The following is a 57,671-nucleotide window of genomic DNA, read 5'->3' as shown; positions in this document are numbered from 1 at the left end:
TCAAAGTTGTCCTTGCGGATCGCCAGTTGCGCTACGGCGCTGCGCGACCAGACGTAAACGCCGAACAGCGCAAACAGCAGGCCCAATTCCAACGGATTGATCAGCGGCACGTAAGGCAGCGGCTCGGCGGTGCCGTCGCTGACAATGTTCGCCAGCCAGAACCAGCCGAGCATGAGCAACGCCAACGGAGCGGCGGCATAGACCCGATATTCGCGGGCATACGTCGACACCGGCCACGGCCAGGTACGGGGTGCGGCCACGAGCACCAGATACAGGCTCGGCAGAATCGCCCAGCCCAACCAGCGCCAGGCGTTGTACTGCTCGGACAACAGCAGCAAACCGTAACGCAGCTCCAGCGCCAGCACGCCAATCAACAACCAGCAGCCGAGCACGTGCGCGGTACTGAGGGCGCGCGCCGGCAGCATCGGCGCCAGACGTCGCAGGGACAGAAAATGCACAACGAACACCGCAACCCAAACCAACCACCCGAAGTTGGCCGCCGGGTGATAACGCGAGTGCCACGTAGCAAGCGACACCAAACCGGCAGCAGGAATCAACAACGTGCAGAGCAAGCCCAGCGCCGGCCACTTCAAGCGCAATGCCAGAACCGTCCACAGCGCGACACTCACCGCCGCAACGGCCAGCAGCAATGTCGCTTGCAGACTCAACGGCGCAAAGCGCAGCACTTCACTGATCCACGCCAGCGCCCACCAACCCGCGCCCCACACCAGCAACACCTCGGACAAGCGCTGCAAACTCAACGCATCAAAAGCCGTGGCATGGTTGCCGAGCTGCAAACGCCAGGCCCCGACCAACGCGGCCAGACCCAGCACCAGCGGCGTCCAGAATCCACCGTGGGCCAATGGACGCAAACCTTCGCTGGCCAACGGTCCGAGCAAATCCGGCCCCGCCAGCAGGAACGCCGCGCCGCCGATCACCTGCAACAGCAGGCCGAAGACAAAACTCACGCGCTGCTTCAGGTACAGACTGAGCCAGATGATGAACAGACCGCTGGCCGCCCATACCGCGCTCGCCGTTTGCCAAGGCAGGACGAACAGCACCGCCAGATTGATCAACACCAGACCGGCCAGCAACACCACCGACAAACCGCGCAGCAATCGCACGTCGCTTCGCACCATCTCATCGCGGGCCGCCAGCAACATGCCGGCGATCAACGCGAGGCCGATCAACGATGCGCTTAGCAAACCGCTCCAACCCGCACTGAACACGGCGCCAGACTCACCGCTTGAACCTTGCAGCCGGAGCAGGAACAACGCGCCGCCCAGCAGTTGCACGGCAAATGCGCTGAACAGAAAGGTGCGCGATTGCAGACGCAAACCGACGAACAAAGTCGCCAACCCGGCCAGCGCCCAACTGATCGCCGTGCCGTGGGTGAAGAAGAATAACGGCGCCAACAGATAGAGAAAGGTCAGACCGAGGCAGGCCAACACCGGCAGGCCTTTGCGCTCCCACGGCGAAGCTTGCTCGGGCAACGCTTTGCGCAATGGGTAGAAGCTGAACAGCAACGCCGCACCCAGCATCAGCGCACCCAGCGGTGCACCGTCCAGCAGGCTGCTTTCGCCGATCCGCAGCTCACTGACGAAGGCCAGCGCCGAACCCAACTGGAGCAACAAGGCAAAAGCGCGGGCCAGTGGTCGTTGCTGGCGCAGGCCGAGCCAGAATATTCCCGCGCCCTCAACGGCCCAGGCCGCTGCCGTCCAACGAGCATCGAGGCCTAACGGGATCGCCAGGCTGGCGAAGATCACGCCCAGCGCCAGACAGGTTTCCGCCAGCAGCAGAGCCCGTCCGCCCATCAACAGGCGCGCCAGGCCCATGTAAATCATGCCCAATGCCAATGCGCTGAACGCGGCGGCAAATTCCAGATGTTGAACCAGCACGAACTGCAAACCGAAACCCACTAATGGCGGGCCGAACAGCATCGTGCCATCGACGTAATCGCCCTTGCGCGCCGACCAGTGCAGCAGCGCTTCGCGGCTGTCGTCTTCGGGCGCGTCGCTCATTTCCAGCAACTTGCGCCGGGCGAACAGCAGACCGATGGCCAGGTACATCAAGAAGAACAGAATCAGGAACGGCTCGGTGCTCCACAACAGTTCCGGCGCGTAGGAACGCAGGCCCCAGGCGAAACCGATGCCGAAAGTGCCGACGAAGCCGATCAGGTTCAGCAGCCGCCAGGCCTTGAACCAGGCAATGGCGAGGATGCCGGCGTTGAGCAAGGCGAAGTAGCTGAACAGCGCGACATGGTTGCCGGCGCCGGTGGAGGTCAGGATCGGCGCGGCGAAACCGCCCAACGCGGCGGCGGCAGCCAGGCCCAAGGCATCCTGGGTGATGGCGAGAATCGCCGAAAACACCGTCACCGCGACCAAAAGGCCTAACGCCGCCGTGGGGTCGAGCAGCGGATGCAAGCGCATCGCGGCAAACACCGTCAGGTACAACACGGCGATGCCGGTGCCTTGCAGCATCAATGCGTAATGACTGTTGCGAGTTCTGAGCCACCAACCCAACGCCAGCAAGCCCAATGCTGCCGCCGCAACACCCGCGTAACGCAACTCGATCGGCACCACCATGCCTTCGGTGGCATAGCGCAGCAAAAACGCCAGACCGAGAAACAACAACACCACGCCGACCCGCAACACCGTGTTGCCGCCGAACAGCCAGTTGCGTGCGCCGCTGATGGCGCGATCGATGAAGTTCGGGCCGCGCGGGATGGCGGGTTGTTGCGGTTCGCGGGCGACTGGCTCGGGTTTCCAGGCGTCGGCGGGCAGCGGGCCACCGGTTTCGGTGGCCGCAGCGGTAAGCGGTTCGAGCTCGGGAGGGAGGTCCCAGATCAGCTCCGGGGTCTCGGCAGGGATTTCGTCGAGCGTGAATTCAGGTGACGGTGTGGGTTCGAGGGTTTCCGGCGTCTTGACGCCTGACACTTCCAGCAATGACAGCCGTTGCTGCAGCGCATTCAGCGCGATCTGCGCCTGCTCAAGCAACTTACGCTGCTCGCCAGCTTGTGAATCCAAGCGGCCAATGCGAATGGCCTGGCCTATACCCAACCCGAGCAGCGCGCCCAACAGCGCATCGCTGAACGACTCGTCGAGCATCCAACCCAGCGCCAGCCCAATCAGCATCAACATCCATTGCATGGTCGATATCCCTAAGTGGCCCCGTGATGGGCAAATCCGGGTAAAGCAGCATCTGGCTGAGTTTAGTGTGAAACCACACAAACCTGTGGGAGCGAGCCTGCTCGCGATGAGGCCTTAACATTCAGCATTGATGTTGAATGTCAGTCCGCTTTCGCGAGCAGGCTCGCTCCCACAATGGATCGCCCTGCATACCGCCCGGTGTAACCGGCGCTTAGTATATCGATCAGGCCCAACACCCGTCGGGCCTTGCTCGCAATTATTGCTAAAAGTTACTCCAAAGCTTTCCAGATATCCGTGGCGTACTCGCGAATCGTCCGGTCGGACGAGAACCAGCCCATTCGAGACGTGCTCAACACCGCCGAACGCCACCACGCTTGCGAGTCATGCCAATGGGCTTCAACGCGCATCTGCGCATCCCAGTAAGAGTCGAAATCGGCGCAGACCAGGAAGCGGTCATAGTCGATCAGCGAATCGATCAATCCTGTGTAACGGGACGGATCATCCGGTGAGAACACGCCGCCGCGAATCGCTTGCAGCACGTCATTCAAACGGTGGGAAGCCGCAATATCCGGCGTCGCATTGAACTCATGGTTCTGCTTGCGCGCTTCAACCTGCTGAGCGGTGAGGCCGAAGATGAACATGTGTTCGACGCCAATGAACTCGCACATTTCTACGTTGGCCCCATCCAGAGTGCCGATGGTCAGTGCGCCGTTAAGGCCGAATTTCATGTTGCTGGTGCCCGAGGCTTCAAAACCTGCGGTGGATATCTGCTCGGACAAATCCGCTGCCGGGATGATGCTTTCCGCCAGACTGACGTTGTAGTTGGGCAAGAACACCACTTTCAGCAAGCCACGCACGGTCGGGTCGTTGTTCACCACCCGGGCAATGTCGTTGGTCAGTTTGATGATCAGCTTGGCCTGGTGATAACTGGCGGCAGCCTTGCCAGCGAATATCTTCACTCGCGGCACCCAATCGACTTCTGGCTCGGCGCGAATGGCCTGATACAGCGCAACGGTGTGCAATAGGTTGAGCAACTGACGCTTGTATTCGTGGATCCGTTTGACCTGCACGTCGAACATCGCGGCCGGGTTGACCGCAACGCCAAGTCGCTCGTGAATGATGTACGCCAAGGCTTTCTTGCTGTGCAGTCGCTGTTCGGCGAACGCCTTGCGGAACGCGGCTTTCTCGGCAAACGGTTCCAGGTCGCGCAAACGTGCTTCGGGGTTGTCCAGCAGATCCGGGCCGAGGGCGTCGACCATCATCGAGGTCAGCTCCGGGTTGGCCTGGTAGAGCCAGCGGCGGAAGGTAATGCCGTTGGTCTTGTTGTTGATCCGCTCCGGGTAGATTTTATGCAGTTCGGAAAACACGGTTTTGCGCATCAGCTGCGTGTGCAGCGCGGACACGCCGTTGACGCTGTGGGAGCCGAGGAACGCCAGGTTACCCATGCGCACGCGGCGGCCGTTGTCTTCCTCGATCAGCGATACCGCGCGCAGCACGTCGAAGTCATGAATGCCCTTTGCCCGCAGTGAATCGATGTGCTGGGCGTTGATCAGGTAAATAATCTGCATGTGCCGCGGCAGCATCCGCTCCATCAAACCGACTGGCCAGGTTTCCAGCGCTTCCGGCAGCAGCGTGTGATTGGTGTAGGACAGCGTATCGACGGTGACCTGCCACGCCGCATCCCACGCGACGTCGTAAACGTCGACCAATTGCCGCATCAGTTCGGCCACGGCAATCGAGGGGTGGGTGTCGTTGAGCTGGATCGCGGCATGATCGCCCAGGGTCAGGACCGAGGTGTGCATGTTGCGATGGCGGCGCAGCAAGTCCTGCAAGGACGCGGCGACGAAGAAATATTCCTGGCGCAGGCGCAGTTCCTGGCCGGCTTCGGTGCTGTCCGCCGGGTAGAGCACGCGGGAGATACTTTCCGCCCGGGCGACTTCTGCCACGGCGCCCAAGTGGTCGCCAGCGTTGAAGCGTTCCAGGTGCAAATCTTCCATGGCCCGGGCGCGCCACAAGCGCAGCGTGTTGACGCTCGCACCGCGCCAGCCGACGACCGGGGTGTCGTACGCAATCGCGCGAACGGTTTCCACCGGAGTCCAGACTTGCTTGGACTTGCCGGCTTCATCGGTCACGGTTTCGACGCTGCCGCCAAAACCGATCGGGTAAACGACCTCTGGCCGTTCAAATTCCCAAGGGTTACCGAAATCCAGCCAGTGTTCGGTTTGTTCCTGCTGCCAGCCGTCGACGATGGCCTGGCGGAACAAACCGTGTTCGTAACGAATGCCGTAGCCATGGCCGGCGATGCCGAGGGTCGACATGCTTTCCATGAAACACGCCGCCAGACGACCGAGACCGCCGTTACCGAGTGCCGCATCGGGCTCCAGCAGGCGAATGCGTTCAAGGTCGACCCCAAGTTCAGTCAGGGCCTCGCGGGCCACGTCAAGCAGGCCGAGGTTACTCAGGCTGTCGTAGAGCAGACGGCCGATCAGAAATTCGAGGGAGAGGTAGTAAACCCGCTTTTGACCTTTGCGGTAGATCTGCCGGGTGTGATCCATCCAGTGCTCGACCATGTGATCGCGCGCCGCCAGGGCAATGGCTTCGAACCAGTCGTGGTCGAAGGCGTGATCCGGGTCTTTGCCCACCGCATAGGTGAGTTTGGTCAAGACGGCGTCGCGAAATGCGGCCACCTCTGCTTCGCGAACAAGTGGTTCTTGAGTCATCGATAGGACCTCGAGCGAGCGTGGAGTTGTTGAGCCTAGACCGTCTGACAGGTCGTTGGACCTCTGGTTCGGCAGTTTTTCCCGTTAGTGTGAGATAGATCGACATTACCTTGGCGCGCACCGGAAAGAATGCAGGGGCCGTGCCGGATTACAGGTGTTATTGGACGGCATACGAAAAAATCTGGCGAAAGGTTGTTCAAAAATCCACCAGTCCCGGTATGATCGCGCGCCCTGATGCACGCTGGTAACAACCGATGATGAAGTCCAACCTGATCGCCGCCGCGGAGATCGATCGCCTCGATACCTGGGCCAAGTACTCCGCCCCGATGTGTGGTTCGTGCGTTTCCAGCTGCTGCACCCTGCCGGTCGAGGTCAAGATCAAGGATCTGATCCGTATCGGCATCGTCGATGAATTCGAGCGCGGCGAGCCGGCGAAGAACATCGCCAAGCGTCTGCAGAAGGAGGGCATTGTCGAGCGTTACAACCAGAAGTCCGAAATTTTCACCCTTCAGCGCATGAGCAACAACGATTGCCTGTATCTGGATCGTAAGAGCCGTCTGTGCACTATTTATGAAAAGCGCCCGGATACCTGCCGCAATCACCCGAAAATCGGGCCTCGGCCGGGGTATTGCGCTTACAAGCCGAAAGAAGTGGCGCGCGAGACCAGCAGCAGCCGTCGCACCCTCGAGAAATTCTGATCCGGAATCTCGCTGACTGACCGGGCCTCATCGCGGGCTTGCCCGCTCCCACATTGAAATGCATTCCCCTGTGGGAGCGAGCCTGCTCGCGATGGGGCCGGCACAAACACCGCACAAACCCCAGACAAACAAAAACGCCCCCGACCTTGCGGTCGGGGGCGTTTTTTTAAGCGCTAACTAAGTCGAAACTCAGTTACCAGCTTTCTTGGCAGCGCGGGTACGCTCGCTTTCGCCCAGGATCTTCTTGCGAAGACGGATGGACTTAGGAGTGACTTCGCACAATTCGTCTTCTTGAACGAATTCCAGAGCCTGCTCCAGGGTGAAGCGGATAGGCGGAACCAGGGCGATGGTTTCGTCTTTACCCGAGGCACGCATGTTGTCGAGCTTCTTGCCTTTGGTTGGGTTAACGCCCAGGTCGTTGTCGCGGCTGTTGATGCCGACGATTTGACCTTCGTACACGTCTTCACCGTGACCCAGGAACAGTTTGCCGCGAGCTTGCAGGGTTTCCAGCGAGTAAGTCAGCGCCTTACCGGTAGCAACCGAAACCAGCACGCCGTTCTGACGGCCGGACATGTCGCCGGACTTCATCACGTCGTAACGGTCGAAGATCGAGGTCAGGATGCCTGCACCGGAGGTCAGGGTCAGGAACTCGTTACGGAAACCGATCAAGCCACGAGCCGGGATGTTGTACTCAAGGCGCACACGGCCCTTGCCATCCGGAACCATGTTGGTCAGGTCGCCCTTACGGATACCGATCTGTTCCATGATCGAACCTTGCGATTCTTCCGGCAGGTCGATGGTCACGTTTTCGTACGGTTCGTGCTTCACGCCGTCAACCAGACGGATGATCACTTCCGGACGACCAACACCCATTTCGAAGCCTTCGCGACGCATGGTTTCGATCAGTACCGAGAGGTGCAGCTCACCACGGCCGGAGACTTTGAACTTGTCGGCGGTGTCGCCTTCTTCAACGCGCAGAGCAACGTTGTAGAGCAGTTCTTTGTCCAGACGTTCCTTGATGTTACGGCTGGTGACGAACTTGCCTTCACGACCGCAGAACGGCGAGTCGTTAACCTGGAAGGTCATGGAAACGGTTGGTTCGTCAACGGTCAGCGGCTTCATCGCTTCGACGTTCAGTGGGTCGCACAGAGTGTCGGAGATAAACAGCTGGTCGAAGCCGCTGATGCAGACGATGTCGCCGGCAGCTGCTTCGTCAACGTCGATACGGTGCAGACCGTGGTGACCCATCAGCTTCAGGATACGACCGTTACGGCGCTTGCCGTCGGCGTCGATAGCCACAACCTGGGTGTTCGGCTTGACGCGACCACGGGCGATACGGCCAACGCCGATAACACCCAGGAAGCTGTTGTAGTCCAGTGCCGAGATCTGCATCTGGAACGGACCGTCACGGTCAACTTTTGGAGCTGGAACGTGGTCAACGATCGCCTGGTACAGCGGGGTCATGTCTTCCGCCATGGCGGTGTGTTCCAGACCGGCAATGCCGTTCAGGGCCGAAGCGTAAACAACCTGGAAGTCCAGTTGTTCTTCGGTAGCACCGAGGTTGTCGAACAGGTCGAAGATCTGGTCCAGAACCCAGTCCGGACGCGCGCCTGGACGGTCAACCTTGTTGATCACCACGATTGGACGCAGGCCGGCTTCGAAAGCCTTCTTGGTCACGAAACGGGTTTGCGGCATAGGGCCGTCTTGAGCGTCAACCAGCAGCAGAACGGAGTCAACCATCGACATTACGCGTTCAACTTCGCCGCCGAAGTCGGCGTGGCCCGGGGTGTCCACGATGTTGATGTGGTAGCCGTTCCAGTTGATGGCGGTGTTTTTCGCCAGAATGGTAATACCGCGCTCTTTCTCCTGGTCGTTGGAGTCCATCACGCGCTCGTCGTTGAGCTCGTTGCGCTCCAGGGTGCCGGATTGACGCAAGAGTTTGTCTACCAGGGTGGTCTTACCATGGTCAACGTGAGCAATGATGGCGATGTTGCGTAGATTTTCGATCACTTGTGTATCTCGATCAGAGGATTCGGTGTGCTGACAAGTCTTGGCAGCGATTAACAGTAGAGTCAGGCCTTGCCGTTACAGCTTGACGGCGGCGTCGGGGGGCCGGTGACGCAGGCCACAGGCAAACAGCCCCGGGCTCTTAGCTCGGTCGATAAACGCGCACATTGGCATGCCCCTCACTGAGCAAATGGTGGGCATGCAGGCGACTCATCACGCCTTTGTCGCAATACAGCAGGTACTGGCGAGTAGGGTCCAGTTCCTTGAAACGAGCGTTCAATGCATAAAACGGCATCGCTTGTACCTCAATGCCAACGAGGCCCAGCGGGTCGTCTTCAGCGGCATCCGGATGACGGATGTCGATGACGATCTGACCAGCCAGCGCTTCACTGACTTCTTCGATCTGCAAGTCCTGGCCCAATTCGTCGATCACGCGATCGATCGGCACCAGTTTGGCGTTCTCGAGCGCACGCTCAAGTACTGCCATGTCGAACTGTTGTTCTTCGTACTCCACGCGCGGGCGCTTGGCGTGGGTCTTGGGGTTCACCGAGATGACCCCGCAGTATTCCGGCATGTGCTTGGCGAAGTCGGCAGTGCCGATTTCGTTGGCCAGGTCGATGATGTCCTGCTTGTGACTGGCGATCAGCGGACGCAAGACCAGCTTGTCGGTCACGCAGTCGATCACGGACAGGTTCGGCAGCGTCTGGCTCGACACCTGTGAAATCGCTTCGCCGGTGACCAGCGCTTCGATCTCCAGCCGATCGGCAATACGGGAAGCAGCGCGCAACATCATACGCTTCAAAACTACGCCCATATGACTGTTATCGACTTTCCCGAGAATTTCTCCCAGTACTTCCTCGAAAGGCACACTGACAAATAACACGCGTTGGGAGCTGCCGTACTTCTTCCAGATGAAATGCGCGACCTCCATGACGCCCAGTTCATGGGCTCGTCCGCCCAGATTGAAGAAGCAGAAATGGCTCATCAGGCCGCGGCGCATGATCTGGTAAGCAGCAACAGTGGAATCGAAGCCGCCGGACATCAGTACAAGCGTCTGTTCCAGGGCCCCCAGCGGATAACCGCCGATGCTGTTGTGCTGGTTGTGGATCACGAACAACCGTTTGTCGCGAATTTCGAGGCGAACTTCGATTTCCGGCTCTTTCAGCGAGATTCCGGCGGCGCCACACTGACGACGCAGTTGGCTGCCGACGTATTTCTCGACGTCCATCGAGCTGAATTCATGCTTGCCGGCACGCTTGCAGCGCACCGAAAAAATCTTCCCGGCCAACGCATCACCGAAGTGCTGCTTGCACTTGGCGACGATGTCGTCGAAGTCGCCCAGCGGGTATTCGTCGACTTGCAGGAAATGCGCGATGCCCGGCATGCAGCTCAGGCGCTCGGTCATCTCCTTCAGGGCTTTGGGCTCGCTGACGCGGGTTTCCAGCTCGAGATTGTCCCACACACCGTTCACCACCACAGCCGGGTCCAGGTCGCGGAGCACGGTACGGATGTTTTTGGCCAACTGGCGGATGAAACGCATCCGTACCGGGCGGCTCTTGATGGTGATCTCGGGGAAGACTTTTACGATTAGTTTCATGAAAACAGCGCGCGCTGGGCCAGCCGAAAAAGGGGGGCGCGGATTATAGCGGAAATTGCTCAAGGTTTAACCAGTTAATATACGGAAGGTTTTGCACGCACCAAAACGGGTCACTTGTTGAATATAACGCTACATTACGGGGCGCATTTTTCAGCTTTGCGCCGCTTTGGTCCTCTATAAGCGTGAAATTGGGGCAAAAAACCCACGGTGGGGCACTGGCATGCAATTTGCTCTCTTGTGAGGCAGGTTGCCATGGCGGACTATCCGCGCCGGCATCACCCACATTCTAAGGGCTACTCCACTACCCAAGCCCGAAGCCACCCGGAGGACACTATGTCGAAGTCGGTTCAACTCATCAAAGATCATGACGTTAAATGGATTGATCTGCGCTTCACGGACACCAAAGGCACTCAGCACCACGTGACCATGCCGGCTCGCGACGCGCTGGATGACGCCTTCTTCGAAGAAGGCAAAATGTTCGACGGCTCCTCCATTGCTGGCTGGAAAGGCATCGAAGCCTCCGACATGATCCTGATGCCGGACGACTCCACCGCCGTACTCGACCCGTTCACCGAAGAGCCGACCCTGATCCTGGTCTGCGACGTGATCGAGCCTTCGACCATGCAAGGCTATGATCGCGACCCACGTGCGATCGCCAAGCGTGCCGAGGAATACCTGAAGTCGACCGGTATCGGTGACACCGTATTCGTAGGTCCGGAACCAGAGTTCTTCATCTTCGACCAAGTGAAGTTCAAGTCCGACATCTCCGGCTCCATGTTCAAAATCTTCTCCGACCAAGGTTCGTGGATGTCCGACCAGGACGTGGAAGGCGGCAACCATGGCCACCGTCCAGGTATCAAAGGCGGCTACTTCCCGGTTCCACCGTTCGACCACGACCACGAAATCCGTACCTCCATGTGCAACGCCATGGAAGAAATGGGCCTGGTCATCGAAGTTCACCACCACGAAGTGGCGACTGCCGGCCAGAACGAAATCGGTGTGAAGTTCAACACCCTGGTTGCCAAGGCTGACGAAGTCCAGACCCTGAAGTACTGCGTACACAACGTTGCTGTTGCCTACGGCCGTACCGCTACCTTCATGCCTAAGCCTCTGTACGGCGACAACGGTTCGGGTATGCACGTTCACCTGTCCATCGCCAAAGATGGCAAGAACACCTTCGCTGGCGAAGGCTATGCCGGCCTGTCCGACACCGCCCTGTACTTCATCGGCGGCATCATCAAGCACGGTAAGGCCCTGAACGGCTTCACCAACCCGTCGACCAACTCCTACAAGCGTCTGGTCCCAGGTTTCGAAGCTCCAGTGATGCTGGCTTACTCGGCTCGTAACCGTTCCGCTTCGATCCGTATTCCTTACGTGTCCAGCCCTCGCGCTCGCCGTATCGAAGCCCGCTTCCCGGATCCAGCAGCTAACCCGTACCTGGGCTTCGCTGCACTGTTGATGGCTGGCCTGGACGGCATCCAGAACAAGATCCACCCAGGCGATGCTGCTGACAAAAACCTGTACGACCTGCCGCCTGAAGAGGCGAAAGAGATCCCACAAGTGTGCGGCAGCCTGAAAGAAGCCCTGGAAGAGCTGGACAAAGGTCGTGCGTTCCTGACCAAAGGCGGCGTGTTCTCCGATGACTTCATCGACGCTTACATCGCTCTGAAAAGCGAAGAAGAAATCAAGGTTCGCACCTTCGTACACCCACTGGAATACGAGCTGTACTACAGCTGCTGATCCGGTAGCGCTGCGGCACGCGGCGCGACAAAAAAGAGGCCTCCTTCGGGAGGCCTTTTTTGTGGGCGCGATTCGACAGCCAATAAAGAACCCTGTGGGAGCGGGCTTGCCCGCGAATGCGGACTGCCTGACACATGGATGCCGGTGTGCGGACGCCTTCGCGGGCAAACCCGCTCCCACAGGGATTTGCTGCGTTCAGATGATCTCGGAAAACATGCCCAAATGTTTACGGCTAGGACCAACCACCACCCCTGACCTATGCTGCAACCCAACACCTTCGCTTCTGGTCGATTTTATGGGTCGTGGTTTTCTATTCATCTTGTTGCTGTTCGCCCTGCCCGCCGCCGCGCAGATTTATAAGTACACCGACGCCGACGGTAACACCGCCTATAGCAACCAACCGCCCGATGGCGTCAAGGCTCAACCGGTCGAACTGCCTGCGCTCAATAGCGTCGAGCCCCCGTCGCCGAGCGAACCTGCGCCGCCTGCAGACACCAACAATCGTGAGCAGCCCCGCAGCGCCTATGAGGTGCTGGAATTGACCGGCCTGCCCACCACCGAAGCCCTGCGCGCCAACAACGGCACCTTCACCGTCAATGTATTGATCAAGCCGCGCCTGAAAGGTCCGCATCTGTTCAGGCTGCTGCTGGACGACCAGCCTTACGGTCAACCGAGCAACGTGCCGATCCTGCAACTGGTGAATATTGATCGCGGCTTGCATAGCCTCGCGGTGCAGGTAATCGAGGGCGAAAACATCATCCAGCAGAGTCCGAGTGTGACCTTCACCGTACAACGAGTGCATAAGCCGTGAGGTTTTGGCTGTTGATCGCCTGCTTGATCACCCTGCCGGTAGCGGCGGAAGTTTTCACCTACGTCGACGCACAGGGCAATCGAGTCTTCACCGATCAGCCAGGCTCCGGCAAGGCCAAGCGTGTGTCGATAACACCGAGCAATCGCATGTCCGCCAACCCCACCGGTGCAGTACCGTTCGATGCCGGTAAAAAGGCTGAAACCAAACCGCTCTTCCACTACGACATGCTGCGGGTGCTGGTTCCGGACCCCGATGCCACGGTCCGCAGCAGCGCCGGAGAGCTGATTGTCAGTGTCACCAGCGAACCCGGACTGCAACGCGGTCACCGCTTTCGATTGCTACTGGACGGCCAACCTACCGCCGCGCCCGGCCCAAGTCCGGTATTCGCCCTGAACAACATCGATCGTGGCAGCCACCACCTTTCAGTGGAGATCCTCGACGAACAAGGCCGCACCGTCGAACGCACGGCCAATCAACCCTTTCACATGCTGCGTATTTCCCTCGCGCAAAAACGCCAGGTCAACCCTTGCGTCCTCGCTGATTACGGCCTGCGACCGGAATGTCCGATCAAAGACAAACCCCCAGAAGAAAAAAATCCCTTCCTGCGCTTCTTCTAACCTCGTTCGGGTTTGCGCACTATATTGGTGCAATCGGTTGCACCGTACCCATTTCCCAACCCATTTTGGTTCGAAAGTACCCGCGAAAGCTGGCAGAACGCCACGCAAACGAGCGTCAAACGCCTGTTTCAGGCCTTAAACGCTTCTTTTCGGAGCCTTGGTTTGGTTTTTGCATTTTCATCGTATCGGCGCGTTATTCACGCGCATGCCCTGCTCCAAAAGAGGTCCTGATGACCATTAGTGACGCACTGCATCGATTGCTACTCGACAACCTGACCACCGCAACCATCCTGCTCAACGCCGAACTGCGCCTTGAGTACATGAATCCGGCGGCGGAGATGCTCCTGGCCATCAGCGGTCAGCGTAGCCATGGGCAGTTCATCAGTGAGTTGTTCACCGAGTCCACCGAGGCGCTGAACTCCCTGCGCCAGGCGGTCGAGCAGGCGCACCCGTTCACCAAGCGCGAAGCGATGCTCACTGCCCTCACCGGCCAGACGCTGACCGTCGACTATGCGGTAACGCCGATCCTGGCCAACGGCGCCACCCTGCTGCTGCTGGAAGTCCACCCCCGGGACCGTTTGCTGCGGATCACCAAGGAGGAGGCGCAATTGTCCAAGCAGGAAACCAGCAAGATGCTGGTGCGCGGCCTCGCTCATGAGATCAAAAATCCGTTGGGCGGGATTCGCGGCGCGGCGCAATTGCTGGCCCGCGAGCTGCCGGAAGAAAGCCTGCGCGATTACACCAACGTCATCATTGAAGAAGCGGACCGCCTGCGTAACCTGGTGGATCGCATGCTCGGGTCCAACAAGCTGCCATCGCTGGCCATGTGCAACGTCCACGAAGTGCTGGAACGCGTCTGCCATCTGGTCGAGGCCGAAAGCCAGGGCTGCATCACTTTGGTGCGCGACTATGACCCAAGCATTCCCGACGTGCTGATCGACCGCGAACAGATGATTCAGGCCGTGCTGAACATCGTGCGCAATGCGATGCAGGCCATCAGTAGCCAGAACGAGCTGCGTCTTGGCCGCATCAGCCTGCGTACCCGCGCCATGCGCCAGTTCACCATCGGCCACGTGCGCCATCGCCTGGTGACCAAAATCGAAATCATCGACAACGGCCCGGGCATTCCCGCGGAGTTGCAGGAAACCATCTTCTTTCCCATGGTCAGCGGCCGCCCGGACGGCACCGGGCTGGGCCTGGCCATTACCCAGAACATCATCAGCCAGCACCAGGGCCTGATCGAATGTGACAGCCACCCAGGCCACACCACCTTCTCGATCTTTCTGCCCCTGGAACAAGGAGCCACATCGACATGAGCCGTAGTGAAACCGTGTGGATCGTCGATGACGACCGTTCTATCCGTTGGGTCCTGGAAAAAGCCTTGCAGCAAGAAGGCATGACCACGCAAAGCTTCGACAGCGCCGATGGTGTGATGAGCCGCCTGGCGCGCCAGCAGCCGGACGTGATCATCTCCGACATTCGCATGCCGGGTGCCAGCGGTCTGGACCTTCTGGCGCGGATTCGCGAGCAACACCCACGGCTGCCGGTGATCATCATGACCGCGCACTCCGATCTGGACAGCGCTGTCGCGTCCTATCAGGGCGGTGCGTTTGAATACCTGCCCAAGCCGTTCGACGTCGACGAAGCGGTGTCGCTGGTCAAACGCGCGAACCAGCACGCCCAGGAACAGCAAGGCCTGGAAGTCCCGGTCGCCCTGACCCGCACCCCGGAAATCATCGGTGAAGCGCCGGCGATGCAGGAAGTGTTTCGCGCCATCGGGCGCTTGAGCCACTCCAACATCACCGTGCTGATCAACGGCGAATCCGGTACCGGTAAAGAACTGGTGGCCCACGCGCTGCACCGTCACAGTCCGCGCGCGGCTTCGCCGTTCATTGCGCTGAACATGGCCGCAATCCCGAAAGACCTGATGGAATCCGAGCTGTTTGGCCATGAGAAAGGCGCGTTCACCGGCGCGACCAACCTGCGTCGCGGGCGCTTTGAACAGGCTGACGGCGGCACGCTGTTCCTCGATGAAATCGGCGACATGCCGGCAGACACTCAAACTCGCTTGCTGCGTGTGTTGGCCGACGGCGAGTTCTACCGCGTCGGCGGCCATGTACCGGTGAAGGTCGACGTGCGAATCATCGCCGCGACTCACCAGAATCTGGAAACACTGGTGCATGCCGGGAAATTCCGTGAGGACTTGTTCCACCGCCTCAACGTGATCCGCATCCACATTCCACGGTTGTCGGACCGTCGCGAAGACATTCCGACCCTGGCCAAGCACTTCCTCAGCCGCGCCGCGCAAGAACTGGCGGTGGAGCCGAAGCTGCTGAAAAGCGAAACCGAGGAGTACCTGAAGAACCTGCCGTGGGGCGGCAACGTGCGTCAGCTGGAGAACACCTGCCGCTGGATCACGGTGATGGCTTCGGGTCGCGAAGTGCACATCAGCGACCTGCCGCCGGAGCTGCTGAACCTGCCGCAGGATTCGGCGCCGGTGACCAACTGGGAACAGGCGCTGCGCCAGTGGGCGGATCAGGCTTTGGCCCGTGGTCAGTCGAGCCTGCTCGATAGCGCCGTGCCGGCCTTCGAGCGGATCATGATTGAAACCGCCCTTAAACACACCGCCGGCCGCCGCCGTGATGCCGCTGTTTTACTGGGCTGGGGCCGCAATACCCTGACCCGCAAGATCAAGGAACTGGGGATGAAGGTTGATAGTGGGGATGATGATGAGGGGGATGAGGGTTAACCCTTAAGCCGATCGTTCCCACGCGGAAGCGTGGGAACGATCAATATTTAGAGCTCAGTGCACCGCCGCAATGCACCGTGAACCGCAATCGCGCACGGCAACAGCTTCGAAATCCCGCTTGCGTTCGCAATCGAACCCCTATCGAATAAACAAGAAAGCCCCGGAATACGGGGCTTTCGACGTTTCAGCGCGACATTCTGTTTCAACTTGTTAAAACCTGGCACGCCCCCTGCAATAGTCCATTCAGTGATTCGATTCACTACCCAGTTTTGGGGACCTTGGTACAGGCAGGCCGGGGATTCCCCTCTTTTACACCGGGCTCACCCCGCAAATAGCGATGAGCCCTCCCAGTTTTGGGGCTCCTGATACAGGCAGGTCAGGGGTTCCTTCTTTACACCTGGGCTTGCGACGCAATGCGTAAGCCCTGCCGTTTTGGGGACCTTGGTACAGGCAGGCCGGGGATTCCCTCTTTTATTGCTCTCGGAGATGGATCTCCAGCCGCCAGCGGTCATCGACCTCGCTCGCGGCCCATTCGCCCTGCAGCGGCCGTGCCGCCACAACCGTCAGCAATAACCCCCCATCACTCAAACGCACCCGCCAGTTCGCGCTCTTGTCGTTGATCATGAGCTGACCTCTTTGCGCCTTGCCTTCAGACTCGAACAGCAGCGCGAGGCTGCCGTCCACGAACTCGCCGTGGGTTTTGGGTTCGTTGTTGAACCACACCACCAGCCCATCATTCGTCACTTCGACCTGCTGTAATTCGCTGGGGTCCGGCGTGGTCAGGCGACCGATCATCAGCCCCACCATCATCCCGACAATCGCCAACGAGGCCATCACTCGCGGGAATAGTTTCGAACGCGGATCAGCTTGCGGCGTAGAATGCTGCACATCTTTATCTTCGGAGCCGTGCATGTTTCACGTCATCCTTTTCCAACCAGAAATTCCGCCGAATACCGGCAACGTTATCAGGCTGTGCGCCAACAGTGGCTGCCACCTGCATTTGATCGAACCGCTGGGCTTCGAAATGGACGACAAGCGCCTGCGCCGGGCCGGCCTCGACTACCACGAGTATGCCACCCTGCAACGCCACGCAGACCTCGCCAGCTGTCTGGAGAGTCTGGGTCATCCACGGTTGTTCGCCTTCACCACCAAGGGCTCGCGGCCGTTCCATGACGCCAGCTTTGCCGAGGGTGATGCGTTCCTGTTCGGCCCGGAAAGCCGTGGCTTGCCGGCAGAAGTACTCGATGCCCTGCCCGGCGAACAGCGCCTGCGCTTACCAATGCGCGAAGGCTGCCGCAGTCTGAACCTGTCGAACACCGTGGCGGTCGCCGTGTACGAAGGCTGGCGTCAACTCGGCTTCAAATAACCCCCATAACAAACGTGGGAGCGAGCCTGCTCGCGAAGAGGGCGTGTCAGTCGACATCAATACCGACTGAAACACCGCTTTCGCGAGCAGGCTCGCTCCCACATGGGTGTTGCTGCACCGCTTATTGAACGGTTGGAGTCTCGCCAGCCGTCTGCATGCGTTGCAGTTCTTGTGCGTACAGCGCGTCGAAGTTCACCGGAGCCAGCATCAGGGCCGGGAACGAACCGCGGGTCACCAGGCTGTCCAGGGTTTCGCGAGCGTACGGAAACAGGATGTTCGGGCAGAACGCGCCAAGGGTGTGGCTCATCGAAGCGTCGTCGAGGTTCTTGATCAGGAAGATCCCGGCCTGTTGCACTTCAGCAATGAATGCCACTTCGTCGCCGTTCTTCACGGTGACCGACAGGGTCAGTACGACTTCGTGGAAATCGCCTTCCAGTGCCTTTTGACGGGTGTTCAGATCCAGACCGACGCTCGGTTCCCACTGCTGGCGGAAGATCGCCGGGCTTTTCGGGGCTTCGAAGGACAAGTCACGTACGTAGATGCGCTGCAAGGAGAATTGCGGTGCGGTTTCTTCTTCGCTAGCTGCAGTGTTCTGTTGGTCAGTCATCTCAGATCCTTTCTGATCTTGGGGTCTTATAGGGAAGGCATTCAGGTCTTGAGCATTGCGTCGAGCTTACCGGCGCGCTCAAGGGCGAACAAATCATCACAGCCACCAATGTGGCGCTCGCCGATCCAGATCTGCGGCACGGACGTACGTCCGGCTTTCTGAGCCATGGCGGCGCGCACCTGCGGCTTGCCATCGACCTTGATCTCTTCGAAGGCCACGCCTTTGTTCTCGAGCAGGTACTTGGCTCGCGAGCAGTAAGGGCAGTAATCGCTGGAATAGACGACGACGTTGCTCATATCACTTCACCAGCGGCAGGTTGTCGCCTTTCCAGCTGGAAATCCCGCCGGAGAGCTTGGCGGCGGTGTAGCCGGATTTCATCAGTTCGCGGGCATGAGTGCCGGCGGTCTGACCCTGGGCATCGACCAGGATGATGGTCTTGGCCTTGTGCTTTTCCAGTTCGCCGACACGAGCGGTCAGTTTGTCGTGAGGAATGTTCAACGCGCCAACGATGTGACCGTTGGCGAAATCCTTGGTCGAACGGATGTCGATCACCACGCCTGCGTCCTTGTTGACCAGCCCGGTCAGTTCACCGGTGCTCAGGCTACGGCCGCCGCCTTTCATCTCATGGGCGATCAGCAGAGCCAGCAGAACGGCGAAGATGCCGACGAGCAGATAGTGGGTAGTGGCAAATGCAATCAGGTGATCAACCATCGAAGGAGGTTCCAGGGCGTTAAAATGTCGGCCAGTATACACAGCCACTATGGTGGGCCAAACCCCGTCTGGCGGTGACGCGGTCGGAACTTCGCTTTAAACTGCCACTCCCTTTTCCATCGCCCTCTTTTAATTCAGCCACGAGTGGAATCCATGACTACCACGCCTAAACCTTTGGTCCTGATTATTCTCGACGGCTTCGGTCACAGTGAGAGCCCTGAATCCAACGCCATCTATGCGGCCAAGAAGCCCGTGCTGGACCGTCTGTGGGCCACCGTGCCGAACGGCCTGATCTCGGGCAGCGGCATGGACGTCGGCCTGCCGGATGGCCAGATGGGCAACTCCGAGGTCGGCCACATGAACCTCGGCGCCGGCCGCGTGGTGTATCAGGACTTCACGCGCGTGACCAAATCGATCCGCGATGGCGAGTTCTTCGAGAACCCGACCATCTGCGCCGCTGTCGATAAAGCCGTCGCTGCCGGCAAAGCCGTGCACTTCATGGGTCTGCTGTCCGATGGCGGCGTTCACAGCCACCAGGACCACCTGGTTGCCATGGCCGAACTGGCCTACAAGCGCGGCGCTGAAAAAATCTACCTGCACGCCTTTCTCGACGGCCGCGACACGCCGCCGAAAAGCGCCCAGTCGTCCATCGAACTGCTGGATGCGGCCTTCCAGGCCCTCGGCAAAGGCCGGATTGCCAGCATTGTCGGCCGTTACTTCGCCATGGACCGCGACAATCGTTGGGACCGCGTGTCCCAGGCCTACAACCTGATTGTCGATGGCAATGGCGAATTCAACGCCGCCACCGCTCAGGAAGGCCTGCAAGCCGCGTACGAACGTGGCGAGAGCGACGAATTCGTCAAAGCCACTTCCATCGGTGAGCCAGTCAAGGTCGAAGACGGCGACGCCGTAGTGTTCATGAACTTCCGCGCCGACCGCGCCCGTGAACTGACCCGCGTGTTCGTCGAAGACGATTTCAAGGAATTCGAACGTGCCCGCCAGCCAAAACTGGCCGGCTTCGTCATGCTGACCCAATACGCCGCCAGCATTCCCGCGCCGTCCGCTTTCGCGGCGGGCAGCCTGGAAAACGTGCTGGGCGACTACCTGGCGAAAAACGGCAAGACGCAGCTGCGCATCGCAGAAACCGAGAAGTATGCCCACGTGACCTTCTTCTTCTCCGGCGGTCGCGAAGAACCGTTCCCGGGCGAAGAACGCATCCTGATCCCGTCGCCGAAAGTCGCCACCTATGACTTGCAGCCCGAAATGAGCGCCCCGGAAGTCACCGACCGCATCGTCGACGCCATCGAAAATCAGCGTTACGACGTGATCGTGGTCAACTACGCCAACGGTGACATGGTTGGCCACAGCGGCGTGTTCGACGCGGCCGTCAAAGCGGTTGAATGCCTGGACCTGTGCGTCGGCCGCATCGTCGACGCACTGGAAAAAGTCGGCGGCGAAGCGCTGATCACTGCCGATCACGGCAACGTCGAGCAAATGGCCGACGAATCCACTGGCCAGGCGCATACAGCGCACACCACCGAGCCGGTGCCGTTCATCTATGTCGGCAAGCGTGACTTCAAGGTGCGTGACGGCGGCGTGCTGGCGGATGTGGCACCGACCATGCTGATGTTGCTGGGGCTGGAGAAACCGGCTGAGATGACCGGGACTCCGATACTGGTGTAATCAGATCCATCTGACGACGCCAAACCCTGTGGGAGCGAGCCTGCTCGCGATAGCAATCTGACAGCCAACATCACGGTTGAATGTTCAGGCGCCATCGCGAGCAGGCTCGCTCCCACGGTGGTTTGTGGTGTTTTTCAGTCCGGTTATCACACAACCCCAAATGGGCGTTTTTTTTGCAGCGCTTGGCGGGCATACTAGGGCGTCCCTTTCCCTGGTATCACCCGTCTCTATGCTTCGCGTCCTGATAGCCCTTGCTCTGACTTGCCTGCTCCAACCGGCCTTTGCTGACGAGCGCGCGCAAACCCAACAACAGTTGGACGCCACGCGTCAGGACATTGCCGAGCTGAAAAAACTCCTGGGCAAGCTCCAGGAAGAAAAATCCGGTGTGCAGAAAGACCTCAAAGGCACCGAGACCGAGATGGGCAATCTCGAGAAGCAGGTCGATGCTCTGCAAAAAGAGCTGAAGAAAAGCGAATCCGAGCTGCAGCGACTCGATGGTGAGAAAAAAAAACTCCAGAGCGCGCGCATTGAACAGCAACGACTGATCGCCATTCAGGCTCGTGCGGCTTATCAGAACGGCCGTCAGGAGTACCTGAAGCTGCTGCTCAACCAGCAGAACCCGGAAAAATTCGCCCGCACCCTTACCTATTACGACTACCTGAGCCAGGCCCGCCTGGAGCAGCTGAAGAATTTCAACGAAACCCTGCGCCAACTGGCCAATGTCGAAAAAGACATCGGCCTGCAGCAGGCGCAATTGCTGGTACAGAAAAGCAGCCTCGACAGTCAGCGCGACGAACTCGACAAAGTCCGCAAGGAGCGCCAGCAAGTCCTGGCCAAGCTCAGCGACGACGTGAAGGCTCGCGATCAGAAGCTGGCGGCCCGCGAGCAGGATCAGGCAGACCTGTCTAAAGTCCTTAAAACCATTGAAGAAACCCTGGCCCGTCAGGCCCGTGAGGCAGAAGAAGCGCGGCAAAAAGCGCTGATCGCCCAGCAGGAAGCCGAAAAAAAGCGTTTACGTGAGGCTCAGGCTGCAGCAGACGCCACTGACGCCCCACGCAAACCCGTTAAATCGACACCTGGCGCTCTGGTATCAAGCTCAGGCGAAACCTTTGGTGGCCCTTTCGCTTCAACTCGGGGAAAACTTCCTTGGCCGGTTGATGGTCGACTGCTGGCACGCTTTGGCCAAACCCGCGGCGATGACGCCCGCACCAAGTGGGACGGCGTGATGATCAGCGCCTCCGCCGGTAGCCAGGTGCATGCCGTGCATGGTGGTCGCGTGGTGTTCGCCGACTGGTTGCGGGGTGCCGGGCTGCTGGTGATCCTCGACCACGGCAACGGTTTTTTAAGTCTTTACGGTCACAACCAGACGCTGCTCAAGTCTGCGGGTGACGTGGTAAAAGCCGGTGAGTCCATCTCCACTGTCGGTAGCAGTGGCGGGCAGGACACACCAGCGCTGTATTTCGCTATTCGTCAGCAGGGTCACCCCAGTGATCCGGCGCAATGGTGTCGTGCGCAAGGATAAGCACGTTACCTAATTCAGGAGTTCGTTCGACATGCTGCATTTGTCCCGCCTTACCTCGCTGGCCCTGACGATCGCCCTGGTGATCGGCGCGCCTCTGGCGTTCGCCGCTCAACCGGCCCCGGCAGTCGCGCCTGCGGGCACTGCTGCGACCACCAAGGCGCCATTGCCGCTGGAAGAGTTGCGCACCTTTGCCGAGGTCATGGATCGGATCAAGGCCGCCTATGTCGAACCGGTGGACGACAAGACCCTGCTGGAAAACGCCATCAAAGGCATGCTCAGCAACCTCGACCCGCACTCCGCCTATCTGGGCCCGGAAGACTTCGCTGAGTTGCAGGAAAGCACCAGCGGCGAATTCGGCGGCCTGGGCATTGAAGTCGGTGCCGAAGACGGTTTCATCAAAGTGGTATCGCCAATTGACGACACCCCGGCCTCCAAGGCTGGCATTCAGGCCGGTGACTTCATCGTCAAGATCAACGGCCAGCCGACCCGTGGCCAGAGCATGACCGAAGCCGTGGACAAGATGCGCGGCAAGATCGGCCAGAAAATCACCCTGACCCTGGTGCGTGACGGCGGTGCGCCGTTCGACGTGACCCTGACCCGCGCCATCATTCAAGTGAAGAGCGTGAAGAGCCAACTGCTGGAGTCCGGCTACGGCTACATCCGCATTACCCAGTTCCAGGTCAAGACCGGCGACGAAGTCTCCAAGGCCCTGGCCAAGCTGCGCAAGGACAACGGCAAGAAGCTCAAAGGCATCATCCTCGACCTGCGGAACAACCCGGGTGGCGTGCTGCAAGCGGCGGTAGAAGTGGTCGACCACTTCATCACCAAGGGCCTGATCGTTTACACCAAGGGCCGTATCGCCAACTCCGAACTGCGCTTTTCCGCCACCGGCAAGGACGAAAGTGAAGCCGTGCCAATGGTCGCGTTGATCAACGGCGGCAGCGCCTCGGCCTCGGAAATTGTCGCCGGCGCCTTGCAGGATCAGAAACGCGCGGTGGTCATGGGCACCACCAGTTTCGGCAAAGGCTCGGTACAAACCGTGCTGCCGCTGAACAATGACCGTGCACTGAAGATCACCACGGCGTTGTACTACACGCCAAACGGCCGCTCGATCCAGGCCCAGGGCATCGTCCCGGATATCGAAGTACGCAAGGCGAAGATCACCAACGAGCAGGACGGCGAGTACTTCAAGGAAGCCGATCTGCAAGGTCACCTGGGCAATGGCAACGGCGGCGCCGACAAGCCAACCTCCAGCAGCAAAGCCAAGGCAATGCCGCAGGATGACGACTATCAATTGGCCCAGGCCCTGAGCCTGCTCAAAGGGCTGAGCATCACCTCCGGCCGTTAAGATGCGTTTGTGGTTTATCTTCGGTCTGTTGTGCTGTCTGACGGGTGTTGCTAATGCAGCGCCCGTCACGACGGCGCCTCAAAAGGCCTACCTGACTCTGATCATTGATGACCTGGGGCAAAACCTGCCCCGGGATCGCCGCGTGCTGGCCCTGCCCGGCCCGGTGACTGTGGCGATCATGCCCGACACACCCCACGCCACCGAATTCGCCCGTGAAGCTCATCGCTCCGGCAAGATCGTCATCCTCCACATGCCCATGGACCCGGCCACCGGCCCGTTCGCCTGGCACCCCGACTTGTCCATCGACGAGCTTGAGAAACGCCTGAACGCGGCGTTCAAGGTTGTGCCCTACACCGCTGGCATCAACAACCACATGGGCAGCCGCATGACCGCCCAGCCAGTCGCTATGGCGTGGTTGATGGCGGACTTGCAGCGTCGACACAAGCTCTTCGTCGACAGCCGCACCAGTGCGCAGACTGTGGCGGCAGCCGAGGCGCAGAAGATCGGGTTGGCGAGTGTTTCGCGGGATGTGTTTCTGGATGATGAACGCACTGAAGCGGCTATTTTTACGCAGCTACAGACGGCGATCACCCTGGCGCGAAGTCAGGGTTCGGCGGTGATGATCGGGCATCCGTATCCGCAGACGCTGGCGGTGCTGGAGCGTGAGTTGCCCAAGCTCAAGGCTCAGGGTATCGAGTGGATCAATATCAAGCAGATGATCAGTGTGCGCGGCAATCGCGCCATGGTTGCTCATGGCAAAAACGGCATTTATCGGTAACCCTGCCAAAACCTATAAATAATTACCGCCAGACGCCTCGCCCCATTCCGGATAGTGAGACCTGTAACAGGTAGCGGCTCCCCTGAGCTGCTTTCAACTATCAGGATTGACTATGAATACCGATGACACGGTTACACCGGCCGCGACGCAAATGGAGTCGATAAAATTCGACAACCTGCTGATCAACTTTACGACGGAATTCCAACGGATCTGGAACACCAAGGGCTCACGTGCAAACCTTGCGAGCTTTTGGCGACCTACCCCTGCCCCCGATTTGCTGCCAGGTTATTTCCCACTGGGCGACCTCGCTGTTTCCGGAGACGTAAACATCAACGGAAAAAGAGTGATGGCGGTTGTCTGCGAGGGCGACCCGCAGAGCGTAGATACCTCCAAAGGAAAAGCACTCAGCCGGCCTGACGACTTTGAACAAGTCTGGAGATATTCCGGCTCGGGGGCGGACGGTGCGATATGGCGTCCGATTCCGCCTGACGGGTATGTGGCACTGGGACTGGTGTGCTCCAATGACCATGAAAAACCTTCACTTAACGCCGTACGTTGCGTCCGGGCGGATCTGGTGATCGCTTCAAGCGTTGGCGACTTGATCTGGAACGACCGGGGCAGCGGCGCCAGGCAGGACTTCAGCACCTGGAATATTGATCCTCCGGCAGCAGCAGCTGGAGAGATCTACTTTGCTCCAGGCACCTTTGCAGGTTCCAACAGCTTCACCAAACCCTCGACTCACGCCGCAGCTTATTCATTGCGAATGCAGATTCCCCTCCAGATCAATCCCGCACCAGAGGTGCCGGTACTCTCAGGATTCGAAGCGCCGCCACCTCCCGAAACATCCGAGGCTACCCAAATTGCCAAAATTCCTTGGTTCGCGGTCGAAGACAACGCCCTGCTACCCATCGATAAATTAAGCAAATCCCCGTACTACTACTTGAGAAGAACAGACCAATACGTGCTCGTCGGGTACGGCCACAACACAGGCGACAAAAGCAGGCTATTCAAATGGACAGCACCCCGCGTTTTGTTCCACGCGGTATTGCAGGCATTCAACCGCATCACGTCTATCAAGGTCACAAGCGCATGGCCGACCGGGGCTTCGGACGCTGTCCGACCAATAAAGTTCTCGGCAAAATTGAGCAGTCATTTCACTCATACCGAAAAATCGTCCAGCGGATGGATCACCCCGAACGCCGTGGAAGTCGTCGTCATCGTTCCGCAAAACAAGATGTCGGCGGTTTATCAGCTGCAGAGCCACTACGACCTATGGCGCGAAGATGGCACAGAAGCGGCAATCAACTTCGCTTACGCCGATAGCGACAGTTTGTACTGGGCCGAATATCCGCCTAAAGACAGTGAAGTCACCGCCGCCATTCTGCCGATGACAGATTCGCCAACCGCTACAGATACCGCGCCATGATCTCGTCGACCACGCCTTCCTTGCGTAGCTGATCCAGTGCAGCCTGCAGTTTTGCGACGGTTGCGTCAGGCACATCCTTGTTCAGCGCCAGGTACAGCTCGGCGCTGTTGAAGCGCAGCACGGTCTTGAGCCCGGTTACCCCGTCCTGGCGCGCCAGATAGCGCCCGGCCGGGTCTCCCGTAGCCCACAAGTCAATCTGGCCGCTGGTGAGCTTCTTCGCATTATCCTGATCACGCAGCACAACAATCGGCTTCAATCCTTGCTTGGCCAATGTCTCGGCAATCGCATCGCCCTTGTAGGCGCCAATCTTGTACTTGCGCGCCTGATCCAGCGTCTCGAGCGTGATCTTGCTGTCAGCCTTGGCCAACATGATCCAGTCGTCCGGACCGATAGGGCCAACCCACTTGAACAGTTTCTCGCGGTCCGGCAACCGCGCCATGACGAAAACCCCGTAACCCGGTTTCTCCAGGGCGAGTTTGTAGATTCGCTCCCAAGGGAAACGCAGCGTCAGGCTGTAAGTAACTTCGGCACGCTTGAATATCTCGCGGACGATGTCCACGGCAATGCCATTGATGTTCTCGTCCTGAGCGAAGTTCTTGCCGTTCTTCGCCATGTTGTAGGGGGGGAAATTTTCCGTCAGCAACACCAGGTCGGTGTCGGGATTTTCTGCGGCATGTGCCCCATTGACGAGCAACAGAGAAGCGCTGGCGAGGACAAGAAGAAGGCGTTTAAGCATGTCTGGCTACCTGAATCCATGGCGTACCCAAGAGTGCCTTGAGCCCGCCATGATGTCCACTGGCCTGTATCGGGTTGTTTACCGCATCACGATGCCGCGATGAGCCATGTAGGCCTTGGCTTCCTGCACGGTGTATTCGCCGAAGTGGAAAATACTCGCCGCCAATACCGCGCTGGCGTGACCTTCGATAATGCCGTCGGCCAAATGCTGCAGGTTGCCGACACCACCGGACGCAATCACCGGAATGCCCAAGGCATCACTGATCGCGCGGGTGACGCCCAGGTCGAAGCCGTTTTTCATGCCGTCCTGGTCCATGCTGGTCAGCAGGATTTCGCCCGCACCCAGGCTTTCCATCTTCTTCGCCCACTCGACGGCATCGAGACCGGTAGGTTTGCGACCGCCATGGGTGAAGATTTCCCAGCGCGGAATTTCACCCGGACCGGAAACCTTCTTGGCATCAATGGCGACAACAATGCACTGCGAGCCGAAATGCTGCGCCGCTTCGCCAACGAATTCCGGATTGAACACCGCAGCAGTGTTGATCGAGACCTTGTCCGCACCGGCATTCAGCAGGTTGCGAATGTCCTGCACGGTGCGCACGCCACCACCCACGGTCAGCGGGATGAACACCTGGCTGGCCATGCGCTCGACGGTATGCAGCGTGGTATCGCGACCATCGACGCTGGCAGTGATGTCGAGAAAGGTAATCTCGTCGGCACCCTGCTCGTCATAGCGACGGGCGATTTCCACCGGGTCACCGGCGTCGCGGATGTTCTCAAACTTGACGCCCTTGACCACCCGGCCGTTATCCACGTCCAGGCAAGGGATGATGCGTTTGGCCAGCGCCATGATCAGTCCTCAGCCTTTGTACGAATCGCAGAAAGCTTGCGCTTCAGCGACGTCGAGGGTGCCTTCGTAGATCGCCCGGCCAGTGATCGCGCCGATGATGCCGGGCGCCTTGGCGTCGAGCAGCGACTTGATGTCACCGAGGTTGTGGATGCCGCCGGAAGCGATCACCGGAATCTTCGTCGCAGCGGCCAGCGCAGCGGTGAACGGTACGTTGCAGCCCTGCATCATGCCGTCTTTGGCGATGTCGGTATAAACGATCGCAGACACACCGTCGGCTTCGAATCGCTTGGCCAGGTCGATGACCTGAATGGTGCTGATTTCAGCCCAGCCGTCAGTGGCGACGAAACCATCTTTAGCGTCGAGACCAACAATCACTTTGCCCGGGAACGCGCGGCAGGCTTCAGCAACGAAAGCCGGATCTTTCACGGCTTTGGTGCCGATGATCACGTAGCTCACACCCGCTTTCACGTAATGCTCGATGGTTTCCAGGGAACGGATACCGCCGCCGATCTGGATCGGCAGGTTCGGGTAGCGCTTGGCGATGGCGGTGACCACTTCACCGTTGACCGGCTGGCCTTCGAAAGCACCGTTCAGGTCGACCAGATGCAGACGGCGGCAACCGCCCTCCACCCACTTGGCAGCCATGCTCACCGGGTCATCGGAGAACACCGTGGAATCTTCCATGCGGCCCTGGCGCAGACGAACACAGGCACCGTCTTTGAGATCGATAGCGGGAATAATCAGCATCTGGCAAACCTTCAAATTCGATTGTTCAGCTTCGCTCGAAAATCAGTTTTTCTCGAGCGCCCACAGGTCGCTTTCGATGCTTTCGAACCTTTCTTTAAGGTGCGTCTGCACATCGAAAATCGCCCTGTTGTAATAGTGCGGCGCAATTTCACGGGTAAACAGCTCAAGGATCTCAGCCGCTTCGAACGAACCCAGGTCCAGTTCGAAGCGATCTTCCATGAAGCGTTTGATCTTGTGATTGGCCTCGTTCTCCTGCTCGGGAGTGAGGGTCAGGATCGGCGGCTTCTTTTTGGCAGCCATTTACCAGCGACCATCCCACGCGGCGAAGTTCTGCAGTAATTGCAGGCCATGGGTATGGCTCTTCTCCGGGTGGAACTGCACGGCGAAACGCGAGCCATCGGCCAGCGCGGCGGCGAAATCGACACCGTAGTGACCACCACCCACCACCTGCCGCGCATTGCCGGCAGCGATGTAGTAGCTGTGCACGAAGTAGAATCGCGCAAGGTCCGGAATGTTGTGCCACAGCGGGTGACTCACCGTCTGCTTCACTTCGTTCCAGCCCATGTGCGGGACTTTCAGGTGCTCGCCATCTTCATGCAGGTCTTTGCCGAAGAACTTCACCGCGCCCGGGAACAGGCCGATGCAGTCGACGCCGTCGTTCTCTTCACTGCTGTCGAGCAAGGCTTGCATGCCCACGCAGATGCCGAGGAACGGACGATCCTGGCTGACTTCTCGCACCAGCGAGTCGAAGCCCAGGCGGCGGATCTCCGCCATGCAGTCGCGAATCGCGCCGACGCCGGGAAATACCACCCGGTCTGCTTCGCGAATCACATCGGCATCGCTGGTGATCAGGACCTTGCCGGCACCGACGTGCTCGAGGGCCTTGGCCACCGAGTGCAGGTTACCCATGCCGTAATCGATAACCGCGACCGTCTGCATTACAGAACGCCTTTGGTCGATGGCATCTGACCGGCCATGCGGTCATCGAGCTCTACGGCCATGCGCAGTGCGCGGCCGAAAGCCTTGAACACAGTCTCGATCTGGTGGTGGGTGTTGGTGCCACGCAGGTTGTCGATGTGCAGGCTGACGAGGGCGTGGTTGACGAAGCCCTGGAAGAATTCCTGGAACAGGTCAACATCGAAGCCGCCGACGGTGGCGCGGGTGTAGGGAACGTGCATCTGCAGGCCTGGACGGCCGGAGAAGTCGATCACCACGCGCGACAGCGCTTCATCGAGCGGCACGTAGGCGTGGCCGTAGCGACGGATGCCTTTCTTGTCGCCGATGGCTTTGGCAAAGGCCTGACCCAGGGTGATACCGACGTCTTCCACCGTGTGGTGGTCGTCGATATGCAGGTCGCCCTTGCTGACAATATCCAGGTCGATCAGCCCGTGACGGGCGATCTGGTCCAGCATGTGCTCAAGAAAAGGAACACCGATATCAAATCGGGCCTTTCCGGTGCCATCCAGGTTGATCGAGGCTTTGATCTGGGTTTCCAGAGTGTCGCGCTCGACTGACGCCTTACGTTCGGCCATCACCAGCTCCGCAAAATCATTGGGCGAAAAAGGCAACCATTATAGGGGCGCGGGCCGGAAACAGAAACACGGGAGGTGATATGACTGACGGACTGAATTCAGTGCTGTCAGCGCTAGACATGTCCATACAAGCCATTTGCCCACACCACAAAACAAATGTGGGAGTGAGCCTGCTCGCGATGAGGCCATCACATTCAACATCTCTGTCGACTGTCAGACCGCTATCGCGAGCAGGCTCACTCCCACAAGGGTGATGCGCTTACTTAACTTAGTGGAACAGGACTGCGGTTTTTTGCAGGGTAATCCAAACACCCCACGCCAACGGAATCCCCACCACCAGCCACGCTGCAATCGCCAACGGACGCGTGCCAGGCGCCGCTTTCCACTCCAGCGAAGTACTGGCATCAGCACCCTTGTCGTGGCCCAGCGCCTGTTCGGCAGCCAGTTCAGCGTCGGTCATGAAGTACTTGTCAGCCACCGGACGAACCATCAGGTTGCACAGGAAACCCAGCACCAGCAGGCCTGCGAGGATGTACAAAGTGATGTCATACGCCGCGGCGCGTTCAACGCCGATGCTCAGCTGATACTCGCGCAGGTAGTTCACCAACACCGGACCCAACACGCCCGCCGCCGCCCACGCCGTCAACAGACGACCGTGGATCGCGCCGACCATTTGCGTACCGAACAAGTCAGCCAGGTAAGCCGGCACCGTCGCAAAACCACCGCCGTACATCGACAGAATGATGCAAAACGCCGCCACGAACAGCGCAACGCTGCCCAAGTGACCGAGGTTCGGGATCAGCGCGTACAAGGCAAAGCCCAGTGCGAAAAACACGAAATAGGTGTTTTTGCGACCCAGGTAGTCCGAGAACGAAGCCCAGAAGAACCGGCCACCGATGTTGAACAGGCTCAGCAAACCAGTGAAACCGGCAGCAATCGCCGCGATCGAAGCCAGTTGCCCGGCGTCCAGTTGACCAAATGGCAGGTCAACGCCGATCAATTTGCCACCGAATACTTCCTGCAACAGCGGCGAAGCCATGCCGAGGATGCCGATGCCCGCCGAAACGTTCAGGCACAGCACCAGCCACACCAAACGGAATTGCGGGGTTTTCCACGCAACGTTCACGTGAACGTGACGATGAGTGATCATCGCGTTCGACGCTTTCTTCGCCGGAGCGGTCCAGCCTTCAGGCTTCCAGCCGGTTGGCGGAACGCGGTAGGACAGTGCGCCACCGATCATGAACACGAAGTAGATCGCAGCCATCACCAGGAAGCTCTGCCATACGCCGACGCTGGTTGGCGAAGCGAAATGGCCCATAAGTGCCGCAGCCAGTGGAGCACCGACCATCGCGCCACCGCCGAACCCCATGATTGCCATGCCGGTCGCCATACCGCGCTTGTCCGGGAACCACTTGATCAGGGTCGAGACCGGCGAGATGTAACCCAGCCCGAGGCCGATACCGCCAATGACCCCGGAGCCGATCCACATCAGCCAGATCTGGTGGGTATACACCCCCAGCGCTGAAATCAGCAGACCGCCACACCAGCACAGCGCTGACACAACACCGGCCTTGCGCGGCCCTGCGTGTTCCAGCCAGCCACCCCAGATCGCTGCCGAACAGCCGAGGAAGATGAAGAACAGGGTGTAGATCCAGCCGAGCATCGAGATCGGCCAGTCACATTGAGATGAAAAGACTTGAGCGATAAAGCTCATGTCCGGCGCACAGGCCGTTGCCTTGGTCACACCCAAGGCTTTGGACAGTGGCAACCAAAACACCGAGAAGCCGTAGGCCATGCCGATGCAAAGATGGATGGCCAGTGCGGCCGGTGGTACCAGCCAGCGGTTGAAACCGGGCTTGGCGATGATGCGTTCCTTGGACAGGAACGAGGGCTGGTCAGCCGTGAAGCCGTCCGCCGTAATGCTCGTGGTCATTGTGTATCCCCCAATTATTAGTATGGTTCGCCTGCCACTCTTCACCCCCAGCCTTTATGCGCACGCATGACTGTTTTCTCGGGGTGAAGCTCCATTTTGGTGCGACGTCAAGTCGCAGAAGGACGGACGAACCGGCAGAGGTTACCATCTGTACGTGACAGAAAAACCAAAGTGATATCACCTTTTTATATGTTGTCTGTTCTCGTACCACCGAAGGAACCGTCATGCCGATCATAGTTGAGCCGCTGAACGAAGCTACTTATCAGGATCAGCAAGATCTGCAAAAGATCTATCGCGATGCGCCGGACTGGCTGTTTATCCCGTTTGCCGGGGAAGTGCATTTGATCGAAAGCTGCCTGCAGGACGGCTCGCTGATTGCCGGCCGCTTCAACGATCGCCTATTGGGCGCAGCACGCCTGCAACGGCATCAGTATGTGTGGCATCTGTCCCGACTATGCGTCAGAAAAATTACCCGTCGTCGTGGTGTCGCCGAGCGACTGGTGAACGAAGCACAGAAAATGGCGTCGCAATCGGGTGCGACATTGCGTTTGCTGGCGCCGGCCGGGCACCTGGAGGCGCAAGCACTGGCCGCCAAACTGAAAGTGCCGCTGGATGTGTTGCCGACGTGATCACTGCCCGGTCGTCCGCTTTGGAGCGCTATACTCCCCGGCTAAATTTCGAATTCGACTAATTACAAGGACTCGCCCATGAAAGCGTTCGGCAAAATCCTGGGGCTGGTGCTTCTCGGGCTGTTGCTGATCATTGTGGCGCTGGGCTTTGCCCTGACGCACCTCTTCGATCCCAACGACTATAAAGACGAGATTCGCCAGATTGCCCGCGACAAGGCCCACATCGAGCTGACGCTCAATGGCGATATCGGCTGGAGCCTGTTCCCGTGGCTGGGCCTGGAATTGCACGAAGCCAGTGTCGCGACCCTGGCCAAGCCCACCGAACCGTTCGCTGACTTGCAGATGCTCGGTCTGTCGGTACGCGTGATACCGCTGCTGCGCCGTGAAGTGCAGATGAGCGATGTGCGCGTCGAAGGCCTGAACCTGCGCCTGACCCGCGACAAGGACGGCCATGGCAACTGGCAAGACATCGGCAAGGCACCAGCGCCGGCCACGCCGCCAGCGACCTCTGGTGAACCAGCGGCCGAGACCACCGCCCAAGCGGAAAAACCGGCCCAGCCAATCCGCCTGGACATCGACAGCCTGACCATCAACAACGCCCGCGTTGAATACAGCGACGAAAAAACCGGCCAGCAGTTCAGCGCCGAAAGTATCCAGCTGAGTACCGGCCCGGTGCATGACTCCACCAACATCCCAATCAAACTCACCGCGTTCCTGGGCACCAATCAACCGGTCTTGCGAGTGCGCACTGAGCTCAATGGCGAGCTGCGTTTCGAGCGCGCGTTGCAGCGTTACAAGCTCGAAGACATGAAACTGTCGGGTGAAGTCGCCGGCGATCCGCTGCAAGGCAAGACCATGACTTTTGCTGCCCAAGGGCAGTTACTGCTGGATAAAGCTGCGAACGTCGCCGAATGGACCGGCATCAAGATCTCTGCCAACCAATTGCGCGCATTGGGCGAGTTGAAGGTCAACGACCTCGACAAGACCCCGCAAATCAGTGGCGGCCTGTCGATTGCTCAGTTCGACCTGGCCAAATTCGTTGACAGTATCGGCCAGAAACTCCCGGCCATGGCCGAAGGCAGCCTGAGCAAAGTCGAGCTGGCCAGCCGTCTTGCGGGCACGCCCACAAGCCTGTCGCTTGACGATATCAATCTGAAAGTGGACGACAGCACCTTCACCGGCCGCATTGCTGTCGAGGACTTCGCCAAGCAATCGCTGCGGGTGAACCTCAAGGCCGACACTTTCAACGTCGACCGTTACCTGCCGCCGAAATCTGCCGAAGCCAGCAGCGCGACGCAGGTCCGTCAGGCCGAAGTCGCCAGCACCGAAGCCGATGCCATGGCCGGCGCGGGCAGCACACCGCTGCCGCCAGCACCCACCAAAGGAGCCTGGAGCACCGAACGCCTGTTGCCGGTGGAACGACTGAGCAAACTCGACGTAGACGCTGACCTGACCTTCGGCCAACTGACCCTCGAAAAACTGCCGATCCAGAACGCGGCGCTCAAGGCCACCGGCCAGGGCGGCCTGCTGACACTGGAGAATCTGCGCGGCGATCTGTACGACGGCAACTTCGAAGCCAAGGGCACCCTCAACGTGCGCCAGCAGGTGCCAGCGCTGAACATGCAGACGAACATCAGCAAAGTGCCTGTGGAAAAAATCCTCGAAAGCCAGGGTAAAAATCCGCCGGTCAAAGGTCTGGTCACGCTCAACAGCAACCTGACCGGCAGCGGCAACAGCCAGAGCGCGCTGATCGAAAGCCTCAACGGCAACGCCAGTTTCGTCATCAACAACGGCGTACTGCTCAATGCCAACCTCGAACAACAGCTGTGCAAAGGCATCGCCACCCTCAACCGCAAATCCCTCACCGGCGAGCCACGTGGCAAGGACACACCGTTCCAGGAGCTCAAGGGCAACCTGACCTTCCGTAACGGTGTGGCCAGCAACCCCGACCTGAAAGTGCGCATCCCGGGCATGACCGTCAACGGTGACGGTGATGTCGATCTGCGGGTGCTGGGCATGGATTACCGCGTGGGCGTCATTGTCGAAGGCGACAAGAGCGACATGCCGGACCCGGCCTGCCAGGTTGGCGAAAAGTTCGTCGGCATCGAGTGGCCACTGCGTTGCCGCGGCCCGCTGGAACTGGGCGCCAAGGCCTGCCGCCTCGATAACGAGCGCATGGGCCAGGTCGCGAGCAAACTGGCTGGCGAGCGGATCAGTGAAAAAATCGACGAAAAGCTTGGCGACAAGGTCAGCCCTGAACTGAAAAACGCCTTGAAGGGGCTGTTCAAGCGATGAGAGCCGAGCAGTTTTCATCGGCGGTGCTGGATTGGTACGACCGCCACGGCCGCCACGATTTGCCTTGGCAACAAGGCATCACGCCGTATCGGGTGTGGGTTTCGGAAATCATGCTGCAGCAGACGCAGGTCAGCACCGTGCTGAATTACTTCGACCGGTTCATGGCCTCGTTGCCGACGGTCGAAGCCCTGGCCGCTGCTCCGGAAGACGAAGTGCTGCACCTGTGGACCGGGCTCGGCTACTACACCCGCGCACGCAATCTGCAGAAGACCGCGAAAATCATCGTTGCCGAATACGGCGGCGAGTTTCCGCGGGATGTGGAAAAGCTTGTTGACCTGCCGGGTATCGGTCTGTCCACGGCGGGTGCTATCGCCAGCCTGAGCATGGGCCTACGGGCGCCGATTCTCGATGGCAACGTCAAACGCGTGCTGGCGCGCTTTACCGCGCAAGAGGGCTACCCGGGCGAGCCGAAGGTCGCGAAACAGCTGTGGGCGAACGCTGAGCGCTTCACGCCGCATGATCGGGTCAACGCCTACACCCAAGCGATGATGGATCTGGGCGCCACGCTTTGCACCCGCAGTAAGCCGAGCTGTCTGCTCTGCCCACTGGAAAAGGGCTGCGAAGCTCACATGCTCGGCCTGGAAACCCGCTACCCGATCCCCAAACCGCGCAAAGCCGTGCCACAGAGGCGTACGTTGATGCCGATGCTCGCCAACGGCGAAGGCGCGATTCTGCTTTACCGCCGCCCTTCAACGGGCTTGTGGGGCGGTTTGTGGAGCCTGCCGGAACTCGACGACCTCGACGACCTGCAACATTTGGCTTCGCAGCACTCGCTGGAGTTGGGCAGCCAACAGGCACTGCCAAGCCTGATGCACACGTTCAGCCACTTTCAGCTATCCATCGAACCCTGGCTGGTTCAGGTCCAGGAGGCCGGCCATCACGTGGCCGAGGCCGACTGGCTCTGGTATAACCTCGCCACCCCGCCGCGCCTGGGCCTTGCCGCCCCGGTCAAAACCTTGCTCGAACGCGCGGCCGCCGTATTGAACGCAGGAGAGTCGTCATGACCCGCACCATCATGTGCCGCAAGTACAAAGAAGAATTGCCCGCCCTGGACCGTGCTCCATTCCCGGGCGCCAAGGGTCAGGATATTTTTGACCACGTCTCCGCCAAGGCCTGGGCCGACTGGCAGAAACACCAGACCCTGCTGATCAACGAAAAACGCCTGAACATGATGAACGCCGAAGACCGCAAATATCTTCAGGGCGAAATGGACAAGTTCTTTTCCGGCGAGGAATACGCCAAGGCTGACGGCTACGTTCCGCCGGCTGAATAATCGCGATTTTTCGAGGGTCGGGTCGTAAGCGACGGTAATAATTAAATATTTTTTGAAAACTTGCTTGACGACCCCCCGAAAAACCCGTTTAATGCGCCCCGTTGCCCAGATAGCTCAGTCGGTAGAGCAGGGGATTGAAAATCCCCGTGTCGGCGGTTCGATTCCGTCTCTGGGCACCACCTTTCGTTTTCAGGTGATGCCAAGCACACCTGAAAACACACAAGAAACCCGCCTAGTGCGGGTTTTTTGCTTTCTACGGTTCCCAACCGTTCCCTTTGTAGCCCAAAAATATGTGAGTAGATCCAGTTCGGTCTAGAAATCTACTCACACCATGACGGCAATACGCCCGCCTGGTGCGGCCTGCAAGGAGGCTGCGTGCCACTCTCGGATATCCACTCTGGCATCCACGGTTCGGGCTGGGTGCCCTGATCGGTTACCAGGATGGTTACTCACCCCGGTTAACATGCTTTTGAGTGAATCGAACCGCGCACGCCGGAAAGCCCATCCACAAGGCAGCGACGTAACGAGTCAACCTGTAACAGAGGGTGTAAGGGCTAGGGGAGGTTTCTCGCATGGTTTCGCGCACGTCCGTCGCGCACGGGACGATGCGCGAAGCCCCTCCCCCGTCAAAATTTCACGCAGCCCTTCACGCAGTGATTTCACACATCCTGGTACGCGTGAAACCGCCTCAGAGGCAGAGTTGTCCGGCATGGTACGCAGACGGGTACGCACCATCGGTACGCACTTGCCGGCGCGAACTTGGCTGGTTGCCAAGCGCGAGGTGTCCATCGTTGTTTCGACCAAAATCAGGTGTTTTTACTGGAAACAAAAGTCGTACCCAGGGATTTCACTGGTCGAACGCTGATTTGCGAAAACCAACCCCATGAATGAGGCCGGTCAACCCCGATTCGCGAAACACCCCATGCAATCCCCCCCGCGCAATGCTAGCCAGCGTCAGCTTCAATCCTTCTGCCGGCTAGCTGATTGGGGTGCGCTTTAGATCAGCCCTATAATCGAAAGCGCTTAACCAAAACGTCAAGCTCCTGGCCTAAACGTGCCAGCTCGATACTTGACGCAGCTGTCTCATCACTAGCGCCAGCGGTTTGTTCAGAGATATCACGCACGTTCAGCACGCTACGGTTGATCTCTTCAGCCACTGCGCTCTGCTGTTCAGCGGCTGAGGCAATCTGCTGATTCATCAACTGGATTGTAGACACCGTGCGGGTGATATTTTCCAGAGATGTTCCGGCACGACGAGTTAATTCAACGCTGCTATCAGTCAATATACGACTGCTCTCCATAACGGCAGACACCTCTCGAGTGCCGCTTTGCAAGCTGGAGATCAGCTTTTCAATTTCTTCGGTGGATTGCTGGGTACGCTGCGCCAGGCTACGAACTTCATCGGCAACTACCGCAAAACCTCGTCCGGCTTCACCCGCTCGAGCTGCCTCAATGGCCGCATTGAGAGCGAGTAGGTTGGTTTGTTGTGCGACCGCCTTAATAACATCGAGCACACCGCCGATTTTGTTACTTTCCTCTCTGAGATTGCTCATAGCCACGGTGGAGTTGCCGACTTCGATAGCTAGGCGTTCGATTTGAGCCACGGCCTCGCCAACAACTTTGTCACCTTCGCGGGCCTGCTGATCTGCGGCGGCCGCGGCGTCAGAGGCCTCTTCAGCATTACGCGCTACCTCTTGCACGGTGGAGGTCATTTCGTTCATGGCAGTAGCAACTTGATCGGTTTCCACTCTTTGACTGTTCACACCAGCACTGGTCTGCTCGGTGACGGCTGACAACTCTTCGGCAGCGCTAGAAATTTGGATGACGCTAGCGCCGATACCGCCAATCAGCTCGCGCAAGCTGGTGGTCATCTGTTGCAGGCTTCTCTGCAATTGCCCTACCTCATCGCGGCGATTGACCTCCAGATCCTGACTCAAATCGCCGGAGGCAATACGATCGACGTCCTTGAGGACATGCTGCAACGGTGTAACGATTTGCCGGGTAATTATCCAGGCCGCGACGGCACCGAGCAGCAACGCCAGCGCCGCGATGCTAGCAAGCAAGGTTTTAGCAAAAGACGAATCGGCATCGCGCTTGGCGGATTGCGACGCTATCAACTGCTGGGTGGTATTGAGCAGGATATCGCCTTGCACACCCATTCGGGCGAACACCGGAGCCAGATCGGCTCCCGCCTGGCTTAAGGCGCCTTGGGCATCGCGGTACACCTTGACCGCGGCTATCTGCTGGTCTATCAGCACCGCATCGCTGGGCACGGTCAGTTGGACACGAGCAGTGTTCAAATACCCAGCCAGTTCGTCGAGCGTCTGGAGGATCATCCGGGCACTGTCCCCCTTAGGGTTGAGCTCCATCTGCAAGCGATGAATTCGCAGGTCCTTGGTCATCTCGCTGACACGAGCGATGCCCTGTACTTTGACGCCGCGCTCAGCCAGAACATTGATTGCTGTCCAGCCGGTGAGAGCAAGGAGAAAAGTCAACGCCAATACCAGGCCGAATCCAAGACCGAGTTTGGTACCTACGCGGATATTGCTAATCCAACCAAACATTTAATACTCCAAGATGCAGATTACGTTTACCGAGTGGATAAACTACTGCTGTTTATCGACGACTCTTGGTTACGCTTGAGCTACTTTGCTCACACTTCGTCGGAATGTGAGACAGGCATGAGACGAAACCGGCGCCGGGTGAGCATCCAAGGCATATCCCGTGCGGTGTCCGTCAAACAGGCACCTCTTGGCGTCTCACACCCGTGACAGACGGCACACCTGGCGTACAGACGGCCACACTGCATCCGAGCAGCGCCCCCCGCCCAAAACATTGAACCAGCCTTGACGAAATTTTTGACAGGTCTTGACGGATTGCGAGACGACCATGCGCCAGCGCCTGGCTGGACGCCTTGATCTGTAAGGGCTGGCGAGGAATTATCGGGGTGGCAGTGAGCACGGCCTGTCAAATATTCTCGGGAGGCCCGTCAAGGGAGATTTATCAGCGGGCTGGCCAGGGAATCCCTGAGCGCGGAAATAATCAGTTGCGGTAGTCTCGCCATGCCCTGCTAGCAACGTTACCCAACCGACGGTTAACGTTAAAGCCCTGACAGCAGGCTGTAGCAGGCGACAGGACGCCCCAAGCAAACTACCGGGATCACGGTAGTTATCGAACGCCTGTTCAGCGACTGTTGAGCACGACCACATCTGCGAGGGCCACCCCATGTCCCTTATCGACTGCGACTACCTGCCCGCCGACAAGGGGGTGTTTCCGCCCGAGCTGGCGCTGCTGATTATCAGGAAGGCCGCCGCTATGGCCGAAGCATTCGAGAGCCAGGCACTCGACCAGCTCACCAAGGATGCCAGGCGTGCGCTTACCCGAGTGCCACGGCATCGAGTGCGCGACACAAAACGATAATTCGCAAAACGTGTCGCGACACCCGACCTACCGAAATGGGAGGCCAGGTTACATGTCTGAAATTCCGGGTAAGCAAAAGTAAGCAAAACCGGGTGGGTTTCTACTGAAACCGGACGGCGCCGGTACCGACTCCCCATTTTTGATGAGACGGTCAGTCAGTCCGCCCATACGATCCGACTCAGATAGACCGATCTGTCTCACCGAGACCAAAACGGCTCACTCGCTGAATGAGCACAACAAAGCCGCCAATGGGCCAGGACTTTTGCTACAGACAATAGAGTTCCATCTCTTCTTCAGGAACTTCGTCCGTAACAATTACTCGCGCATGCGCGCTGTGCTCATCTTCCACGCGTAACCCGAAGTAGCGGGTATCATTGGCGTCCCAAAACGCTTCTATCTGCGCCATGGGGGCATGTTCAAGCAGCACCTCGGCACTGTGCTCCAAGATGATCGAGTAGCGACGTTCGGTTTTCATTACAAGGGGCTCACAACGGCGGAGTGAAGGCGGAACGGCATAATCATCGAGGCCATTATGCCGCGTCGTTAGTTTTCAACCGCCGCCGCTCATCGTTTCGGTGAGATTTGTAGGTTGGTAATCATCAACGACAGAACTACATTGGTGGCAATCTTGTCATGTGGCAGCTATCCAGCTGCAAGGACCAGCACGGATGAACGAAGACCAGCACCGACGCCGTATGGCTTTATGGTTCGGATCATTCCCTGTGATTGCAGCCTTTGCACTTCTGATCCTGGTGCTGCTGCTGAGTGACCGCACAGCCCTGGTAATACCGCAAATCACTGATGGCTCAAATGCGGTCCATCAAGCGGATCAAACCTCCAAAGTGATGAGCCAGGCAATCGATCCAATTCCGGCTGAATCTCAATAGGGTGAACGAGCCGTTCATCCGACCGCTCAAATCTGAACGGCCACCCGGCAAGCTCCACCCCAAAAAGCTTGAAAAAGGGGCACCACTGAAAAAAGTGAGTGGATTTGTGCGTAGAAAAACAATCAGAAAACCTGGATGCTTTTAAACACTTAGCCTGTAGCCATTGGTTCGATTCCGTCTCTGGCACCAAATACCGAAAACCCTGAATCGCAAGATTCAGGGTTTTTTTATGCCTGCGATTTGATGAGACCCGGTTTTCGCTGTTCGATTCGCGAGACCTTTACCTCTGGCTATTCATCACTATTCCAGTGAAAAACCAGATTGCGAGCAGTGCTGCTTCCGACATCCGTTGTGTCATGTCGCGCCTCACCATTACGGGTCGCAGTAACGGTGTACTTGCCGGGTGGAAGCTGAACATAAACCAGCGGGCCAGCCTGACTCAGCGTCAGCACTGTTTGCCCCGGTGCTTTCTGAATGACCAGATCTACGTCGGGAACGTATTTATTCTCCGGCCCGATCGAGAAGGTCATGTGCAGGTTGTATCCAGTGGTTTGCTGGATGGCCTTCGACTCATCCTCGCCGATACCGCCGGACAAGTAAGTAATCCCGTTTTGCTCTTGCCTCTGGACTTGCACGCCCGAACTATCGATGGGCTCAAGGCTGGCGGCCGGCGATAGGGCCGGGAACATCGACAAGCCGATGGCGACGACGGGCAATATGAGTGAATGGACGTACTTCATGATCAAGACTCCCGGGGTCCACAGAACCCCATCGTTACTCCCGTTAGATTTCTCGCTGAATGCTCTGGTTTTAGATTGATTAGTACTTGGGTTCACTGCGAATCGGACTACACGCTGTATTCCTCAAGCGCGGATGGCCATCGGTGTGATCCTGCAAAACCAATTGAATTTTCCTTCCGTTTTACCAGCCGCGCCCGGCATCGCCGACCGTCCGCCCCCTGCAATCCTCTTCTGCCTGTTGATCCAGCCGCGGAAGACCTTATGAGCGCCCTCAAACCCGTTAACACTCAGGACCCACAACTCGACTCACTGCTTGGCAATCTTGGCGAACTGATCCGCCAGGCACGCCTGAAGGTGCTGACAGCGGAGTTCGGGAAGGGCATGAAGGAAGCCGCTACGAACATCCATGCGATGAACGACAGTCCCAGAGAGTTCATCCGGGACCCCGTGATGCTGGAATTTCTCGGTTTGCCAAATACAGGAGTTGTCTTGGAGACAAACTATTCGCCAGCAAGTACAAGCTGGTGTTACCGAGCGAAGAGGAATTGCGCGCAGAACTGGATCGCGAACGGTCGGCAATTGAAGAGCGATTGCTCGATCAGCTACCCCTGTAAGCACGGATGGATTGTCCGCAAGCAGCCCGAAGACTATTGTTGGCAGCTACCCGCAAAGGTCAAAAACCGATGAATTTGCAGGACATGCATTCACTGGCGCCCACTCAGATCGAGTTACCGCTGCCCACCTCCACTGCCGGCGAACCGTTCAAGGAGCCCGCCGCAGATGGCTACATCCTTGGTGGCTTCAGCTGGCGGCACGCGTCTCAGGACACCGCTCGCCCGGTGGTCATCATCAACGCCGCCACCTCCGTCCGTTGCCGACACTACTCACGTTTCGCCGATTACCTGTTCGCCAACGGCTTTGACGTGATCACCTATGACTACCGTGGCATCGGTGAGTCACGGCCCGCATCGCTAAAAGGGTTACAGGCCACGTGGAGCGATTGGGGCGCACTGGATTTCGAAGCGATGCTCAAGCGCGCTCAGCGTGAGTTTCCCGGACAACCCATTGACGTAGTCGGCCACAGCTTTGGAGGCTGTGCGGCGGGGCTGGGAGCCTCTGGGCATCTGATCCGGCATCTGGTGACCGTAGGCGCGCAATTCGCGTACTGGCGCGACTACGAGCCCGCCCATCGCTGGCGGATGTTCGGCAAGTGGCACTTGGTGATGCCGCTGGTGACGATGATTTACGGCTACTTTCCCGGCAAACGCCTCGGCTGGCTGGAAGACACGCCCGCCGGAGTGGTCCGTGACTGGAGCACGCCCACCGCCCGCTACGAGAAACGCCCCAGCGGTCGCCTTATTCACGCGAAAACCGGTCAACTACCCTTCGCCGCCGTTACCGCAAAATCCCTGGCCATCAGCATCAGCGACGATCCCTACGGCACGATTGCGGCCATCGAACGGCTGCTCGGTTACTTCTCCGGCGCCACGAACAACCACCTGCGAATCGATCCGCAAGACATCGGCGAAGAAGAAGTCGGACATTTCGCCTTTTTTCGTAGCCCATACCAAGCCACACTATGGCCCATTGCATTGTCCTGGCTGCAAACCGGCGAACTGGCCCCTGATACCCCGGGGCGGCTAGTGCCACGCAGCTGATCGACCTGCCCTCTCAACGAAATACGGAACGACGCCCATGGCATCCGCGAACAAACAGCAAAAACGCGCCACCCGCGCCAAAGCGAAGGCCAAGCAGAACCGCACCCAACGGGCCGCCGCACCGGTCGAGCTGGACCCGAACGACGATCGCATCGACTTTGAATCGGTGGACCTGACTGAACTGTTCAAAGAAATGATCGACGCGCAAAAGATCAGCCAACAAGCTATGTGCATGGCCTTTCTCGAACACCCGCTGCTCGCACTGGTGCTGGAGCAAGAGGGCGAAGAAACAGCGACAGACTTCATCCTCGCGGCACTGATCGAATACCGCCAATGGTCCACCGAGGTCGACGAAGCCGCCGCCCTGGCGTGGATCGAATCACCGGCCTTCCAGGCTGATTATGTGGCGGCGTCCGACGCCATTGCGGCCCAAACCCAACAGAAAACCAACTGAGTTCCCATGGCATCCCTGAACAAGCAACAGAAACGCGCCAAACGCGCCAAGATCAAAGCCAGGCAAATCAATATCCACGGCAGAAAACCCGCCGCGCTGGACGATGACCTGGGCGAAATCGGCGAACCAATCCCGGAATACACTCTGGCGATGTTCAGCAAAATGCATGACGCGGAAGCCACCAGCCGCAACGACATGCTGCAAACCCTGCTGTCGAACCTCGCCGAAATCATCAGCGACCATCCAGAACTGCTGGACATGGAAAACGCCGACAACGAAGCCATGGCCGCCACCCACCTGGCCGCCGACATGTTGATCGACTATCGCATGTGGGCCGACGGCATGGACCGCGAGGCCGCCCAGGCCTGGCTGACCGATCCGCAGTTCATCACCGATTTCGGCGATGCACTGGACAGCTATCGTCAGTCGCTGGATGCACAAGAAGAAAAGGGCGAGTAATCACTCTCTCTCCCTTCAGAACAAAAACGGCCGCTTGTCATCACTGACAGCGGCCGTTTTGCGTCACGCGGTACGGATCAGCTCAACACTACCGCGCCAAGCTTCTGCAGCTTGCGGCGGCGAGCCACAAACAGACCGGCAGCCACCACCAATACGCTCAACAGGCCGGTCGCGAGGATCTCCACGCGATGGGCTTCCTGGAACAGCATGATCGTCAAGATGCCACCGATGAACACAATCACCGCATAGGTCAGACCAGGGAAAAGCCACATCCGGAAGGCAATCTTCTCACCGGCAGCCATACGCTTCTGGCGCATGCGCAGCTGGGAAACCGCGATGACCAGATACACCAGCAACGCGATGGCACCCGAGCTGGCCAACAGGAACTCAAACACGGCGGCCGGGGCCACGTAGTTGGCGAATACGGCCAGGAATGCAGCAGCAGTGGACAGCATCACCGCCCAGTACGGCGTGCCGCTGCCGTTGGTGCGTTTGGACACGGCCGGTGCATCACCGCGCTTACCGAGGGAAAACAGCATGCGCGAAGCGGTGTAGAGCGCCGAGTTCAGGCAGCTGGTTACAGCAACCAGAACCACGATATCGACGATCAGCTTGGCGTTCGGGATGCCCATGCGCTCAAGCACGGTCTGGTAGGAACCGACAGCGGCCAGTACCGGGTCATTCCATGGCACCAGCGCCACGACGATAAAGATCGACACGAGGTAGAACAAGCCGATCCGCCAGATCACCGAATTGGTGGCCTTGGAGATTTGCTGGCCCGGGTTCTTCGATTCAGCGGCCGCGATGGTCACGATCTCGGTCCCCATGAACGAGAACATGGTGGTCAGCATTGCAGCGAGTACAGCGCCCATGCCGTTGGGCAGGAAGCCTTGAGTGTCGAACAGATGTGAAACGCCGCTGACCTGGCTGGTCGGCAAGACGCCGAAAATCGCCAGAACACCGAGGGCAATGAAACCGATGATCGCCACGACTTTGATCAGGGCGAACCAGAATTCGAACTCACCATAGTTCTTCACGCTGAACAGGTTGGTTACTGTCAGCAGCAAAGTGATGACCAAAGTGAAGGCCCAGATCGCCACATTCGGGAACCAGGCATGCAGGATCGTCGCGGCGGCGTTGGCCTCCAGCGGGATGACCAGCACCCAGAACCACCAGTACAACCAACCGATGGTGAAACCGGCCCAGTGTCCGATGGCGCGATCGGCGTACGTCGAGAAGGAGCCGGTGTCCGGCGAAGAGACGGCCATTTCACCGAGCATGCGCATCACCAATACCACCAGGGTACCGGCAGCAGCGTAGGCCAACAGCACAGCCGGGCCAGCTGCAGCAATAGCGTGGCCGGAGCCGACGAACAGGCCGGCACCGATAACCCCGGCGATCGACAGCATAGTCACATGACGCGGTTTGAGCCCCTGTTCGAGGCCATTGGAGCTTGGGTTACTGCTCATTGAAACTACCTTTGTAAGGAAAAGCGAATGCGTGCGTCCCGTCTGGCGTTCCTTCTCGTAAAAAGAAACCAACGGGGCGTTCCGTATTCTGCACGCAATAATTGCGCCAAAATGTTACAAACTCTTCAACTCCGGGGCCCTCAGCCGGACCGGACGGATATCGCAAGTCATTGAGATTAATGGCAATTCGCCAGAGCGTTACCCTGCGACCCACTTCAAGGACGAAACGGCGCACCAGAAACACACCCAAAAATACATCGACGCACAATAAAAGCGCGGATCAGGAACGTTTGGCCGGTTAGCGCTTCCAACACCCCGCCAAAGCTGGCAACATCGCGCCCTTTTTTGGGACAAGCCCCGCCCTTTTTATCGACAGGCCGGGTTCAAACGGCTGTTCGGTTGATAGCAGCGCGACAGTCTGCTGTACCGATGCGACAACCTGCCACACGCCACCCGTTTACCGCCCGTAGCGCTGTTGGCTGCCATTCAGACGCTATGCTAGCTTGGCCGCCTCGCCAGGAAGGCCGCCAACAGCAGGAGCGAAACACTATGAGGAACGCACATGGCTGAGGCCACGCCCGCGCTTGAAATCCGCAACTTGCACAAACGCTACGGTTCGCTTGAGGTGCTCAAAGGCATCTCGCTGACCGCCCGCGACGGCGATGTGATCTCGATCCTGGGTTCCTCCGGTTCCGGCAAGTCCACGTTCCTTCGTTGCATCAACCTGCTGGAAAACCCGCACCAGGGCCAGATCCTGGTGGCCGGCGAAGAGCTCAAACTCAAAGCCGCCAAAAACGGCGAACTGGTCGCTGCCGACGGTAAGCAGATCAACCGCCTGCGCAGCGAGATCGGTTTTGTATTTCAAAACTTTAATCTGTGGCCGCACATGAGCGTGCTCGACAACATCATCGAGGCCCCGCGCCGCGTGCTCGGCCAGAGCAAAGCCGAAGCCATCGAAGTCGCCGAAGCCCTGCTGGCCAAGGTCGGCATCGCCGATAAGCGCCACGCCTACCCGGCACAACTCTCCGGCGGCCAGCAACAACGCGCGGCCATCGCCCGAACCCTGGCGATGCAGCCCAAGGTGATCCTGTTCGACGAACCCACCTCCGCCCTTGACCCGGAAATGGTCCAGGAAGTACTTAATGTCATCCGCGCATTGGCCGAAGAAGGCCGCACCATGCTGCTGGTGACCCATGAAATGGGTTTTGCCCGTCAGGTTTCCAGCGAAGTGGTGTTCCTCCACCAGGGCCTGGTAGAAGAGCAAGGATCGCCACAGCAGGTGTTCGAAAACCCGCTTTCGGCGCGCTGCAAACAATTCATGTCCAGCAACCGCTAACGGAGCTACCCGCATGCAGAACTACAAAAAAATCTTCCTGGCTGCCGCCGCCACCCTGGCCTTCAGCGCCGGTGCCGCCGCCGAAACCTTGAAGATGGGCATCGAAGCGGCCTACCCGCCGTTCAACAACAAAGATGCCAGTGGCAATGTCGTCGGCTTCGACAAAGAAATCGGCGACGCCCTGTGCGCCAAGATGAAAGTCGACTGCACCGTCGTTACCTCCGACTGGGACGGCATCATCCCGGCGCTGAACGCCAAGAAGTTCGACTTCCTGATCTCCTCGATGTCGATCACCGATGAGCGTAAGCAAGCGGTGGACTTCACCGATCCGTACTACTCCAACAAGCTGCAATTCATCGCGCCGAAAGACAAAGAGTTCAAAACCGACAAGACCTCCCTGCAGGGCAAAGTGATCGGCGCACAGCGTGCGACCCTCGCCGGCACCTGGATGGAAGACAACATGCCCGACGTTGAAGTCAAACTCTACGACACCCAGGAAAACGCCTACCTCGACCTGACCTCCGGTCGTCTGGACGGCATCCTGGCGGACAAGTACGTCAACTACGAGTGGCTGAAAAGCGACGCCGGCCGGTCCTACGAATTCAAAGGCGACCCGGTGGAAGAGAGCGACAAGATCGGTATCGCTGTGCGTAAAGGCGACACCCTGCGCGCGAAGCTGAACCTCGCTTTGAAAGAAATCGTCGAGGATGGCACTTACAAAAAGATCAACGACAAGTACTTCCCGTTCAGCATCTATTGATCCTGACCTGCCAGACTGGCGCCGCTCTCTGACGGCGCCAGTCCCTGGCATAGCCTGCCGCGATTTGAAAAGAAATCCATGACTATCGATCTCTACGGATTCGGCCCGGCGCTCGCCGCTGGCGCGCTGATGACTGTGAAACTGGCACTCTCGGCCTTGTGCCTGGGGCTGGTGCTCGGTCTGCTCGGCGCCTTGGCCAAGACTTCCCCGTACAAGCCGCTGCAATGGCTCGGCGGCACTTATTCGACACTGGTTCGCGGCATCCCGGAATTGCTCTGGGTGCTGTTGATCTACTTCGGCACGGTCAACCTGATGCGTGCCCTGGGTGAGTTTTTCGGCAACCCCGACCTGGAACTGAACGCCTTCGCCGCCGGCGTGATTGCGCTCGGGCTGTGCTTCGGCGCCTACGCCACGGAAGTATTTCGTGGCGCGATTCTGGCGATCCCCAAAGGTCACCGTGAAGCTGGCGTGGCGTTGGGACTGTCGAAGTTCCGCATCTTCACCAAACTGATCATGCCGCAAATGTGGCGTATCGCCCTGCCCGGCCTGGGCAATCTGTTCATGATCCTGATGAAAGACACCGCGCTGGTGTCAGTCATCGGCCTGGAAGAAATCATGCGCCACGCGCAAATCGGCGTGACCGTGTCCAAGCAGCCGTTCACCTTCTATATGGTGGCCGCGTTCATGTACCTGGGCCTGACGGTTCTCGCCATGACCGGTATGTACTTCATGGAAAAACGCGCCGCTCGCGGCTTCGCGAGGAGCACTCAATGAACTGGGAAGTCATCATCAAGTGGCTGCCGAAACTGGCTCAGGGCGCGACACTGACTCTGGAACTGGTGGCCATCGCCGTGATCGCGGGCTTGCTACTGGCAATTCCGCTGGGCATCGCGCGCTCGTCGCGACTCTGGTACGTGCGGGCATTCCCCTACGGCTACATCTTCTTTTTCCGTGGCACACCGCTGCTGGTTCAGCTGTTCCTGGTCTACTACGGCCTGGCGCAGTTCGACGCAATCCGTAACAGCTCGATGTGGCCGTACCTGCGTAATCCATTCTGGTGCGCCACCGCGACCATGACCCTGCACACCGCGGCCTACATCGCCGAGATCCTGCGCGGTGCGATCCAGGCGATTCCAAAGGGTGAAATCGAAGCCGCGCGGGCCTTGGGCATGTCCCGGGCCAAAGCGATGTTCTACATCATCCTGCCCCGTGCAGCGCGCATCGGCCTGCCGGCCTACAGCAACGAAGTCATCCTGATGCTCAAGGCCAGCGCCCTGGCGAGCACCGTGACCTTGCTGGAACTGACCGGCATGGCCCGCACCATCATTGCCCGAACCTACCTGCCCGTGGAGATCTTCTTCGCCGCGGGCATGTTCTATCTGCTGATGGCCTACGTGCTGGTTCGCGGCTTCAAGCTGCTGGAGCGCTGGTTGCGCGTCGATGCCTGCCAAGGGCGTTGATGCCCACGTGTTGACGGGCGAGGACTTACTCGCCCGCTTCACGGCGCTGGATGCTTTTCTGATCGAGCATCAGGCGCTGTGGAAGCCCCGTCCGTTTACTCATCTGCAGCTTCCTTGGGAAGCGTCCTACCCCAAGTTGTCTGTATGGCTACGCGGCAGGTCGTTGGAGGATGCGGAAAATGCTCATAACCAACCTGCTCTTCTGGAGGCGCCGGAGCCCTTTGCTTCACTGGCGGCGTTTTCCCTTGAGCTGAGCGCTGTAGGTGAGTTGCCGGCTCATGCACTTGAAGCAGCTGGCCACCGGCTGAATGTCGATGTGCCGGGACGCAAGTGGCAGCAGATTGAGGCGTTCGCCAGTCGGCTGGAATTTTCTGACGCGCCGAAGCATTGGCTGGATTGGTGTTCGGGCAAGGGCCATTTGGGGCGCCGATTGTTGCAAACCGGGCAACAGCTGACCTGCCTGGAATACGACCCGGCGCTGGTCGTCAGCGGTCAGACACTCAGCCAGCGTCATCAATTGCATGCGCTTCACATCGAGCAAGACGTGCTCGCGCCGGGTGCTGCCACTTTATTGAAGGCAGACCACACGCCGGTAGCGCTGCACGCCTGCGGTGATCTGCATGTGCGGCTAATGCAACTCGCTAGTGCCACCGGTTGCAAGCAGCTGGCCATCGCTCCTTGCTGCTACAACCGGATCAGTGTGAGCGAGTACCAGACACTTTCATCTGTGGGCATGCGATCCGACCTACAACTGTCGCTCGAAGATCTCTCGTTGCCGATGAACGAAACCGTCACTGCCGGCGCTCGCGTCCGACGCCAGCGCGACACCTCCATGGCCCGGCGCCTGGGTTTCGACCTGCTGCAACGGCAACTGCGCGGTGTTGACGAATACCTGCCAACCCCTTCGCTACCTAGCGCCTGGCTGGATAGATCCTTTGCTGATTACTGCCATCACTTGGCCGTGTTCAAGGAGTTATCCACAGTCGGACCGCAAGACTGGTCAGCGCTCGAAGCTACGGGTTGGCAGCGACTGGCCGAAGTGCGCAATCTGGAACTGGTGCGCGGACTTTTCCGACGCCCATTGGAGCTTTGGCTGGTACTCGATCGAGCCCTTTTCCTCTACGAGCAAGGGTATGCGGTTCGCCTCGGAACCTTCTGCGAAAGCGCACTCACCCCACGTAACTTCCTGATCCTCGCTGAGCGCCCTTAATGCGCCTCAACCTGTGGATAACTCTGGGGATGAAATTATCGTGGATCCAATATATGCGGGTGTTTCGGGGCCGAAACACAACTGTTCAATTTTCGTACAGATGTAAAAAAATCGGAAAAACAGGCATTTGCGATCAAATGAGAACCGCTCCGCAAATTTGACTCTAAGCAGATGCAGAACAGATCCCGTTGTGCATAAGCATTCAGCCAAAACAACATAAACGACCTGCGAAACCTCAACTATCTTTGCCAAACGCCAGATTTCCCTGGCGCTCAAACAGCAAGGAGCTGGGAAAACATGAGCACATTGAACAGTGCGCAGGAAGCCGTCGATACCGTCGCCAACCAAGCCATTGATGCTGCGCTGCAGCAAACTTTCGCCGTGGGTGGCGCCATCATCAACAACGCAACAGGCGAGGTCATCGCCGCGCTGCACAACAACGTGCTGATGCCTTTCCCCGGCAGTGGCACCACGTACTTTCTACCTCATGACCCAACCGCCCACGGCGAGCGGCAACTGGTGGACTGGTACTTCGAAAACGCCGCGCCATTGAACCTGCCACCGCCCAATCAGTTGACCGTCGTCACCACGCTGGACCCGTGCGCCATGTGCGCCGGTTCGCTGCTGACTGCAGGGTTTAACGTCGCCGTCAGTGCGATCGATGACTACGCAGGCATCAACTACAACAGCCAGTTCACCTTTCCATCGCTGCCGCCGCAGATCCGCCAACAGGCGCAAGACACTTGGGGTTATTACGCGATCGCGGCGCCGGTCAGCCGGGCTTATCAAGGTTCGACCAGTCCGGTGTTTGGTGGACAGACCATCGACTCAGCGGCTTACTTCCTCACCAGCTCGATCTTCTCCGCCAGCGTCAACACCGTGCGCGAGGCCAGCAACAACAGCGGTCTGCCGCCGGATCAACTGCAAAACCCGGCAAACCTCCCGGCCACCAGCAAAGTCCGTCAGGCACTGACCGCGCTCAGCCCGTTTGCGCTGACCGTGCAATCGTCCAACCCGCGTGACCCCGGCGCAGAACTCGCGCCACCACTGTTACAAACAGCACAGCACAGCCCGGTGTTCAACTCGGTGGCCCTCATCGATCCGTTCGGCAACTTGCTGGTGTGCCTGGGCGGCGCCGAGAACCAGTCGCCCATTCGTACAGCGTTCATGGAAACCACCCGCAACTACGCGGTCCTGCGCTGGACCCTGATGAACGACCCCGACCCCGTCGTGCGTGCCGAGGCCGGTCAATACCTGACTCATCCAAAATACGGCACCTTCGTCTTCCTCTACGCCCCCGACCCCACCACCCCACAGGCCGTGATGACCTTCGGCGCGTACGGCTCGACCATGGAAGGCCCCGTGCCGCAAAGCTACCCGTCCAACCTGCAATACGTGCTGCTGCCGGGCAACACCACCGCCCAAGCGCTATCGACACTGGCCCAGAACCTGCCGCCGTTCTACACCCAAAGCGTGCAAGTAGCGCCCGCGCAGGTGCTGAGCCAGGACCTGATCAACGCGGTTAAAAACGGCGTGTAACGCTTTAAAGCAATCGCACTGGCCAGCCCCGCAGAAGCGTCCGCGAGGCCGGCCTGACGCCTGCGCAAAAATAGTCTGAATTCAGGGGTTTACAGAACCAACCCAATCGCTATAATCGTCGCCCTAACACGCCGGTATAGCTCAGTTGGTAGAGCAACTGACTTGTAATCAGTAGGTCCCGGGTTCGACTCCTGGTGCCGGCACCATACAAGGTTCCAGAGAAGGCTTTCAAAATCTCTGGAACTCCCGAAAAACCCGCCTTCTGGCGGGTTTTTTCGTTTTGGCGTTCCATCGGTTTCCGTCAGAAACTGGTGGATTCCAACCGTTTTAGGGGTAGTGTTAGGGGTAAGGTAATTCGATAAAAGGGGAGTACCCTTATGTCGCGCACCACTGCTCCACTCTCCGATTCGGCTTGCCGCTCAGCCAAGCCCACCGACCGCGATTACAAGCTTTTCGACGGCGACGGCCTCTACCTTCTAGTCCAATCCAATGGCCGTAAAGGCTGGCGTCTCAGGTATGTAAAACCTGATGGCCGCGAAGGACTGACCTCGTTCGGCAGCTACCCCGTGGTCGGCCTCGCCGATGCTCGAAACAAGCGCCTGGAGGTCAAGCGGATGCTGGCGAAAGGCATCGACCCCATAGAGGCCAAACACCAAGCCAAGACGCAGGCCGCAATCAAAGGCCGAACCTTTGAAAGCGCCGCACTGGACTGGCACAAAGCGATGTCTGCCAAATGGGCTCCGGGCCATGCCAAGACCGTCCTGAGCCGCCTCAAAACCCATGTTTTCCCGCTGATCGGCGCTCGCTCTATTGTCGATCTGGACACCCATGATCTGATGCAACCTCTGGAAGCGATCCAGAAGCGCGGCACGATTGACGTCGCTTTAAGGGTACAAAACTACCTGCAAAGCATCATGCGCGAGGCAAAACGTTCTCGGCACATTACGGCAAACCCTGCCTACGACCTTGAAGGCTTGATCAAAGCCCCGAGAGTGATTCATCGCCCCGCTCTACCCTTATCGCGTCTGCCTGAATTGCAGGAGCGTATCAACACCTACAAAGGCCGCACACTTACCCGACTGACAGTCATGCTTTCGCTGCATGTGTTCGTGCGCTCCAGCGAACTACGCTTCGCCCGCTGGAGCGAGTTCGACCTAAAGCGCGGCACCTGGGAGATACCGGACACTCGACCCGCGTTGGACGGAGTACCCTTTTCCACAAGGGGTACGAAGATGGCCGGGGACATCCACCTTGTACCCTTATCGCCGCAAGCCGTGACCCTGCTTGAACAGATCCGCACCCTCACCGGCGAATTCGACCTGGTATTTGCAGGCGATGCCAACCCGTCGAAACCGATGTCTGAAAACACGGTGAACAGCGCGCTTCGAAATATGGGTTACGACACCAAAACCGAAATCTGTGGCCATGGCTTCCGCTCGATGGCATGTAGCGCACTGATTGAGTCAGGACTGTGGTCCGAGACCGCCATTGAAAGGCAGATGAGCCACAAAGAACGCAACAACGTCCGCGCCGCTTACATCCACAAGGCCGAATTCATTGAGGAGCGCAGATTGATCATGAACTGGTGGAGCCGGTACCTGGAGACGAATCGACAGGAGCATGTCACCCCCCACGAATTCGCCAACCAGACCGGACCAAACGTCACTCGCTTAAAAGCAAAACGTGGCGCAAATGAGTAAGCGCTCGGTCTTTATATCTCAGTGATCCCGCTTGTCCACGCGGGTCCATCCAAACAGGGCTGCAAAGCCGCCCTTGCTTGGATGGACCTCACTTAAAAAATCTAAAGCCCACGCAACTATCTGTGGAAAACCACTGATTTCCACCGATGGATAATTTCATCCACAGCCTCAGAACTCCCGAAAATTCGAGCCTTGACTCGAATTATCCACAGGCGTAGAAAAGATCGGGCAAAGCGCTGTCGTTGACAGCAACCCAGGTAGCCAGAGCCTTTAAGGCTACGCCACATCTGTGGTGGTTCTCCCAAAGTGCGATTAGCGTCCGGCGGCTCGCACGGTCACAGCGATGTGATGGATGTCTACTTTTACCAGTGTGCCCACTGCGGCAACTCATCCCTTTCATAGCTGCCCTGCAGCAACCTATCCGCTTGGCCATTTCCTTGCGCCAACCTGCGCCCGTCTCTTTCTTCTGGAAAGAGACGGGCGCTCGTACCGCTACTGCAGCCCAACTCGTACAAGGCTTTGCGGCATTCCCCCTCGTGACAATCGGCGTGACAAACACCGAAGTCACCAGCAACAGCGATGCAGATGATGGTGCCGCAGCCCAAGGAATTGACTGCACCTGACTGACAGTCAGGCATGCCCCGGTCATCGCATCATTGCTTTTACCTAACTCAGGATCTCGCGGCGTTGGTCTCGTCAGCCAGCGCAGCCTCCACCCGCCCACGTCTTCGGAAGTGTTCAGGAGGCCAGATCATGAGATGCCCAAGCTCCCGGTCGTAAAGAGCCGCCAGTCCCACGTTAGAGGACAACCCTCACAGGTCGCAGGGGCCTTGATCCCAGATAACACTAAACATTCTTTGGCGGGATGACGTGGGGAAAGGTTTTAAGGGTTTAGCTTCGAGAGGAGTTTGATCATGGCATTGGTAGGCAAAAGGGATGGACGGAATTTTGGCTATGGCCGCCAACTGAGTTATGCCGGGCCACAGGCGTTGAAAGACCTGTTTGGCGGCGGGCATTACGGCACGGTCAAGGCGCACAGTGACCGTTGGCGGGCGTTTGCATGCTGGTGTCGATCAGACGCTGGACCTGGGTTTAATGATGCGCGGCAGATTGATCGACAGACCTTGCGCGACTATGCCCAACATTTACGGCAGCAGGTCGAGCGCGGCGAGCTAGCCATAGCGACGGCGCAAAATCGGCTATCCACAGTCAACCGCACCCTGGCCGCGCTTCGCGGTGATCAGGCAGTGAAAACGCCAAGCCCGAGCAAGGCGCTGGGCTTACAGCGGATGGCAGTTCGCACGTCCGCGCCACAAGGTCAAAATCGTGAGCGGGTTGAAGACATCATCAAGACCCTCGGCGAGCATCAGATGCCGCGTGCTACGGCCATTGTCAAACTGGCGAGAGCGACCGGGATGCGCTTGCGCGAAGCAATCCTGGCAGACCTAGTGCGCTTGAAACGAGAAGCGGAACAACTTGGCAGGATCAATATTCAGGAAGGCACCAAAGGAGGTCGTTCGGGAGCAACAGCACCTCGCTGGATAGTCACCAGTTATCATGTTTGCGAAGCATTGGGCTACGCCGAATATGTCTCACCCGTTGGTAGTCGTAATCTGCTGGCGCCTGGCGAAAGCTACCGGGATTTTCAACGGGCAGTCGTCCGGCCCGTGCGGGACATTCTGCATGCACATAATCTCAGAGGCTTCCACGAATTACGGGCGGCCTATGCGTGTGAGCGCTATGAGCAAATCACACAATATCTTGCGCCCGTTAATGGCGGTCATTACTTTCAGCTAGACCCACGTTTAGATCGTCAGGCTCGTATGCAAATCAGTTATGAGTTGGGTCACGGACGTATCGACATAACATCGACGTACATCGGTGGACGGGCATGACCATAGCGTTCGATATGGAGCTGTTTTTGGCAGGCGGAGTGGGTCACATGCCACGCGCTTCCGCCATATTCGGCAAGCCAAGGCCATCCAGGCCGCTATTACCGATCGCTGGCATCGAGATAGTCCGTGGACGTGGCAGCAGAAGCATCTTGTATGGTTTTTAAATCACCGCCTGAATGGGCATGCGCAATCAACCCGCTATTATTTTGTGCTGACTATGCGGTTGCTCACGAAGCGGCTGGGAAGATCGTGGCAGTTCGGCCTCTAGGCAATACCGAGCGAAGCAAGGGGAAGCACTTCGTTCCGTTCAGCGGCGCGCTACTTCCCGTCACCACTTGGTGCGAGGACGTTGCCGCATGTGTCTATCGAAACACCGTGGCCTGGCCCCGTTTTTATAATAAATTTTGAGGGATTGATAAATATGAGTCGCAGAAAAGCATAACTTCATGGCCACTTGAATGCGCGGACGACAAATCCGACTCCGTATAGCCTGCCGCATCAAGCTCCTGATGAACCCTGCGGATAACAACCCCGCCGATGAATAATTCCATCATATTTCTCAGTTGTTTTGACTAGCAAAAACTATAGTTATCAATTGGCACTACTCTCGCAACATGCGCTGGAGAGTCTGCATATGCAATAGCAACATTTAAATCTGAAGTCACAAATACTGACTGGCTCCGGTAGAAAACACCGAAATTTTTCATGAGCCACTCGTCTGCAGAAGCATGAATTTCCGGTGATAAATCCCTAGGACGTCGGTCTTTGCGCGTTACATGCACTTGGCGCAGACTCATATCCGAGTGATGCACCGAACGTTGCTCCGTTGTCCGCTGCTTGAGGGCTTTGTTAAACGCCTGGATCACCGATTCGGTGTGCAAGCCTTCATGGACATGGTGCCCTACGATTTTTCGGGAGTACGCATCGGTGATCAAACTCAGATAGGCCACACCCGTTTGCGTCGGTAAGTAGGTGATGTCCGCATCCCATACTTGCTCTGGCGCCTTGGCGACTACCTGAGTCGGCCCATCTTTGAGCAGGTTTGGATGCCGGCGGAAGCGATGATGGCTGTCTGTCGTTCTGTGATAGGCCCGTCTGCGGGGAACCAGTTCGCGCCGATCTCGCAAGATATCGAATAAACGGTCTCGACCCACCTTTACAGACACTTCTGGCTCAGTGCGGATTAGATTGTGACGTTTTCGGGTGCCAAGGCGCGGCTGCCTAAGTCGCTTTTCCCTCACGAATCCCATCACGTCCTGGGCATGACGGGCCCGGGCATCACACGCCCGGTTGCGCTTGTAATAAGCCTGACGGGAAATCCCCATGAACTGGCAATCCCGACTGATGCTCAGGTCTTGGATCTGCCCTTGGGAGAGGACTTGCCGGATCGCTTTTTTACGACAGAAACACCGAAGTTGTTCTTCAAAAAATCAACGACTGCTTCGAAAAACTGAGCTTTCTGGTTGGCTTGAGCAAGCCTTTCTTCAAGCTCTTTGATTCGCTGTTCGGGTGTCAGCGGTTTACCGGGCTCATCCATGGAACGGGGTCTCTTGGAGTGAATGGACGCGCCTTGACTCCAGTCCTCCCGACCATGCCTGCGTAACCAGTTCAGTACGGTGGTTTTACCCTGAATGCCATAGCGCTCTTGAGCCTCTTTATAACTTGGGTAATTGCACGGACTTGCCCACCCATTTGCATTCGACCTGACCAGTCATTTGCATCGGATTTGACCAGCACGATTAGTGGAAATGACTGGCGGAGAACGACCCAGGCTGTGTGAAAACGTTTTAGAGCACGTTTGATAGTCAGGATGGGGCCGAAAATCGCGGTCCTATGCAACTTTTCGGTCTGCTGGTTAACCAAACGCTGGCAGATTTTATGTAGCGACGCAGACTTCAAAACGGCGCATGCGTTTTCACACAGCCTGGAGCCAAAGCGGCCTGTTATGGCAGACAAAAATCGGTCGAGACGGAACTAGGGCTGCGCCTGTAATCTACGGGAATTTCACTCAACTGCTGCTGGCGTACGGTTGTCTACATATCGGCCGGCTAACATGATCAAAACCAGAAAGGATCTCACATGAACTTCGGCGTGATTGCTACAACCGTTTTTTCCTTGGCCGTCCTCAATGGAGCCTACGCGGAAAACGACAAAAATAGAGTATTGGTTGAGGCTCGATGGTATACAGAGGCGTATGTAAAACAGAGTCTCGCCAACAGCAATTCACGTTTATTGGCCTCAACTTTTCACCCGATGGTTACCTATGTTTTCGCTGCGGATGCCCCTGGATTTCGACCAGAAGGTGCAAATTTGCTAAAGAAAGAAGTTTCAACTCTTCAAGGAGACTTTGTGCGGTGGCCCCCCAGGAAGGATGGCAAAACGCTCAAGACGCAGGTGGATGAGATGTGTGTGAGTCTGATTGCCCGGGGACTCAATTCTTTGTACCAACAAACAAGGCAAAGGTCGTTCGCAACGATACCGAGGGATCTTGTGATTGCCAAGATTGAGACGGGAGAGCTGGTTTCTGCGCCGTTGGACCTAGGTCGAACCAAGAGCCGGAATGGAGGGGATATTAAGGTAATTCCTCTTCGGGGAGAGGGAAAAATGCGCTGTAATATCTATAAAACAACGAGAGGTGGCGATGTAATGTACGACATTTCCGTAGTGTTTATTGCAACGGCTGCTTACCAGAGAAGCAACCAAACAGGCAAGCCGTTCGATAGTAATCATCAGCGCAATCAATGAAACAACCTGAGCAGAGTGTCCGCGGGAGGACGAAGCAGGATTTCGTGAAAGGCAGCTGAGGCCGCTTTGCAGCGTGCTTTTCCTCAGCGAGGGTAGCGAAGCTGGAGAACGCAACCATTGCTGACTGGCCACTTTTGGCCGTTCTCTGCCGATCATGGTTACAACGCGTGTTGGTCAAATCCGATGCAATCGCTGGTCAGAACGAATGCAAGTGACTGGTCAGGTCGAATGCAAACGGGTGGTCAAGTGGAGCGCAATTTCGCATAACTCAACTCGCCTTTTTCGACCTGAGCGACGACCGACAATTTAAAGGTCAGCGTGTAATCACGCTGACTGCGCCTTTCTCGCGTACTCAT

Annotated in this window: 49 protein-coding genes, 2 tRNA genes and 2 pseudogenes (1 of these 53 only partly in view); 33 read left to right on the top strand and 20 right to left on the bottom strand. The window is 58.3% G+C overall.

Annotation, left to right across the window (positions count from 1 at the left end; translation table 11 throughout):
* A protein-coding gene (locus FQ185_RS06315; RefSeq protein WP_149416754.1) for a DUF2339 domain-containing protein crosses the window boundary here: on the bottom strand, nucleotides 1-3,149 show its 5' portion. Its footprint begins 424 nt before the window's first position; only the first 3,149 of its 3,573 coding nucleotides appear in the window; its start codon is at nucleotides 3,147-3,149; its stop codon lies beyond the left edge, outside the window.
* 269 nt (nucleotides 3,150-3,418) lie between these two features.
* Nucleotides 3,419-5,869 carry a glycogen/starch/alpha-glucan phosphorylase gene (locus FQ185_RS06310; protein ID WP_149416753.1) on the bottom strand — a complete coding sequence of 817 codons (2,451 nt, stop codon included), beginning with the start codon at nucleotides 5,867-5,869 and terminating at the stop codon, nucleotides 3,419-3,421.
* Nucleotides 5,870-6,126: 257 nt separating this feature from the next.
* Between FQ185_RS06310 and FQ185_RS06305 the strand changes: the two genes are divergently transcribed.
* Nucleotides 6,127-6,567 (top strand): YkgJ family cysteine cluster protein, encoded by a 441-nt coding sequence (locus tag FQ185_RS06305; protein WP_149416955.1) that lies wholly within the window; start codon nucleotides 6,127-6,129, stop codon nucleotides 6,565-6,567.
* 189 nt (nucleotides 6,568-6,756) lie between these two features.
* Here the strand turns inward: FQ185_RS06305 and typA are convergent, their stop codons facing one another.
* Nucleotides 6,757-8,577 carry a translational GTPase TypA gene (gene typA, locus FQ185_RS06300; protein ID WP_149416752.1) on the bottom strand — a complete coding sequence of 607 codons (1,821 nt, stop codon included), beginning with the start codon at nucleotides 8,575-8,577 and terminating at the stop codon, nucleotides 6,757-6,759.
* Nucleotides 8,578-8,716: 139 nt separating this feature from the next.
* Nucleotides 8,717-10,171, bottom strand: a complete 1,455-nt coding sequence (gene thiI, locus FQ185_RS06295; RefSeq protein WP_149416751.1) for a tRNA uracil 4-sulfurtransferase ThiI — start codon at nucleotides 10,169-10,171, stop codon at nucleotides 8,717-8,719.
* A gap of 333 nt (nucleotides 10,172-10,504) precedes the next feature.
* Between thiI and glnA the strand changes: the two genes are divergently transcribed.
* The 5 genes from glnA (at nucleotide 10,505) to ntrC (ending at nucleotide 16,088) form a co-directional block, all read left to right on the top strand.
* Nucleotides 10,505-11,911: a glutamate--ammonia ligase gene (gene glnA, locus FQ185_RS06285; RefSeq protein WP_149416749.1), complete on the top strand. Its 1,407-nt coding sequence runs from the start codon at nucleotides 10,505-10,507 to the stop codon at nucleotides 11,909-11,911.
* Between the two features lie 295 nt (nucleotides 11,912-12,206).
* On the top strand, nucleotides 12,207-12,722 hold the full coding sequence (locus FQ185_RS06280; RefSeq protein ID WP_149416748.1) for a DUF4124 domain-containing protein: 516 nt from the start codon (nucleotides 12,207-12,209) through the stop codon (nucleotides 12,720-12,722).
* Nucleotides 12,719-13,339: a DUF4124 domain-containing protein gene (locus FQ185_RS06275; RefSeq protein WP_149416747.1), complete on the top strand. Its 621-nt coding sequence runs from the start codon at nucleotides 12,719-12,721 to the stop codon at nucleotides 13,337-13,339. The genes FQ185_RS06280 and FQ185_RS06275 overlap by 4 nt, the downstream gene beginning before the upstream one ends.
* Before the next feature lie 230 nt (nucleotides 13,340-13,569).
* Nucleotides 13,570-14,655 (top strand): nitrogen regulation protein NR(II), encoded by a 1,086-nt coding sequence (glnL, locus tag FQ185_RS06270; protein WP_149416746.1) that lies wholly within the window; start codon nucleotides 13,570-13,572, stop codon nucleotides 14,653-14,655.
* The gene (gene ntrC / locus FQ185_RS06265) at nucleotides 14,652-16,088 is read left to right on the top strand and encodes a nitrogen regulation protein NR(I) (protein ID WP_149416745.1); all 1,437 of its coding nucleotides are present in this window, start codon (nucleotides 14,652-14,654) and stop codon (nucleotides 16,086-16,088) included. The genes glnL and ntrC overlap by 4 nt, the downstream gene beginning before the upstream one ends.
* A 471-nt stretch (nucleotides 16,089-16,559) precedes the next feature.
* On the opposite strand, the gene FQ185_RS06260 is transcribed toward ntrC, so the two are convergent.
* Nucleotides 16,560-17,000: a hypothetical protein gene (locus FQ185_RS06260; protein WP_149416744.1), complete on the bottom strand. Its 441-nt coding sequence runs from the start codon at nucleotides 16,998-17,000 to the stop codon at nucleotides 16,560-16,562.
* Here FQ185_RS06260 and FQ185_RS06255 point away from each other — a divergent pair.
* Complete coding sequence (locus tag FQ185_RS06255; RefSeq protein ID WP_007949025.1) at nucleotides 16,999-17,454, top strand: tRNA (cytidine(34)-2'-O)-methyltransferase; 456 nt, start codon at nucleotides 16,999-17,001, stop codon at nucleotides 17,452-17,454. The genes FQ185_RS06260 and FQ185_RS06255 overlap by 2 nt on opposite strands.
* A gap of 121 nt (nucleotides 17,455-17,575) precedes the next feature.
* Here the strand turns inward: FQ185_RS06255 and secB are convergent, their stop codons facing one another.
* From secB to FQ185_RS06240, 3 genes are read right to left on the bottom strand one after another with little or no spacing between them, the layout of a single operon-like run.
* On the bottom strand, nucleotides 17,576-18,061 hold the full coding sequence (gene secB / locus FQ185_RS06250) for a protein-export chaperone SecB (protein ID WP_149416743.1): 486 nt from the start codon (nucleotides 18,059-18,061) through the stop codon (nucleotides 17,576-17,578).
* A gap of 41 nt (nucleotides 18,062-18,102) precedes the next feature.
* Entirely contained in the window at nucleotides 18,103-18,357 is a 255-nt protein-coding gene (gene grxC, locus FQ185_RS06245) for a glutaredoxin 3 (protein WP_149416742.1), read from the bottom strand.
* Between the two features lies 1 nt (nucleotide 18,358).
* A complete protein-coding gene (locus FQ185_RS06240; protein ID WP_149416741.1) occupies nucleotides 18,359-18,772 on the bottom strand; it encodes a rhodanese-like domain-containing protein in 414 nt (137 codons plus the stop codon).
* Between the two features lie 153 nt (nucleotides 18,773-18,925).
* On the opposite strand from FQ185_RS06240, the gene gpmI reads away from it, so the two are divergent.
* From gpmI to FQ185_RS06215, 5 genes are all read left to right on the top strand, one after another.
* Complete coding sequence (gene gpmI, locus FQ185_RS06235) at nucleotides 18,926-20,455, top strand: 2,3-bisphosphoglycerate-independent phosphoglycerate mutase (protein WP_149416740.1); 1,530 nt, start codon at nucleotides 18,926-18,928, stop codon at nucleotides 20,453-20,455.
* Nucleotides 20,456-20,684: 229 nt separating this feature from the next.
* Nucleotides 20,685-21,977: a murein hydrolase activator EnvC gene (locus FQ185_RS06230; protein WP_149416739.1), complete on the top strand. Its 1,293-nt coding sequence runs from the start codon at nucleotides 20,685-20,687 to the stop codon at nucleotides 21,975-21,977.
* 31 nt (nucleotides 21,978-22,008) lie between these two features.
* Nucleotides 22,009-23,325, top strand: a complete 1,317-nt coding sequence (locus FQ185_RS06225; RefSeq protein ID WP_149416738.1) for a S41 family peptidase — start codon at nucleotides 22,009-22,011, stop codon at nucleotides 23,323-23,325.
* Between the two features lies 1 nt (nucleotide 23,326).
* Nucleotides 23,327-24,103, top strand: coding sequence for a divergent polysaccharide deacetylase family protein (locus FQ185_RS06220; protein WP_149416737.1), 777 nt, complete (start codon nucleotides 23,327-23,329; stop codon nucleotides 24,101-24,103).
* Nucleotides 24,104-24,215: 112 nt separating this feature from the next.
* Nucleotides 24,216-25,529 carry a Vps62-related protein gene (locus FQ185_RS06215; RefSeq protein ID WP_149416736.1) on the top strand — a complete coding sequence of 438 codons (1,314 nt, stop codon included), beginning with the start codon at nucleotides 24,216-24,218 and terminating at the stop codon, nucleotides 25,527-25,529.
* On the opposite strand, the gene FQ185_RS06210 is transcribed toward FQ185_RS06215, so the two are convergent.
* The 7 genes from FQ185_RS06210 to FQ185_RS06180 form a co-directional block, all read right to left on the bottom strand.
* Nucleotides 25,510-26,265: an ABC transporter substrate-binding protein gene (locus FQ185_RS06210; protein ID WP_149416735.1), complete on the bottom strand. Its 756-nt coding sequence runs from the start codon at nucleotides 26,263-26,265 to the stop codon at nucleotides 25,510-25,512. The genes FQ185_RS06215 and FQ185_RS06210 overlap by 20 nt on opposite strands.
* A gap of 78 nt (nucleotides 26,266-26,343) precedes the next feature.
* Nucleotides 26,344-27,114, bottom strand: coding sequence for an imidazole glycerol phosphate synthase subunit HisF (hisF, locus tag FQ185_RS06205; RefSeq protein WP_149416734.1), 771 nt, complete (start codon nucleotides 27,112-27,114; stop codon nucleotides 26,344-26,346).
* Nucleotides 27,115-27,123: 9 nt separating this feature from the next.
* Nucleotides 27,124-27,861, bottom strand: coding sequence for a 1-(5-phosphoribosyl)-5-[(5-phosphoribosylamino)methylideneamino]imidazole-4-carboxamide isomerase (hisA, locus tag FQ185_RS06200; protein WP_149416733.1), 738 nt, complete (start codon nucleotides 27,859-27,861; stop codon nucleotides 27,124-27,126).
* Between the two features lie 42 nt (nucleotides 27,862-27,903).
* Nucleotides 27,904-28,161 (bottom strand): DUF2164 domain-containing protein, encoded by a 258-nt coding sequence (locus tag FQ185_RS06195; RefSeq protein ID WP_046045558.1) that lies wholly within the window; start codon nucleotides 28,159-28,161, stop codon nucleotides 27,904-27,906.
* Entirely contained in the window at nucleotides 28,162-28,800 is a 639-nt protein-coding gene (gene hisH, locus FQ185_RS06190) for an imidazole glycerol phosphate synthase subunit HisH (RefSeq protein ID WP_090176778.1), read from the bottom strand.
* Entirely contained in the window at nucleotides 28,800-29,393 is a 594-nt protein-coding gene (hisB, locus tag FQ185_RS06185) for an imidazoleglycerol-phosphate dehydratase HisB (RefSeq protein WP_003218037.1), read from the bottom strand. Before hisB ends, hisH begins: the two co-directional genes overlap by 1 nt.
* 268 nt (nucleotides 29,394-29,661) lie before the next feature.
* Nucleotides 29,662-31,326 carry an OFA family MFS transporter gene (locus tag FQ185_RS06180; RefSeq protein ID WP_149416732.1) on the bottom strand — a complete coding sequence of 555 codons (1,665 nt, stop codon included), beginning with the start codon at nucleotides 31,324-31,326 and terminating at the stop codon, nucleotides 29,662-29,664.
* A gap of 224 nt (nucleotides 31,327-31,550) precedes the next feature.
* Between FQ185_RS06180 and FQ185_RS06175 the strand changes: the two genes are divergently transcribed.
* From FQ185_RS06175 to FQ185_RS06155, 5 genes are all read left to right on the top strand, one after another.
* A complete protein-coding gene (locus tag FQ185_RS06175) occupies nucleotides 31,551-31,955 on the top strand; it encodes an acetyl-CoA sensor PanZ family protein (RefSeq protein ID WP_149416731.1) in 405 nt (134 codons plus the stop codon).
* Nucleotides 31,956-32,033: 78 nt separating this feature from the next.
* Nucleotides 32,034-34,250, top strand: a complete 2,217-nt coding sequence (locus tag FQ185_RS06170) for an AsmA family protein (RefSeq protein ID WP_149416730.1) — start codon at nucleotides 32,034-32,036, stop codon at nucleotides 34,248-34,250.
* Nucleotides 34,247-35,314, top strand: coding sequence for an A/G-specific adenine glycosylase (gene mutY, locus FQ185_RS06165; RefSeq protein ID WP_149416729.1), 1,068 nt, complete (start codon nucleotides 34,247-34,249; stop codon nucleotides 35,312-35,314). The genes FQ185_RS06170 and mutY overlap by 4 nt, the downstream gene beginning before the upstream one ends.
* Nucleotides 35,311-35,583, top strand: coding sequence for an oxidative damage protection protein (locus FQ185_RS06160; RefSeq protein ID WP_149416728.1), 273 nt, complete (start codon nucleotides 35,311-35,313; stop codon nucleotides 35,581-35,583). The genes mutY and FQ185_RS06160 overlap by 4 nt, the downstream gene beginning before the upstream one ends.
* Nucleotides 35,584-35,686: 103 nt before the next feature.
* A tRNA-Phe gene (locus FQ185_RS06155) sits at nucleotides 35,687-35,762 on the top strand.
* Between the two features lie 828 nt (nucleotides 35,763-36,590).
* On the opposite strand, the gene FQ185_RS06150 is transcribed toward FQ185_RS06155, so the two are convergent.
* Nucleotides 36,591-38,147 (bottom strand): methyl-accepting chemotaxis protein, encoded by a 1,557-nt coding sequence (locus tag FQ185_RS06150; RefSeq protein WP_149416727.1) that lies wholly within the window; start codon nucleotides 38,145-38,147, stop codon nucleotides 36,591-36,593.
* 661 nt (nucleotides 38,148-38,808) lie between these two features.
* Between FQ185_RS06150 and FQ185_RS06145 the strand changes: the two genes are divergently transcribed.
* Entirely contained in the window at nucleotides 38,809-39,003 is a 195-nt protein-coding gene (locus FQ185_RS06145) for a hypothetical protein (RefSeq protein WP_149416726.1), read from the top strand.
* Between the two features lie 265 nt (nucleotides 39,004-39,268).
* Here FQ185_RS06145 and FQ185_RS06140 read toward each other — a convergent pair whose 3' ends face one another.
* Nucleotides 39,269-39,478: a hypothetical protein gene (locus FQ185_RS06140; protein ID WP_149416725.1), complete on the bottom strand. Its 210-nt coding sequence runs from the start codon at nucleotides 39,476-39,478 to the stop codon at nucleotides 39,269-39,271.
* Nucleotides 39,479-39,671: 193 nt separating this feature from the next.
* Between FQ185_RS06140 and FQ185_RS06135 the strand changes: the two genes are divergently transcribed.
* Nucleotides 39,672-39,890 carry a hypothetical protein gene (locus FQ185_RS06135; RefSeq protein ID WP_149416724.1) on the top strand — a complete coding sequence of 73 codons (219 nt, stop codon included), beginning with the start codon at nucleotides 39,672-39,674 and terminating at the stop codon, nucleotides 39,888-39,890.
* Nucleotides 39,891-40,180: 290 nt separating this feature from the next.
* Here the strand turns inward: FQ185_RS06135 and FQ185_RS06130 are convergent, their stop codons facing one another.
* Nucleotides 40,181-40,630: a carboxypeptidase regulatory-like domain-containing protein gene (locus tag FQ185_RS06130; RefSeq protein WP_149416723.1), complete on the bottom strand. Its 450-nt coding sequence runs from the start codon at nucleotides 40,628-40,630 to the stop codon at nucleotides 40,181-40,183.
* Between the two features lie 497 nt (nucleotides 40,631-41,127).
* Here FQ185_RS06130 and FQ185_RS30960 point away from each other — a divergent pair.
* The 4 genes and pseudogenes from FQ185_RS30960 to FQ185_RS06110 all read left to right on the top strand — a co-directional run.
* A pseudogene (locus tag FQ185_RS30960) lies at nucleotides 41,128-41,244 on the top strand (DUF1016 domain-containing protein); the annotation flags it as partial.
* Nucleotides 41,245-41,313: 69 nt separating this feature from the next.
* On the top strand, nucleotides 41,314-42,288 hold the full coding sequence (locus tag FQ185_RS06120) for an alpha/beta fold hydrolase (RefSeq protein ID WP_149416722.1): 975 nt from the start codon (nucleotides 41,314-41,316) through the stop codon (nucleotides 42,286-42,288).
* A gap of 37 nt (nucleotides 42,289-42,325) precedes the next feature.
* Nucleotides 42,326-42,742, top strand: a complete 417-nt coding sequence (locus tag FQ185_RS06115) for a hypothetical protein (protein WP_149416721.1) — start codon at nucleotides 42,326-42,328, stop codon at nucleotides 42,740-42,742.
* Nucleotides 42,743-42,748: 6 nt separating this feature from the next.
* Nucleotides 42,749-43,201 (top strand): hypothetical protein, encoded by a 453-nt coding sequence (locus FQ185_RS06110; protein ID WP_149416720.1) that lies wholly within the window; start codon nucleotides 42,749-42,751, stop codon nucleotides 43,199-43,201.
* A 77-nt stretch (nucleotides 43,202-43,278) separates the two neighbouring features.
* Here FQ185_RS06110 and gabP read toward each other — a convergent pair whose 3' ends face one another.
* On the bottom strand, nucleotides 43,279-44,670 hold the full coding sequence (gabP, locus tag FQ185_RS06105; RefSeq protein WP_149416719.1) for a GABA permease: 1,392 nt from the start codon (nucleotides 44,668-44,670) through the stop codon (nucleotides 43,279-43,281).
* Nucleotides 44,671-45,232: 562 nt separating this feature from the next.
* Between gabP and FQ185_RS06100 the strand changes: the two genes are divergently transcribed.
* From FQ185_RS06100 to FQ185_RS06055, 9 genes are all read left to right on the top strand, one after another.
* On the top strand, nucleotides 45,233-46,006 hold the full coding sequence (locus tag FQ185_RS06100; RefSeq protein WP_007972784.1) for an ABC transporter ATP-binding protein: 774 nt from the start codon (nucleotides 45,233-45,235) through the stop codon (nucleotides 46,004-46,006).
* A gap of 13 nt (nucleotides 46,007-46,019) precedes the next feature.
* Nucleotides 46,020-46,766 carry an ABC transporter substrate-binding protein gene (locus tag FQ185_RS06095; protein WP_149416718.1) on the top strand — a complete coding sequence of 249 codons (747 nt, stop codon included), beginning with the start codon at nucleotides 46,020-46,022 and terminating at the stop codon, nucleotides 46,764-46,766.
* A 78-nt stretch (nucleotides 46,767-46,844) separates the two neighbouring features.
* Nucleotides 46,845-47,540 (top strand): ABC transporter permease, encoded by a 696-nt coding sequence (locus tag FQ185_RS06090; RefSeq protein ID WP_149416717.1) that lies wholly within the window; start codon nucleotides 46,845-46,847, stop codon nucleotides 47,538-47,540.
* Nucleotides 47,537-48,226, top strand: coding sequence for an ABC transporter permease (locus FQ185_RS06085; protein ID WP_149416716.1), 690 nt, complete (start codon nucleotides 47,537-47,539; stop codon nucleotides 48,224-48,226). The genes FQ185_RS06090 and FQ185_RS06085 overlap by 4 nt, the downstream gene beginning before the upstream one ends.
* Complete coding sequence (locus tag FQ185_RS06080; protein WP_149416715.1) at nucleotides 48,207-49,436, top strand: methyltransferase; 1,230 nt, start codon at nucleotides 48,207-48,209, stop codon at nucleotides 49,434-49,436. The genes FQ185_RS06085 and FQ185_RS06080 overlap by 20 nt, the downstream gene beginning before the upstream one ends.
* Nucleotides 49,437-49,733: 297 nt before the next feature.
* On the top strand, nucleotides 49,734-50,975 hold the full coding sequence (locus FQ185_RS06075; protein ID WP_149416714.1) for a nucleoside deaminase: 1,242 nt from the start codon (nucleotides 49,734-49,736) through the stop codon (nucleotides 50,973-50,975).
* A 130-nt stretch (nucleotides 50,976-51,105) separates the two neighbouring features.
* A tRNA-Thr gene (locus FQ185_RS06070) sits at nucleotides 51,106-51,181 on the top strand.
* Nucleotides 51,182-51,352: 171 nt separating this feature from the next.
* The gene (locus FQ185_RS06065; RefSeq protein ID WP_149416713.1) at nucleotides 51,353-52,675 is read left to right on the top strand and encodes an integrase arm-type DNA-binding domain-containing protein; all 1,323 of its coding nucleotides are present in this window, start codon (nucleotides 51,353-51,355) and stop codon (nucleotides 52,673-52,675) included.
* Between the two features lie 914 nt (nucleotides 52,676-53,589).
* Nucleotides 53,590-54,570 (top strand): integrase domain-containing protein, encoded by a 981-nt coding sequence (locus tag FQ185_RS06055; RefSeq protein ID WP_149416712.1) that lies wholly within the window; start codon nucleotides 53,590-53,592, stop codon nucleotides 54,568-54,570.
* A gap of 785 nt (nucleotides 54,571-55,355) precedes the next feature.
* Here the strand turns inward: FQ185_RS06055 and FQ185_RS06045 are convergent.
* Nucleotides 55,356-56,233 (bottom strand): annotated as a pseudogene (locus tag FQ185_RS06045) (IS3 family transposase); the annotation flags it as partial.
* Between the two features lie 416 nt (nucleotides 56,234-56,649).
* Between FQ185_RS06045 and FQ185_RS06040 the strand changes: the two are divergent.
* Nucleotides 56,650-57,315 (top strand): hypothetical protein, encoded by a 666-nt coding sequence (locus FQ185_RS06040; RefSeq protein WP_149416711.1) that lies wholly within the window; start codon nucleotides 56,650-56,652, stop codon nucleotides 57,313-57,315.
* Nucleotides 57,316-57,671: the final 356 nt, after the last annotated feature.

Source organism: Pseudomonas sp. ANT_H12B, from assembly GCF_008369325.1.
Taxonomy (GTDB): Bacteria; Pseudomonadota; Gammaproteobacteria; order Pseudomonadales; family Pseudomonadaceae; genus Aquipseudomonas.
The sequence above is the reverse complement of the archived record's forward strand: the minus strand, read 5'-3'. Positions and strand labels throughout refer to the sequence as shown.

Bases quoted from the DNA above. Each gene is read 5' to 3' on its own strand.
- FQ185_RS06310 (WP_149416753.1), bottom strand. From the start codon at position 5,869: ATGACTCAAGAACCACTTGTTCGCGAAGCAGAGGTGGCCGCATTTCGC.
- FQ185_RS06305 (WP_149416955.1), top strand. From the start codon at position 6,127: ATGAAGTCCAACCTGATCGCCGCCGCGGAGATCGATCGCCTCGATACC.
- thiI (WP_149416751.1), bottom strand. From the start codon at position 10,171: ATGAAACTAATCGTAAAAGTCTTCCCCGAGATCACCATCAAGAGCCGC.
- glnA (WP_149416749.1), top strand. From the start codon at position 10,505: ATGTCGAAGTCGGTTCAACTCATCAAAGATCATGACGTTAAATGGATT.
- FQ185_RS06280 (WP_149416748.1), top strand. From the start codon at position 12,207: ATGGGTCGTGGTTTTCTATTCATCTTGTTGCTGTTCGCCCTGCCCGCC.
- glnL (WP_149416746.1), top strand. From the start codon at position 13,570: ATGACCATTAGTGACGCACTGCATCGATTGCTACTCGACAACCTGACC.
- ntrC (WP_149416745.1), top strand. From the start codon at position 14,652: ATGAGCCGTAGTGAAACCGTGTGGATCGTCGATGACGACCGTTCTATC.
- FQ185_RS06255 (WP_007949025.1), top strand. From the start codon at position 16,999: ATGTTTCACGTCATCCTTTTCCAACCAGAAATTCCGCCGAATACCGGC.
- FQ185_RS06260 (WP_149416744.1), bottom strand. From the start codon at position 17,000: ATGCACGGCTCCGAAGATAAAGATGTGCAGCATTCTACGCCGCAAGCT.
- secB (WP_149416743.1), bottom strand. From the start codon at position 18,061: ATGACTGACCAACAGAACACTGCAGCTAGCGAAGAAGAAACCGCACCG.
- grxC (WP_149416742.1), bottom strand. From the start codon at position 18,357: ATGAGCAACGTCGTCGTCTATTCCAGCGATTACTGCCCTTACTGCTCG.
- FQ185_RS06240 (WP_149416741.1), bottom strand. From the start codon at position 18,772: ATGGTTGATCACCTGATTGCATTTGCCACTACCCACTATCTGCTCGTC.
- gpmI (WP_149416740.1), top strand. From the start codon at position 18,926: ATGACTACCACGCCTAAACCTTTGGTCCTGATTATTCTCGACGGCTTC.
- FQ185_RS06230 (WP_149416739.1), top strand. From the start codon at position 20,685: ATGCTTCGCGTCCTGATAGCCCTTGCTCTGACTTGCCTGCTCCAACCG.
- FQ185_RS06225 (WP_149416738.1), top strand. From the start codon at position 22,009: ATGCTGCATTTGTCCCGCCTTACCTCGCTGGCCCTGACGATCGCCCTG.
- FQ185_RS06220 (WP_149416737.1), top strand. From the start codon at position 23,327: ATGCGTTTGTGGTTTATCTTCGGTCTGTTGTGCTGTCTGACGGGTGTT.
- FQ185_RS06215 (WP_149416736.1), top strand. From the start codon at position 24,216: ATGAATACCGATGACACGGTTACACCGGCCGCGACGCAAATGGAGTCG.
- FQ185_RS06210 (WP_149416735.1), bottom strand. From the start codon at position 26,265: ATGCTTAAACGCCTTCTTCTTGTCCTCGCCAGCGCTTCTCTGTTGCTC.
- hisF (WP_149416734.1), bottom strand. From the start codon at position 27,114: ATGGCGCTGGCCAAACGCATCATCCCTTGCCTGGACGTGGATAACGGC.
- hisA (WP_149416733.1), bottom strand. From the start codon at position 27,861: ATGCTGATTATTCCCGCTATCGATCTCAAAGACGGTGCCTGTGTTCGT.
- FQ185_RS06195 (WP_046045558.1), bottom strand. From the start codon at position 28,161: ATGGCTGCCAAAAAGAAGCCGCCGATCCTGACCCTCACTCCCGAGCAG.
- hisH (WP_090176778.1), bottom strand. From the start codon at position 28,800: ATGCAGACGGTCGCGGTTATCGATTACGGCATGGGTAACCTGCACTCG.
- hisB (WP_003218037.1), bottom strand. From the start codon at position 29,393: ATGGCCGAACGTAAGGCGTCAGTCGAGCGCGACACTCTGGAAACCCAG.
- FQ185_RS06180 (WP_149416732.1), bottom strand. From the start codon at position 31,326: ATGACCACGAGCATTACGGCGGACGGCTTCACGGCTGACCAGCCCTCG.
- FQ185_RS06175 (WP_149416731.1), top strand. From the start codon at position 31,551: ATGCCGATCATAGTTGAGCCGCTGAACGAAGCTACTTATCAGGATCAG.
- FQ185_RS06170 (WP_149416730.1), top strand. From the start codon at position 32,034: ATGAAAGCGTTCGGCAAAATCCTGGGGCTGGTGCTTCTCGGGCTGTTG.
- mutY (WP_149416729.1), top strand. From the start codon at position 34,247: ATGAGAGCCGAGCAGTTTTCATCGGCGGTGCTGGATTGGTACGACCGC.
- FQ185_RS06160 (WP_149416728.1), top strand. From the start codon at position 35,311: ATGACCCGCACCATCATGTGCCGCAAGTACAAAGAAGAATTGCCCGCC.
- FQ185_RS06150 (WP_149416727.1), bottom strand. From the start codon at position 38,147: ATGTTTGGTTGGATTAGCAATATCCGCGTAGGTACCAAACTCGGTCTT.
- FQ185_RS06145 (WP_149416726.1), top strand. From the start codon at position 38,809: ATGTCCCTTATCGACTGCGACTACCTGCCCGCCGACAAGGGGGTGTTT.
- FQ185_RS06140 (WP_149416725.1), bottom strand. From the start codon at position 39,478: ATGAAAACCGAACGTCGCTACTCGATCATCTTGGAGCACAGTGCCGAG.
- FQ185_RS06135 (WP_149416724.1), top strand. From the start codon at position 39,672: ATGAACGAAGACCAGCACCGACGCCGTATGGCTTTATGGTTCGGATCA.
- FQ185_RS06130 (WP_149416723.1), bottom strand. From the start codon at position 40,630: ATGAAGTACGTCCATTCACTCATATTGCCCGTCGTCGCCATCGGCTTG.
- FQ185_RS06120 (WP_149416722.1), top strand. From the start codon at position 41,314: ATGAATTTGCAGGACATGCATTCACTGGCGCCCACTCAGATCGAGTTA.
- FQ185_RS06115 (WP_149416721.1), top strand. From the start codon at position 42,326: ATGGCATCCGCGAACAAACAGCAAAAACGCGCCACCCGCGCCAAAGCG.
- FQ185_RS06110 (WP_149416720.1), top strand. From the start codon at position 42,749: ATGGCATCCCTGAACAAGCAACAGAAACGCGCCAAACGCGCCAAGATC.
- gabP (WP_149416719.1), bottom strand. From the start codon at position 44,670: ATGAGCAGTAACCCAAGCTCCAATGGCCTCGAACAGGGGCTCAAACCG.
- FQ185_RS06100 (WP_007972784.1), top strand. From the start codon at position 45,233: ATGGCTGAGGCCACGCCCGCGCTTGAAATCCGCAACTTGCACAAACGC.
- FQ185_RS06095 (WP_149416718.1), top strand. From the start codon at position 46,020: ATGCAGAACTACAAAAAAATCTTCCTGGCTGCCGCCGCCACCCTGGCC.
- FQ185_RS06090 (WP_149416717.1), top strand. From the start codon at position 46,845: ATGACTATCGATCTCTACGGATTCGGCCCGGCGCTCGCCGCTGGCGCG.
- FQ185_RS06085 (WP_149416716.1), top strand. From the start codon at position 47,537: ATGAACTGGGAAGTCATCATCAAGTGGCTGCCGAAACTGGCTCAGGGC.
- FQ185_RS06080 (WP_149416715.1), top strand. From the start codon at position 48,207: ATGCCTGCCAAGGGCGTTGATGCCCACGTGTTGACGGGCGAGGACTTA.
- FQ185_RS06075 (WP_149416714.1), top strand. From the start codon at position 49,734: ATGAGCACATTGAACAGTGCGCAGGAAGCCGTCGATACCGTCGCCAAC.
- FQ185_RS06065 (WP_149416713.1), top strand. From the start codon at position 51,353: ATGTCGCGCACCACTGCTCCACTCTCCGATTCGGCTTGCCGCTCAGCC.
- FQ185_RS06055 (WP_149416712.1), top strand. From the start codon at position 53,590: ATGGCATTGGTAGGCAAAAGGGATGGACGGAATTTTGGCTATGGCCGC.
- FQ185_RS06040 (WP_149416711.1), top strand. From the start codon at position 56,650: ATGAACTTCGGCGTGATTGCTACAACCGTTTTTTCCTTGGCCGTCCTC.